Here is a 49,337-nt window from a genome sequence, read left to right on the forward strand (position 1 = left end):
TCGCGCCTCTTCGCGGCGGTGGACCTGCACCCGCGCGTCGTCGCCTATTGCGACGACTTCAACGCCTCCCTCCGCCTCGCCGCCGCCGGGCTCGGCGCCGCGCTCGTGCCGCAACTGGCCCTGCAGGAGGCGCCCGACGGCGTCGTGCTGGTCGACGTGCCGGAGATCCGGCTCGCGCGGGGGATCTTCGCGCTGCGCCCCGGAGGGCGGGGGCCCGGCGCCCCGGTCGACGTGCTGCTGGAGCGGATCTCGGCCGAGCTGCGGCTCCTGCGGATCGGCGGCTGAGCCCCCGGGCCGCCGGTTAGCGCCGCAGGCGCAGGGCCTCGCCGATCCGGGCGGCGGCCTCCTGCACGCGCGGCAGCACGGCGGCCGCGGCGTCCTCCGGCGAGGAGTCGGCGTGGGGGCTGCCGGGCACGGTGCTCATCGAGAGGTTGATCGCGGCCGCGGGGGTGCCGTCGGGGGCGAAGACCGGCACAGCGAGGGAGCGCAGGCCGAGCTCGAGCTCCTGGTCCACGAGGCACCAGCCCTGCTCCCGCACGCGCTCCAGCTCGGCGCGGATCGCGGCCGGGTCCGTGAGGGTGTGCGGCGTGAACGCCTCGAGCGGGCGCACGGTCAGGGCCGCGTCGAGCGCCTCCGGGGACAAGTGGGCCAGCAGGACGCGGCCCATCGACGTCGCATGCGCGGGGAAGCGCGTGCCGACGGCGATGCCGACGCGCATGATCTTGCGCGTGTGCACGCGGGCGATGTAGACGATGTCCGGCCCGTCCAGGACGGAGGCGGAGGAGGATTCGCCGAGCTCGGCGGAGAGCCCCTCGAGCACGGGCTCGATGAGCTGCGGCAGCGTGTGGCTGGAGAGGAACGCGTAGCCGAGCTGCAGCACCTGGGCCGTGAGCTCGAACTGCTTGCCGTTGCCGCGCACGTAGCCGAGGTCGGCCAGGGTCAGCAGGAAGCGGCGCGCCGTGGCCCGCGACAGGCCCGTGCGCTTGGCGACGTCCGTGAGGGTCATCGCGGGATGCTCGGCGTCGAAGGAGCGGATGACATCCAGCCCGCGGGCGAGCGACTGGACGAACTGCTGCCCCGCGCCCTGCTGGGCCGGGGCACCCAGGGCGGCTCCGGCGTCGTCATCCATGCGGTACCTCCGTGCTGGCTCTGTTCGGGGCGGGAAGGCGCCCGGAACCATCCTATGCGCGTCAGGACCGCCGCTCAGCCGACCTTCGTCTCCACGTGCAGGTGGTCGAAGTGCATCGTCGTGGCGTTCCAGCCCCGTGGGTTCAGGTGCCGGCCCCAGCCGCCCTTCGAGTACGGGCCCCACTGTCCGTCCTGGCTCAGCCAGATCCGGTCCCGCCAGATGATGTAGTCCACGCCGAGGCGGCGGTGGTTGGCGACGAGGTAGGCGGCCATCGCGTCGCCGTTGCGGATCCCGGCGGCCGTGTTCCAGCCCTTGACCATGAAGTCGGCGCCGAGGCCGAGGCGGTGCCCGATCGAGCCGTTGCGCAGGGTCCCGACGGAGCCGTAGCTGCCCCCGTGGCGGGCCTTGACGTCCGCGAGCATGCGGGCCGTCACGGGCTGCAGGTAGGCGGGCGCCTTCGTGGCCAGGTTGGTCACGAGCGTGCCCTTGATCCAGCCCGTGCCGCGCGAGGTCTTCACCTGCGACCAGCCGTTGCGGCTCGCGAGCAGCGGCATCATCTCCCCCGCCGGGACCACGCCGAGGCTGCGCGTGGCCGTCGAGGGGCCCGTGCGGACGTTGGAGCGGTAGAGGGCCCAGCGGTGCGTGCTCGAGGGCAGGATCGTGGCGCCCGTGTAGACGGTCGCGGTCGTGGACAGGTCGCGCGTGGGCACCCAGCCCTCGCTCCCGGGGGCCTTGACGTAGGACCACGCGCCGGAGGCGCGCACGAGCGTGGCCCGGGTGCCCTTCGTGAAGGCCTGGAGGCGCTTGGACGCGAACGTCGGCTGCGCGTAGAGGGCCTGGGATCCGCCGAACCAGCGCGCCGTGGAGGCCGGGGCCGGCTTCGCGGGGGCGGGCGCGGCGACGAGGTAGGTGCTCGAGGCCCAGCCGGTCTTCGCCCCGTGCCTGACCTGCCACCACGTCCCGGAGACCTTGCCGGTCCGGGCCACGACGGTGCCCTTCGGCATGATCCCCAGCGAGGCGTGCTGCGTGCCGGCGGCGGCGCGCAAGTGCAGGTTCGCGGTGGTCCGGGCATGGGTGGCGGCCGGGGCCGCCGGGACCGAAACGCGAGCGGCGGCGGTCGTTACCGCGACGGAAGAAGACGACGCCGGGGCGGCACCCGCGCCGGGCACGGTGCCGAACGCCGTGCCCGCGAGGGCCAGCGCGAGGGCGCCCGCGGCACCGCGGCGCAGGAGGCGGCGTGGGACGGGGCGTGGGAGGCGGAGCGTGGCCGGGGAACCGCCGGGGACTCCGGGCGTCCGGGCGGGCTGGGGTGAGACCGACATGAGCCGACCCTAGCCGCCCGGGCCGCCGGGGTCACCCCCTGGGCGGCCCGGGATCCGGCGTCTAGCCCCGGTGCAGCTGGACCGGGAGGCGCTCGGCGAGCTCCTCGAAGGTGGTGCCGTGGGTCGAGCGGACCACGACGCGCCCGCCCTCGAGCAGGAACACCGCCGATTCGGTGTAGATGCGGGAGACGCAGCCGAGCCCGGTGACGGGGTAGCTGAGGGCCTCGACGAGCTTGGAGGCGCCGTCCTTCGTGAAGAGGCCCATCATGACCCACGTGGCTTTGGCGCCGATGGCGAGGTCCATGGCGCCGCCGACGGCCGGGATCGCCCCCGGGGCGCCGGTGTGCCAGTTCGCGAGGTCGCCCGCGGCGGAGACCTGGAAGGCGCCGAGCACGCACACGTCGAGGTGCCCGCCGCGCATCATCGCGAAGGAGTCCGCGTGGTGGAAGTAGCTGGCACCGGGGAGCTCGGTGACGGGGATCTTGCCGGCGTTGATGAGGTCCTCGTCGACGTCCTCCCCCGTCGCCACGGGGCCCATGCCGAGCATGCCGTTCTCGGTGTGCAGGGTGACGTCCTGTTCCGAGGTGAGGTAGTTGGAGACGTTCGTGGGCTGGCCGATCCCCAGGTTCACGAACGAACCGGCCGGGATGTCGGCGGCGACGAGGCGGGCCAGGGCGTCGCGGTCGAGCGGCGCGGCGGTGGAGGCGTGGTGCACGGGGGCGTCGGTCGTGGTCTGCGGGCTCGGGTTCACGCCGCGGCTCCTTCGGTGGTGGCGGGCAGGGGAAGCACGGTGTCGACGTAGAGGCCGGGCGTCACGACGACCTCCGGATCGATGCCGCCGAGGGGGACGACCTCGTCGACCTGGACGATCGCCTGGCGCGCGGCGGCGGCCATGATGGGGCCGAAGTTGCGGGCCGTCTTGCGGTAGACGAGGTTCCCGGCCGTGTCGGCGCGCAGGGCCTTGATGAGGGCGACGTCGCCGTGGATCGGGGTCTCCAGGACGTAGCCGCGGCCGTCGATGACGCGGGTCTCCTTGCCCTCGGCGAGCAGCGTGCCGTAGCCGGTGGGCGTGAAGAAGCCGCCGATGCCGGCGCCGGCGGCGCGGATGCGTTCGGCGAGGTTGCCCTGCGGGACGAGTTCGAGCTCGATCTCGCCGGCGCGGTAGGCCTCGTCGAAGTGCCAGGAGTCGGACTGGCGGGGGAAGGAGCAGATGACCTTGGCGACGCGGCGCTCCTTGATGAGCAGCGCGAGGCCGGCGTCGGCCTGACCGGCGTTGTTGTTCACGACCGTCAGGTCCGTGGCGCCGCCGTCGAGCAGGGCGTCGATGAGCTCCATGGGCTGGCCGGCGTTGCCGAAGCCGCCGATCAGGACGGTCGCGCCGTCGTGGATGCCGGCGACGGCGTCGGCGGCGGAGGTGGCGATGCGTGGTGCCATGGGGGTTCTCCCGGGATGGTGGCTGGGTGTTTGCGGGGCGGTGGTCAGTGGGTGGCGGCGGTGTTCTCGAGGACGACGGCGAGGCCCTGGCCGACGCCGATGCACAGGCTCGCGACGCCGTAGCGTCCGCCGGAGTCCTGCAGGCGGCGGGCGAGGGTGCCGAGCACGCGCAGGCCGGAGGCGCCGAGCGGGTGGCCGATCGCGATCGCTCCGCCCCACGCGTTCACGATGTCCTCGTCGATCCCCCACTGGCGGACGCAGGCCAGCGACTGGGCGGCGAACGCCTCGTTGAGTTCGACGGCGGAGACGTCCGACCACGTGATGCCGGCGCGCTTGAGCGCCGTGTTGGCGGCCTCGACGGGGGCCTCGCCGAAGTACTGCGGCTCGTTCGCGGCGGCGCCGCGGCCGGCGATGCGGGCGATCGGCTCGAGCCCGAGCAGCCCGGCGGCGCGCTCGGATCCGAGCCAGGCGGCGGAGGCGCCGTCGCTCATGGGCGAGGCGTTGCCGGCCGTGACGGTCGCGGTCTCGCCCGTGCGGAAGACGGTGCGCAGCCCCGCGAGGACCTCGGGCGTGGAATCGGCGCGGACGGTCTCGTCGCGCGCGAACTCCGTGCCCTTCCGGGTGTTCGGCGGGACCGGGACCACGAGGCCGTCGTAGCGGCCCTCGTCCCACGCGGCCGCGGCGAGGCGGTGGGAGCGGGCCGCGAACACGTCCTGCTCCTCGCGCGTGATGCCGTGCTTCTCGCGCAGCTGCTCGGTGGCCTCGCCGAGGGAGACGGTCCACTCGGCCGGCATCTGCGGGTTCACGAGCCGCCAGCCGAGGGTCGTGTTGGCGAGCTCGAGGTTGGCCACGGGGTAGGGGCGCTCGGTCTTGGGCAGGACCCAGGGGGCGCGGGACATGGACTCGGTGCCGCCGAGCAGCATCAGCTCCGCCTCGCCGAGCTCGATCTGCCGGGAGGCCATCATCGCGGCGTCGAGGGAGGAGCCGCACAGGCGGTTCACGGTGGTGCCGGGAATCGAGGTGGGCAGACCGGCGAGGAGCGTGGCCATGCGGGCGACGTTGCGGTTCTCCTCTCCGGCGCCGTTCGCGTTGCCGAAGACGACCTCGTCGATGGAGCCCGCATCGAGGGCCGGGGCGCGCTCGACGAGGGTGCGCACGACGTGCGCCGCGAGGTCGTCGGGCCGGTGCGAGGCGAGGGCGCCGCCGATCTTGCCGAAGGGGGTGCGTACGGCGTCGTAGACAAAGGCCTGCTGCATCGAAGTCCTCACCTCGGGAAGTCAACATCAAAAAGTTCACATGATGCACTCATGTGCGTACTGTGAACTCTACCGTGTGATGGCGTGCGCCACAAGGGCCCGGTTAGGGTGTGAGGTGCCGGCCGGCGCCGGATCCACGGCGAGCGAAGGAGGCACGGGTGGCGAACTCCCCCTCGGGCGACTCCGCGCTGGACCGCCTCGTGCGGATCCTGACCTCCTTCGATGCCGCCCACCCCGGCCTCTCGATCGGCGCGCTCGCCCGTCGCGCGGACATCCCGCGCGCCACGACCTACCGGCTCGTCGACGAACTCGTCGAGCACGGGCTCCTGGCCCGGGAGCCGGACGGATCGGTGCGGCTCGGGCTGCGGCTCTGGGAGCTCTCCAACCGCGCGTCCCCGGCGCGCGACCTGCGCCAGGTCGCCCTGCCGTACATGGAGGACATCAACCAGCTGCTGCGCCACAACACGCAGCTGGCCGTGCTGCACGAGGACGAGGTGCTGATCGTCGAGCGGCTCTCCCGCCCCGGCGCGGCCGTGAACCAGGCGCGCGTCGCGGGCCGCATGCCGGTGCTGCGCACCTCGATGGGCATGGCCCTGCTGGCCTTCTCCCCGCCGCACGCCGCGGACGGGTTCATCGAGCGCCACGCCGACGAGGTCGCGGCGCGCCACCCGGACATCCGCCGCGAGCTGGCCCGGATCCGGCTCGCCGGCCACGCCACGTTCGACGGCTTCATCGACGAGGACACGACCGGGGCGGCGGTCCCCATCCTCGACGGCCGCGGGCAGGCCGTCGCCGTCCTCGCCGTCGTCGTGCCCCGCGGCTCCGAGCTGCTGCCGGCGGCCGTCATGGCGCTGCGCACCGCCGCCCGCGGCATCGCGCGCGAGCTGTCCGGGGAACGCTAGGCGCCGCCCTCGTCCGCCGCGGCGAAGTACGCGTCGACCGCGTCGTCCAGCACGGCCGCGACGGGCCAGGCACCCTCGCTGCTGTTGCCCAGCACGCTCGCGGTGATGCGCGCCGCGGGGAGGTGGGTCGAGCGGAAGGAGGCCCCGGCGTCGTACCCCTCGAGCACGAGCGCGGGGTGCCGGGCGTGCAGGAAGAACCCCATCCCGGCCCGCAGCCCCTCTTCCGGCACGTCGTGGCGGGGCCGGGTCATCTCCTGGACCGTCGCGGGCGAGACGATCCGCCCCTCGACGACGGCGAGCCAGAAGCGGTGCAGATCCGCAGCGGTCGTGAACGCCCCGCCGTCGCCGTTGCCGAGCACGGGCAGGTGCAGGGTGTTCACGACGTCGCCCTCGTCATAGACGTAGCCGTACGCCGCGTCGGCCGGCAGGGCGTTGAGCGGAGGGAAGCCCGTCCGCTCCAGGCCCGCCGGATCCAGGACGAGCCGGCGGATCAGCGAGTGGTAGCCCTCGCCCCCGACGCGCTCGAGGAGCACGGCCAGGACCATGTAGCCGCCGTTGCAATAGGTGAAGCGCTCCCCCGGCGCGGACGCCTGCGGGTAGCCGTCGAGCAGGGGCAGGAACGCGGCCGCGCTCGTGAGCGTGTGCACGGGGGCGCTCAGCACGAAGTCGTCGACGTCCCAGTCCGCCTCCTCGTCGAGGTAGTCACCGATCCCGGACGTGTGGGTGAGCAGGTGCTCGACCGTGACGGCGTCGTCGATGAGCGGCAGGTCATCGCCGAGGAGCTCCCGCACGCGCTGGTCCAGGCGGAGCCGGCCGCCCTCGACGAGCCGCATGACGGCCAGGGCCGTGAACGCCTTGCTACCGCTCGCGATCCCGATCCGGGCGTCGGCCGTCATCGGCACGCCGAGCGCGCGGTGGAGGTGGCCGGCGCAGCGCTCGAGCGTGCGCACGCCGCCCTCGTCGACGGCGACGACGCCCGTGAAGGAGTTCCTGGCGATGGCCGCCTCGAGGGCGGCGGGATCGACGTGCATCACGGCCTCCTGCCGGCGCTGGTGGTGCGGACTCTACCCCGGGAGGGGCGGCGGGCACAGTGACGGATGCCGGGCCGTCGTCCCAATCAATGAGACCGTCCGGGACGGGCCGGGGTGGCCCGGGACACACTGGTTGCGGGCCGCCGCGGCGCATCGAGGCACCGCCGGCCCCCGAAGACTTTCCAGGAGGCCCACGCCATGGCGGCACCACGCACCACGCTGACGACGCGCGTCGGCATCGTCGGCGGCGGACCGGCGGGGCTCATGCTCTCCCACCTGCTCTCCCGCGCCGGGATCGAGAACGTCGTCGTCGAGTCCCGGGAGCGCGACGACATCGCCACGACCCACCGGGCCGGCATCCTCGAATCCGGTTCCGTGCGGCTGCTCGCCGAATCCGGCGTCGGGGGGCGCGTCCTGGACCAGGGCGACGAACACGCCGGGATCGACCTGCGTTTCAACGGCGAGTCCCACCCGCTGGACTTCAAGGACCTCGTCGACGCGACCGTGACCCTCTACGCCCAGAACGAGGTCTTCGCGGACCTCGCCGCGGCCCGGGAGCGCGACGGCGGCGACGTCCGCTACGGCGCCCGGGTCACCGCCCTGTTCGATCTGGAGTCCACGGCCCCGTCCCTGCACTTCACCGACCGCGACGGGGCGGAGTTCGAGCTCCGCTGCGACGTCGTCGTCGGCGCCGACGGCTCCCGGAGCTTCTGCCGCCGCGCCATCCCGCACGCCTGCGACTTCAAGGCCGAATACCCCTTCGCCTGGTTCGGCATCCTCACCGAGGCCCCCAAGAGCGCCCCGGAACTGGTCTACGCCAACTCGCCCCACGGCTTCGCCCTGATCAGCCAGCGCAGCGAGACCGTGCAGCGCATGTACTTCCAATGCGATCCGGGCGAGGACGTCGACGCCTGGAGCGAGGACCGCATCTGGTCCGAGCTGCAGCGCCGCGTCGACGGCCCCGACGGCTTCGAGCTGAAGACCGGCCCCATCTTCGACAAGACCGTGCTCGGCTTCCGCTCCTACGTCCGCGAACCGCTCGGCCACGGCCGCCTGTTCCTGGCCGGCGACGCCGGGCACACCGTGCCCCCGACCGGCGCCAAGGGACTGAACCTGGCCCTCGCCGACGTCGAGGTGCTCTTCGAGGCCCTCGACTCCTTCTACTCCACCGGCAACGACGCGCTGCTGGCGGCCTACTCGGACACCGCCCTACGGCGGGTCTGGAAGGCGCAGAACTTCTCCGCGTGGATGACCAACATGCTGCACACCCCCGCCGGGGGAGATCCGTTCGCGGCCAAGCGCGCGCTCGGCGAGCTCGAGACCGTCACGTCCTCCCGCTTCGGCCGGCAGTACCTGGCCGAGTCCTACACCGGCTGGCCCCACGCCCCGGCGTCGTCCTCCCGCTAGACCACCACCCACCACACCAAGCACCCCACCCGAAAGGAGCGCTCGATGGCCACCACCGACACCGGCAACGAGACGTTCGCGAACAGCCACGTGCTGGACCCGGCCGCCTCGACGGCCTCGCAGGAGCAGATCAACGAGGAGATCTCCGCCCTCCACGGCGCCTACCGCGATTCCGTCGCGGCGGGCGGCGAAGAGGAGACGCAGCCGCGGATCGACTTCGCCCCGTACCGCAGCTCCCTGCTGCGCCACCCGACCAAGAGCCTGCACCACGCCGACCCGGAGACGATCGAGCTCCACAGCCCGGCGTTCGGCCAGCGCGACGTGCACGTCCTCGAATCGGACCTGACCATCCAGCACAACGGCGAGCCGATCGGCGAGCGCATCGTCGTCACGGGCCGCGTCCTCGACGGCGACGGCCGCCCGGTCCGCAACCAGCTGATCGAGGTCTGGCAGGCCAACGCCGCGGGCCGCTACGTGCACAAGCGGGACCAGCACCCGGCCCCGATCGACCCGAACTTCACGGGCGTGGGCCGTGCCATCACGGGCGAGAACGGCGAGTACACGTTCACGACCATCAAGCCGGCCCCGTACCCGTGGAAGAACCACCACAACGCGTGGCGCCCGGCGCACATCCACTTCTCGCTCTTCGGCACCGACTTCACGCAGCGCATGATCACCCAGATGTACTTCCCGGGCGATCCGCTGTTCAGCCTGGACCCGATCTACCAGTCGATCCAGGACCAGAAGGCCCGCGACCGGCTCGTGGCCGTCTACGACCACTCGGTGACGAGCCACGAATGGGCCACCGGATACCGCTGGGACATCGTGCTCACGGGCAGCAACCGCACCTGGATGGAAGACGAAGAGGGGGACCACTAGAGATGGCACAGGCACCTGAACTGAAGCTCGTTCCGACGCCGGGGCAGACCGTGGGCCCGTTCTTCGGCTACGCCCTGCCCTTCGAGAAGGGCGGCGAGCTGCTGCACCCGGGCCACCCGCGCGCGGTACGCCTCTACGGCGACGTCACCGACGGCAACGGCGATCCGATCCCGGACGCGCTGCTGGAGATCTGGCAGGCGGACGAGGACGGCAACGTCCCGGCCGAGACCGGATCGCTGGTCCGCGACGGCTATACCTTCACCGGCTGGGGCCGCGTCCCCGTGGACAACCTGGGCCGCTACACCTTCACCACGGTCAACCCGGGGCCGAGCGAGCCCGGCAAGGCGCCGTTCATCCTGCTCACCGTGTTCGCGCGCGGCCTGATGAACCGCCTGTTCACGCGGATCTACCTGCCGGAGGACGCCAAGGCCCTCGCGGCCGACCCCCTGCTCTCCTCGCTCGACGACGCCGCCCGGGACAGCCTGATCGCCACGCGCGAGGCGGACGGGAGCCTGCGCTTCGACGTGCGCCTGCAGGGCGAGGGCGAGACGGCGTTCCTGCAGTACCCGCGGCTGTCCTAGCCCGGAGCCGGGACGCCGTTGACACTGCTAGCTTGTGGAGCATGATGACCAGTACCGACTACGGACTGCTGAACCCCGCCTGGGCGGGCACCGCCGTCGCCGCGGCGACGGATGACGCCGCGCTGGTCCAGGCGCTCCTCGACGTCGAGGCCGCATGGGTCGCGGTGCTCGAGGACGCGGGGCTCTGCCCGGCGGGGACCGCCGACGCGGTGGACGCGGCGGCCGACGCCTCGCTCTACGACGCGGCGTCGCTCGCGGCGCGCACGGCCGACGGCGGCAACGTCCTCATCCCCCTCCTCGGGGACCTGCGGGCGGAACTGAAGGCGGCCGGAGCTCCGGGCGCCGCGGCCGTTGTCCACCGCGGCGCCACGAGCCAGGACATCATCGACACCGCGCTCATGCTGCTCGCCGTCCGCGCGGGCGGGGTGCTGCGGGCGGACGTCCGGCGCTCCGCGGACGCCCTCGCGCGGCTCGCGGACGCGCACCGCGGCACGCTGTGCGTCGCGCGCTCGCTCACCCAGCACGCCCTGCCGGGCACGTTCGGGCTGCGGGCCGCGAACTGGCTGTCCGGCGTCGTGGAGGCGGGGCGGCGGCTCGAGTCCGCGCTCGACGCGGCGCCGCTGCAGTGGGGCGGGGCCGTGGGGACGCTCGCCTCGCTGACGGACTCGCTCGCGTCCGCGGGGTACGACGCCGGGGCCCGGGTCCCGGAGCTGACCGGCGCCCTGGCGGCGCAGCTGGGCCTCGCGGATCCGGGCGCGCCGTGGCACACGAACCGGCTCCCGCTGACGGGGCTCGGCGCCTCGCTCGCGGATGTGTGCGCGGCGGCCGGCAAGGTGGCCGCCGACGTCCTGCTGCTGGCCCGGCCCGAGCTCGCCGAGCTCACCGAACCCCGCGAGGCCGGCAAGGGCGGCTCCTCGGCCATGCCGCAGAAGCAGAACCCCGTGCTCTCGGTGCTCATCAAGCAGGCCGCGCTCGCCGCGCCGCAGCACGCCGCCCAGCTGTTCCTCGCCGCCGGCACCGCGGTGGACGAGCGCCCCGACGGCGCCTGGCACGCCGAGTGGGCCGCGCTGCGCGAGCTGCTGCGACTGGCCGGCGGGTCCGCCGCGAAGCTCGCCTCCCTCGCCGAGGGCCTCGGCGTCCACCCCGAGGCCATGGCGCGCAACGCGGCCCTGTCCGGGGACCTCCTCGTCTCCGAACGGCTCATGGCGCGGCTCGCCCCCGCCCTCGGGAAGGGGGACGCGGCCGCGGGCAAGGCCCGGATCCAGGCCGCCGTGCGGGACTCCCTCGGCGGCGGGGGCGAACTGCGGGAGCTGCTACGGGCCGGACTCCCGGACGGGGCGATGGATCCCGCGGACTTCGACGCGCTCTTCCACCCGTCCGGCTACCTCGGCCAGGCGGACGCCTTCATCGACGCCGCCCTGGCACGCCACCGACACCTCCGGAAGGAATCATGACCGCACCACGGCTGCGCACCACCCACCTGAACCCGATCGCCGGCGGCGACCCGTCCGGCGCGCCCTCCGGCAGGCCCGCCCTGGTCCTGGGCCCCTCGCTCGGCACGGGGGCCGTGGCGCTGTGGGGGCCGATCGCGCCCCTGCTCGCCCCGCACTTCGAGCTCTTCGCGTGGGACCTGCCGGGCCACGGCGGGGCCGCGCCGAGCACGGAGCCCTTCACGCTCGCCGAGCTCGCCTCCGCCGTCGTCGCCGCGGCCGGGGCGCTGCGGGAAGAGGGGCGGATCGATCCCGCGCTCCCCGTCCACTACGCCGGGGTTTCCATCGGCGGTGCCACGGGCGTGCAGCTCGGGCACGACCACCCGGGCTTCTTCTCCCGGATCTCCGTCATCTGCTCCGCCGCGAAGATCGGCACGCCCGAGGCCTGGACAGAGCGCGCGGAGCTCGTCGCGCAGGCCGGGACGCCGACCATGGTGGTCGGATCGGCGCAGCGCTGGTTCGCCCCCGGTTTCATCGAGGCGAACCCCGTGGTCTCCACCAACCTCCTGCACACCCTGCAGGACGCGGACCGCTTCTCCTATGCCCACGCGTGCGGGGCCCTCGCCGGCTACGACCTGCGCGACGGGCTCGGTGCCATCACCGATCCGCTGCTCGCGATCGCCGGCGCGCACGACTCCGTCTGCCCGCCCGCCGACGCCGAGGCCCTGGCGGCCGGCGTCGCGGACGGACGCTCCGCCGTCGTACCCTCCGCCGCCCACCTGGCACCGGCCGAGGATCCCGAGGCGACCGCCCGACTGCTCATCGACTTCTTCACCCAGGAGGACCCCCGTGGCTGAATCGACCCGCCTGCCCGGCGACCCGTACGACGACGGCATGGTGGTGCGCCGCCAGGTCCTCGGCGACGCCCACGTCGACCGCGCGAACGCCAACACGAGCCCTTTCACCGAGGAGTTCCAGGAGATGATCACCCGCTACGCGTGGGGCACCATCTGGACCCGCCCGGGGCTCGAGCGCACGACGCGCTCGGCGATCACCCTGACCGCGATGATCGCCGGCGGCTACTGGGAGGAGCTCGAGATGCACGTCCACGCCGCCCTGCGCAACGGCATGAGCCCCGATGAGATCAAGGAGGTGTTCCTGCAATCGGCCATCTACTGCTCGGTGCCGGCGGCGAACGTGGCCTTCAAGATCGGGCAGAAGGTCCTGGCCGAGTACGAGGACTGAGCCCGGGGCCCGGGCACCGGCGGCGGGAGCGAACCGTGCGGTAGCGTCGTGGGCATGAGCGAGCACGTCCTGACGAGCACCGGAGCCGGCCTGGGCCTGATCACCCTGAACCGGCCCGAGAAGATCAATGCCCTGACCCGCCCGATGGTGGCCGCGGTCGGCGCGGCCCTGGACGCCTGGCGGGAGGACCCCGCGGTGCGGATCGTCGTGCTGCGCGGCGCCGGCGAGCGCGGCTTCTGCGCCGGCGGCGACATCAAGGGCTTCTACGAGTCCATCGTCGCGGACCGCCACCAGGACTTCCTGGACTTCCTGGCCGAGGAATTCGCGGTGGACCACGCGATCGCCACCTACCCGAAGCCCGTCGTCGCGTTCATGGACGGGCTGTGCATGGGCGGCGGCGTTGGCCTGGCCGGGCACGCCTCCGTCCGGATCGTCACGCCGCGCTCGAAGGTCGGCATGCCGGAGACGCGGATCGGCTACTCCCCCGACGTCGGCGGCACGCACCTCCTGGGGTTGGCGCCCGGACACCTCGGCGAGTACTTCGCCCTGACGGCCGGGACGATGGGCGCCGCGGACGCGATCCACGCCGGCTTCGCCGACTTCTGCGTCGCCGAGGACGCGCTCGGGGACGTCCTGGACGCGCTGCCGGATCTCGCGGGGCTGCCCGCGGAGGACCTCGCGGCGGCCCTCGAAGTCATGCACGGATCCCCGGCGCCCGCGGACACGGGGACCTCGCTCCTGGCGCAGCCGTGGATCGACGCCGCCTTCGCCGGGCGCACCGTCGCGGACATCCTCGCCTCGCTGGATTCGCTTCCCCACCGCGGCGCCGCGGACGCGGCCCGGGCCGTCCGATCGGTGTCCCCGCTCGCGGCCGAGACGGCGCTGCAGGCGGTCCGCGCCGCCCGCGCGGCCGACCACCTGCCGGAGGCGTTCGACCGCGAGCTGCGGCTCGCCGCGTTCCTCATGGACCATCCGGACCTGCCCGAGGGGATCCGCGCCCAGGTGATCGACAAGGACCGCAACCCGCACTGGTCCCCCGCCGACCCGGCGGACGTGGACCGCGAGGCGATCTCCGGCGTCGTCCTCGGCGCGGCCGCGGACGGCTAGGCCCCGCGCGCGTTGTAGACCGTCGCGGTCCCCGATTGCGTGAGGCGGCGGAACTCGCCGAAGACGCCGAGGGACTCCTCGCGCAGGATCCCGCCGCGCACCGCGATGCCGCGGGCCTCGAGCTCGGCCTCCCAGCGCGCGGGGATCGGCCCCTCGTCGAAGCCCGTGAGCGCCTCCACCTCGCCGCTTCCGACGGCGTACTCGAGCTCGCGGACGCCGGACCAGATCACGGCGCCGAGGCACATCAGGCAGGGCTGGGCGTTGGTGGTCAGCGTGCGCCGGGCCCCGTCGGCCCCGAGGTCGCGCGCCCCCGCTGCCGCGTGGGCGAGCTGCAACGCGACCACCTCGGCGTGCATCGCGGACAGTCCCGTGTCCATCACGAGGTTCACCCCGGCCGAGACCACACGGTGCTCCGGCCCCTCCGTCACGAGGGCGCCGAACGGACCGCCGTCGCCCTCGGCGATCGTGCGGGCGGCGAGGCGGCTGGCGAGCCGGATGCGGTCCTCGGGATCGGGCAGCAGCTCCGGGATCGCCTCGAGCTCCCGGCGCAGCCAGCCGGGGGCCTCGAGACGGAACGACGCCGGGAGGCCGGCTCCCGCGCGGGCCGGATCCACGGTGCCGGTCCCGTCCGTCGCCGCTCCGTCCGTCGTCGTCATCGCCGCTCCCCTCGCCGTAGGGATCCAGCGTAGCCGCGGCGCGGCCTACGGGACAGGGCCCCGAAGGCGGTCACGTGGTCCTCCTCATCGGCTCCTGCTCGGGAAGCGCCGCGATCAGTTCGCCGACCAGCGGGTTCCAGGGACGCGACGCCGGACCGCTGAGCACCAGGGTCCGTTCCACCGTCGGCACGAGCGGCCGCATGCACAACGACGCCGGAAGCATCCCCTCGCCGAGGCTCGGGATGATGGCGACGCCGATGCCCTCCTGGACCATGCTCATGATGGTCGCGAGCTCCCGGACCCGCTGGCTCGTCTCGAACGGCAGGCCCGCGAGCGCGTGGATGCGGCGCAACTGGCCCTCGCAACCGCCCTGGCCCGCGATCAGCCCGTCCTGCAGGAGCTCGTCGATCGGCATCGACGGCTCGTCGGCCAGCGGGTGGTCGCGGCGCACGATCGCCCGCATCTCGTCGACGGCGACCACGCGGGACCCCGGCGGGGTGGAGGCGGGGTCGATCAGGATCGCGGCGTCGACCATGCCGGACTCGAGCCAGTCCGGCAGCTCGTCGTCGTCGCCCTCGAAGATGCTGACCTCCACTTCCGGCAGCCGGGCCTTCCAGAGGCCCATGAGCCCGGGGACGAGACCCTGGCACGCGGTGGCGACGGCGCCGAGCCGCACGCAGCCGCGGACCTTGCCGGAGCCGGCGTCGATGCTGCCCTGGAGCGCCTCGAGGGCGGCGAGGGCCGAGCGGGCGTGGGGCAGGAGCTCGGAGGCGAGCCGGGTGGGGCGGTTGCCGCGGTCGCGGTCCAGGAGCGGGGCGCCGATCGCCTTCTCCCAGGACTTGAGCGTGTGGGAGACGGAGGACTGGCTGACGCCGAGCTTCTCGGCCGCGGCGGTGAAGGAGCCGTGGTCGACGACGGCCGCCAGCGCGCGGAGCTGGGGCAGGGTCACTGTCATGAGTGCAGCATATACCCGCTTGAAGCCAATGTATTTGATTCATGCAGCGTCCGGACGGATGCTGGAGCGAGCGGCCCGGCTCACGTTCCCGGCCCGGCCCCCGTCTACGGGGAAGACACCCAGGAGGACACCATGGACACGCTGCGCAGGATCTCGCTCCCGCTGGCCTTCGCCGCGCTCGCGCTCGTCTGGGGCTCGAGCTTCCTCTTCATGAAGGTCGCGGCCGAGGGCCTCACCGCCGGACAGATCGCCGCCGGCCGCCTGGTCCTCGGCGCGCTCACCCTGCGCGTGCTCATGGTCGTCACCGAGCGCGCCTGGCCGCGGGACCGCCGCTTCTGGGGGCACATGGCGGTGACCGCGCTGTTCCTGTGCGCCGTCCCGTTCCTGCTCTTCGCGTGGGCGGCCCCGCACATCCCCTCGGGGCTGTCCTCGATCTTCAACGCGAGCACGCCGATCATGGCCGCGCTCTTCACCGCGGCGATCCTGCCCACCGAGCGGCTCGGCCGGCGCGGGGCCTCGGGCGTGGCGCTCGGCGCCGCCGGCGTGGTGGTCGTCGTCGGCCCGTGGACCCTCGCGGCCACGGCGGGCGCCGCGCTTGAAGCCCAGCTCGCCTGCCTCGGCGCCACCGCCTGCTACGGCTTCGGAACCGCCTACCTGCGCCGCTTCGTCGCCGGCCGGCACCACCACGACGCCCTGACGGTCTCGACCGTGCAGGTCAGCCTCGCGGCGGCCGCCGCGCTCGTGCTGATGCCCCTGACGGGCTGGGCGCCGATGCGGTTCGACGCGCCCATCCTCGCCTCGCTCGCGGCGCTCGGGATCCTGGGCACGGGGATCGCCTACATCTGGTTCACCCTGGTGGTCACCGCGTGGGGCGCCGTCGCGGCCTCGACCGTGACCTACCTGACCCCGCTCGTCGGCGTGTTGCTCGGCGTGGCCGTCCTCGGCGAGACGCTCGCCTGGCACCACCCCGTCGGCGGGGCGATGATCCTCGCCGGCATCATCGTGGCCCAGTCGCGTCGGGCCCGCCCCGCGGGAAGGACGGCCGAACCGGCCCCTCGGACCGTCACCCTGCTCCCGGCCGCCCTTCCGGACGGACCGCGCTCCCGGCCACGACCGGCGTCGTCCCGTGCGTCGTGTCCTTGATCTCGGTCCGCGCCGGAGCCGCCACCCGCGCGCCCGGGACGCCGTCCGGCGTCGTACCCGGCGCGGGCTCGAGCGGCTCCATCCAGGGGATCGGGGCGTGCTCGCCGAAGTGGTCCGCGTCCGCCTCCTCCCAGTCCAGTGCCCACCCGCGCGGCGGCTCCTCGAGGAGCTCGCCGGGCCGGATCCAGTGGTACACCGCCGCGTAGCTGCGCGTCGTCAGGTGGTCCACGCGGCGCCGGAGCATCCGCGGGCTCAGCCGGGCCGGGTCCGTCACGCCCATGGACGCCATGATCTGCGCCGCCTCCTGGACCGTGAGCTTGTGGTAGTTGTGCACGCGGTTGCCCTTGTCCTCGACGTCGAGGGCGCGCATGAGGCGCTTGTCCTGCGTCGCGACCCCCACGGGGCACTCGTTCGTGTGGCACTTCTGGGCCTGGATGCAGCCCGTGGCCATCATCATCGCGCGGGCGCTCATCGTGAAGTCCGCACCCTGGATGAGGCGCTTGACGATGTCGCTGCCCGTGGCGACCTTCCCGGCCGCGCCGATCCGGATCCGGCTCCGCAGCCCCGTGCCGACGAGCGCGTTGTGGACGAGCATGAGCCCCTCGGTCAGCGGCGTGCCCACGTAGTCCTCGTACTCGAGCGGGGCGGCGCCCGTGCCGCCCTCCGAGCCGTCGACGATGACGTAGTCCGGCGCGATCCCGGTCTCCAGCATCGCCTTGCACATCGCCAGCACGTCCGTGCGCGAGCCCACGCAGAACTTGTAGCCGATCGGCTTGCCGCCCGAGAGCTCCCGCAGCCGGCCGACGAACTCCATGAGCTCCCGGGGCGTGTGGAACGCGGAGTGCGAGGCCGGGGAGACGCAGTCCACGCCCATCGGGATCTCACGGGCCGCCGCGATCTCCGGGGTGATCTTCGCGGCCGGCAGCACGCCGCCGAGACCGGGCTTGGCGCCCTGGCTGAGCTTGATGGTGATGCCCTTGACGCGCTCGTGGGCGGCCTTCGCGGCGAAGCGCTCCGGATCGAACCGCCCGTCCTCGTCGCGGCAGCCGAAGTACCCCGAGCCGACCTCCCAGAACAGGTCGGCCCCGTAGGCGAGGTGGTGCTCCGTGAGCCCGCCCTCGCCCGTCTCGTGGATGAAGCCGCCGAGCGCCGCGCCCTTGTTCATGGCCAGCACGGCGTTCTTCGAGAGCGAGCCGAAGCTCATGGAGGAGACGTTCATGAGGGAGATCGCGTAGGGCTGCCGGCAGTCCGGTCCCCCGATCACCACGCGCGGCGGGTCCGCGGGCGGCGGGACGGGCGCGGTCGAGTGCAGGAGGTACTCGTAGCCGAGCTCGTTCACGTCCCGCTCCGTGCCGAACGCCTTGTGGCTGTCCGCGCCCTTGGCGCGGGCGTAGACGAGCGAGCGCGTGTCGCGGTCGAACGGCTTGCCGTCGTAGTTGCGCTCGATGAAGTACTGCTGGATCTCGGGGCGGATCGACTCGAGCAGGTAGCGCATGCGGCCCAGGACCGGGAAGTTGCGCAGGATCGCGTGCTTGGTCTGCAGGGTGTCGTGGATGCCGAGGGCCAGCAGGGCCAGCACGACGCCGGCCATCGCCCACCAGCCCGCGGAACCGAAGGACGCCGCCACGACCGTGGCGAATCCCAGCAGGGACAACAGGGCGAGGATCAGGAAGCGCACCATGGACGCGAGCCTACCGCGCCGTAGCCCGTCCGCGGAGCCGTTCCGGCGGCTCTCATTCCGGCCTCATCTTCCCGTGCGAGGCTGGTGCCATGCAGACACACCACGGCACCCCGTCCCCCGCCCGACGCGCCGCCGCCCTGCTGGCTGCGGCCCCGATCCTGCTCACCGCCGCGTGCGCCGCCGGCCCCGGGGCGACGTCCCCCGAAGACGCGGCGGATCCCTCCGGCGCGGCCCCGGCGTCGGACTCCTCCCCCGCGTCCGCGGAGCAGACCGGCCCGAGCGGCACCCCCGACGCGAGCATCCCGGCGAACGAGACCATGACGGGGCTGAGCAACGAGCGCGGGGTCGCGATCGGCCGGCTCGGCGAGGAGATGCGCTTCGAGGACGGGGACGGGAAGGCGGTCGCGGGCGTGACCGTCGAACGGATGCGGGTGGTCGACTCCTGCCCCGACGGCACCGCGCCGGAGAACGGGCACTTCCTCGTCCTGGACCTCGACGCCTGGCACGACGACGCCGCCGGTTCCCGCCCGATCCGGCTCGCCGCGGACCAGTGGTCCTACTACTCGCCCGAGGGCGAGCGCTCCGACGCCGCGCTGGACACCGACGCGGCCCGTTCCTGCGACATCGGCGACGACTTCGAGGGCCCCGACGGCGAGGACTTCGAGGACGAGAGGATCAACGACGAGCTGGGCCCGGACGACGACGACGAGGACGGCTTCCTCGTGCTCGACGTCCCGGCCGCCGAGGGCTCCGTGGTGCTCACAGACCTCGACGAGGAGGCCGTCGACTGGCCGTTCCCGCAGTAGGACGGAGCGTGCGCAGCGGGGCCGGGGTGGTGATTCCATCCCGGCCCCCGGTGCTTTCCGGGCGGCGCGGGGCCCGGAAATCCGCGGGAGAACGGGGAGGGGCTTGCAAAGTTACCTTCCAGTAGGTTCAATGTAACCTAGGTCACACCAACCCGGGATGGCCGCCGCCGCCACGCGGCCGGCCGTCCTTGCGCTCCAAGCGCGGGCCCCACCCCGTCCCGCGCAGCTCCACCCCCACCGGCCGCGCTTCGGCGCGCCCGAAAACAGCCCGGGCAGCGCCGCCCGGCTCCCCCAAGGAGACCCATGAACGCACACCACGCCGCCAAACAGCACCGGCTGATGCACACTGTCGTCACCGTGCTCCTGGCCCTCTTCCTCATCGCGGCCCTCGCCTTCTACGCCCTGTTCAGCGGCCAGCTCGCCAACGGCGCCGCCCAGCTCAACGCGGGCATGGGCCAGGCGCAGGACGGGATCGGCGAGCTCGAGTCCGGGGCAGGCCGGGCCGCCGCCGGCGCGTCCACCCTGGCCGGGGGCGCCGCGGAACTGAACGCGGGCGCCGCGAAGCTCGCGGACGGCACGGGCACCGCCCACCGTGGGGCCCAGGACCTCTCCGAGGGCGCGGGTGCCCTCGCCGAGGGCACGACGACCCTCTCCGACGGCGCCTACCGGGCCGCCGAGGGCGCCGCGAGGCTCGCGGACGGAGGACAGGCGCTCGGCACGGGCGTGTCCAAGGTCGCCGCCGGCGCGGGCCGCGCGGACGCCGCCGCGAAGAAGCTCGACGCGGGGGCCGCCCGCCTGGCCACCGGCGCCGCCTCGGCCCGGGAAGGCGCCTCGAAGCTCGACGCCGGGGCCTCCGAGCTCAGCGAGGGCACCGGCGAGCTCGCGGACGGCGCGGGCCGGATCGACGAGGGCGTCGGCCGGGTCGACGCCGGGGCCGCCTCCCTCGCGCAGGGCGGCCGGGAGCTCGGCGACGGGGCCGGGCAGCTCAAGGACGGAGCCGGCCGGCTCGCCGACGGCGCCTCGCAGGTCGACGCCGGTGCGGCCCGCCTCGCCGACGGCGCGCAGGCCGCCGCCGAGGGCGCCGGGACGCTCGCCGACGGCGCCGCGCGCGTGGACGAGGGAGCGCAGAAGCTCGGCGCCGGCGTCGAGACCGCGAAGGCCGGTTCCGGCCAGCTGAAGGAGGGCCTCGGCACGCTGTCCGCCGGGATCGGCCAGGCCTCGACGGGGGCCGGGGAGCTCGCGGCCGGCTCGAAGGAACTCAAGGCCGGGACCGCGGCCGCCCTGGACGGCGCGCGCCAGCTCGCCGCCGGCGCGTCCGAGGCCGGGCCGGGAGCGCAGCGCCTGAGCGACGGCGCCGCGCAGGTGGGTGCCGGCACCGAGGAGCTCCTCCAGTTCGCGAAGGACAATCCTCTCGTGCCGATCGGCGTGCTCCTGTCCAAGCTCGAGCAGCTGAACTCCGGCGCCGGCCAGGTCGCCGACGGCGCCGCGCAGCTCGCCGAGGGCAGCGGACGCCTGCAGGCGGGCACCGCCCAGCTCGCCGCGGGCCTCGAAGAGGTCGACGGCGGGGCCGCGCGGCTCGCGGCCGGGTCCGGCGAGCTCTCGGCGGGGCTGAAGAAGCTCGACGCCGGCGGCGCGGACGCGGCGAAGGGCGCCGGGGCGCTCGACGCCGGACTCTCCCAGATCCAGGCCGGCTTCGCGGGCGACGGGGACAAGAACCCGGGACTGCTCGCGGGGACCGCCCAGCTCGCCGAGGGCTCGACCCGGCTCGCGGCCGGCAACGGCGAACTGGCCGACGGGGCCGGGAAGCTGCGCGAGGGCGCCGGGGCGCTCGGTACCGGGGCCGGCGAGCTCGCGGCCGGAACGGACCGCCTGGCCGAGGGCGCGGGACGGCTCGCCGACGGCGCGGGCCAGCTCAAGGCCGGTACCGGTGAGCTGAAGACCGGCACGGGGGCGCTCGTCGAGGGCACGGACCGCCTCCAGGCCGGCGCGGGGCGCCTGGCCGCCGGGGCCGGCGAGCTCGCCGAGGGCAACGGGAAGATCGCCGACGGCGCCGGGACGCTGCGGGCCGGCACCTCGGAGCTCGCGTCGAAGACGCCGGACCTGAAGAAGGGCGCGGACACCGCCGCGGCGGGGGCGCTCAAGCTGCGCGACGGCGCCTACACCCTGCACGAGGGCAACGCGAAGCTCCACGAGGGAGCGCTCAAGCTCAAGGACGGGGCCGGACGGCTCGCCGACGGCTCGGGCCGGCTCGAGGACGGCCTCGCGAAGCTCGACGCGGGCGCCGGGGACCTGGCGGACGGGACGACGCGGCTCCAGGCCGGGGCCGGCGACCTCGCCGAGGGCAACCAGGCCCTCGCCGACGGGACCTCCCGCCTCGCGAGCGGCTCCACCGAGCTGGCCTCCGGCACCGAACGGCTCGAGGGATCCACGCGCGCGGCCGCGGTGACGGAGTCGCCCACGGGCCTCGTGCTGCTGGTCCCGCTCGCGCTCCTGGCCATCCCGCTCGTGCTCATGCTGCGGGCGCGCAGCCACCTGCGCCGCAAGGCCGCCTGACACGGAGGTCCAACGCGGGGCGGCGGCTCAGCCCAGGAGGGCGGCCGCCTCGCGGTCCAGGACGACCGTCACGCGCGGGTGGCGCTGCACGATCGACGCCGGGAAGTCCTCGGTCACGGGACCCTGCAGCGCGCGGCGCACGGCCTCGGCCTTGCGGGCGCCGTGGGCGATGAGGAGCAGGTGGCGGGCCTCCATGATCGTCGCGATGCCCTGCGTGATGCACTCCGTGGGCACCTCGTCGAGGCCGTCGAAGAAGCGCGCGTTGTCCCGGCGCGTGCTCTCGGCGAGCGGCACGACCCGCGTCCGCGAGTCGAAGGCGGACGGCGGCTCGTTGAAGCCGATGTGCCCGTTGGATCCCACGCCGAGGATCTGCACGTCCACGCCCCCGGCGGCGGCGATCGCCGCGTCGTAGTCGTCCGCGCGGCGCTCGTGCTCGGCGTGGTCGGCCCCGTGCGGGTCCGGGGTCCGCACGCGCGCCGGGTCCAGGCCCAGCCGCTCGACGACCTCGGTGCGGATGACCTCGGCATAGGACTGGGGGTGCCCGTCGGGCAGGCCGATGTACTCGTCGAGGGCGAACCCGGACACCTCGGAGAAGTCCGCCCCGGACGCGGCGAGCGCGGCGTAGAGCGGCAGCGGCGAGGAGCCCGTCGCGAGGCCGAGCACGGCGGCGGGCGAGGCGGCGACGGCGTCGAGGACGACGCGGGCGGCGAGGCGTCCCGCCTCCGCGGCGTCCTCGGCGACGATCACCTCGGGGGCGCGGTGCCGCGGGCGGGGGGTGTTCACGGTGGTTTCCACGGGGCCTTTCATGCAGTGCTGTGAGGTGCGGTGCTACGGCCGCAGGGCGTCCACGAACCAGCCGGTGATGCTCGCCGGGTGCGTGATGGCGGTGCCGACGACGACGGCGAACGCGCCGGCGTCGAGCGCGGCCCGGGCCTGGGCGGGGGTGTGGATCCGGCCCTCGGCGATGAGCGGGGCCTCGAGCCCGGCGGCGGCGATCGCCTCGAGGAGGCCGAGGTCCGGCCCCTCGGTCTTCTCCCGCTCGCCCGTGTATCCGGCGAGCGTGGTGCCGATGAGGTCGGCGCCGGCCTCCGCCGCGGCGAATGCGTCCCCGAGGGAGCCGCAGTCCGCCATGACGAGCGCGTGCGACTCGGCCTTGACCTGCGCGATGGTCTGGGCGAGCGTGAGCCCGTCCGGGCGCTCCCGCCGCGTGCCGTCGAGCGCCACGACGTGGGCGCCCGCGTTCGCGACGGCGAGGGCGTGCCGGGCGGTCGGGGTGATGAAGACGCCGTCGTGCCCGTCCTTCCACAACCCGATCACGGGCACCTCGACGGCCGAGCGCGTGAACTGGATGTCCGCGATGCCCTGCACCCGCAAGGCCACGGCCCCGCCGACGACCGCCGAGGCGGCCACTTGGGACATGGTCTGCGGGTGCCGCATCGGCTCGCCCGGGTAGGCCTGCGCGGAGACGATCAGGCCCCCGCGCAGGGCCTCGAGCTCGTGGCTGGTCAGTTTCATGGTGCCTCCTGGTCCGTCCGGGCGATCTCGGTGGTGGTGACCAGCAGCCTAGAGCAGCCCGTTGCGGGCGACGATGGCGCGCACGGCCTCGGTCTCGGAGGAGTCGAGGGCGGCCATCGGGGCGCTCATCGTGTTGGAGCCGATGACCCCCATGACCTGCAGGGCCGTCTTGAAGGCGCCGAGGCCGGCGGCGCCGCCGGAGACGCGGGCCGGGTCCGGGGTGTAGACGATCGTGAACAGGTCGGCGAGGCGGTCCTGCTCGTCGCGTACGGCGGCCCAGTCGCCGGCCACGGCCGAGTCGTACATGCGGCGGTAGCCGGCCGGGTCGACGTTGCCGAGGCCGGGCACGACGCCGTGGGCGCCGCCGAGCAGCGCGCCGTCGACGACGACCTCGTGGCCCGTGAAGACCGAGAAGCCGGGCAGGTGCCGCGTGGCCAGGAGCAGCTGGCGGAAGGAGACGTCGTCGCCGGAGGAGTCCTTGACGCCCACGATCACGCCCTCCTCGGCGAGCTTGACCAGCAGCGCGGTCGGGAACTTCACGTGCGTGCGGACGGGGACGTCGTAGGCGAAGAGGTCCGCTCCGGTGCCGTCCTTGATGGCGCGCAGGTGCGCCTCGATCTCCGCCGCGTTGGACAGGGCGTAGTAGGGCGTGGTGACCACGAGCGCGTCGGCGCCGAGCTCGACCATGCGCCGTCCCTCCTCGATGACGCGCGCGGTGGTCTGCTCGTTGGCGCCGACGATGAGCGGCACGCGGCCGTTGTTGCGGGCGGCGATGGTGCGGACCACGAGCTCGCGCTCGGCGTTGGTCAGGTAGGGGACCTCGCCGGAGGAGCCCAGGACGAATAGGCCGGTCACTCCCCCGTCGATGAGGTGCTCGACGACGGCGCCCAGGCCCTCGACGTCGACGGCGCCGTCCGCGGTGCGCGGCGTGACGACGGGCGGGATGACGCCGGAGTACTTGGGGGTGGCGGTGGCTGGTGCGGTGCTCACGGGGGTTCTCTTTCTCGCAGGTGGGATGGTGGGCGCCGCCCGGGTGGTCTGTGTGGGGTCCACCCGGGCGGGCCGGTCGGGGGGCCGCCCGGAGGCGGCGGGGGTACGACGCCGGACGGCGCCTAGGCGGGCAGGTGCAGGAGCGAGGGGGCGGCCCCGAGCAGGGTCTTGGTGTACGCGTTGGACGGGCGGTCGAAGACCTGTTCCGCGCTGCCCTCCTCGACGATCTCGCCGGCGTTCATGACGCAGATCCGGTCCGAGACGTAGCGGACGGTCTGGATGTCGTGGGAGATGAAGACCATGCCGAGGTTCAGTTCCGACTTGAGGTCGGAGAGCAGGTTCAGCACCTGGGCCCGCACGGAGACGTCGAGGGCCGAGGTCGGCTCGTCGGCGACGATGATGTCCGGGTCCAGGGCCAGGGCGCGGGCGATCGCGACGCGCTGCCGCTGGCCGCCGGAGATCTGGTTCGGGAAGGCCCCGGCGGCGGAGGCCGGCAGGCCCACGAGGGCGAGGAGCTCCTTGACGCGCTGGGCGCGGCTCGCGGAGCTGCCGATCCCGTGCACGGTGAGGGGGTCCGTGAGGATGTCCTTGACCTGCATGCGCGGGTTCAGGGCCGTGGCGGGGTCCTGGAAGACCACGGAGACGCTGCGCCCGAACTCCTTGCGCAGGGCGGCGTTGCGCTTCAGCGCCGGCTTGCCGCGGAAGAGCACCTCTCCGGAGGTCGGCGCCTGCAGGCCCACGAGGACCGAGGCGAGGGTGGACTTGCCGCAACCGGACTCGCCCACGATCCCGACGGTCTCCCCGCGGCCGATGCTGAAGTCCACGCCGTTGACGGCCTTGACGATCGTCGGCTTGAAGATCGAGCCGGAGCGCGCCCGGTGGTGGACGTGGATGTCCTTCAGCTCGATGACGGGTTCGGCCCGGTGCGGGCCGGGGGTGCTCGCCTCGCTCATCGGACGCCTCCTTCCGTGGTGGTGCCGGGCGTGGATCCGGCGAGGTGGCTGGCCCAGAAGTGGTCCTCCGAGCCCTCGACGGGCGTGAAGGCGAGCTGCTGGCCAGGGTCGGCGCCGGGGCGCGTGGAGCGCTCGGCGAAGCGGTCGCCCGCGGCGAAGTCGTAGGGGCTGGGCACCGTGCCGGGGATCTGGTGCAGCCGCTCCGCACCCGACTCGATCGAGAGCACGGCGCCGAGCAGGCCGCGCGTGTACTCGTGGGTCGGGCGGGTCAGCACGGAGCGGACGGAGCCGGACTCGACGACCTGCCCGGCGTACATCACCGTGACGCGGTGCGCGAGGGAGGCGACGAGCGCGAGGTCGTGGCTCACGAACACCATGGCGAAGCCGAGCTGCTCGCGCAGTTCGTTGAGCAGGTCCACGACCTGCTTCTGCACCGTCACGTCCAGAGCCGTGGTCGGCTCGTCGCAGACCACGAGCTTGGGGCTGCGGGAGAGGGCCATGGCGATCAGCACGCGCTGGCGCTGGCCGCCCGAGAGCTCGTGCGGGTACGACTTCAGGGTGCGCTTCGGGTCGAGCTTGACGAGCTCGAGGAGCTCGGCCGGGCTCTTGCGCCCGTTGCGGCGCGTGAGCTGCTCGAGCTGGTCCTTGATGAGCATCGACGGGTTCAGCGAGGACAGGGCGTCCTGGTAGACCATCGCGATCTGCTCGCCGCGCAGCCCCTTGTAGACCGAGTCGTCGCCGGCGCGCGTTCCGCCCTTGCCGTCCGGGGGCAGCAGCTCCCGGCCCTCGAAGGTGATGGAGCCGCTGATCCGGGCCGTCGGGGGCAGCAGGCCCATGATGGCGAGCGAGGTGATCGACTTGCCGCAGCCGGACTCGCCGACGAGGCCCATCGTCTCGCCCTCGCGGACGGTGAAGGAGACGTCGTCCACGATCGCCGTCTCGCCGAAGCGCTCCGGGAAGCGGATGGACAGGTTCCTGACCTCGAGGACCGGGCGCGGGGCACCGTGGGTCGCGTCGAGCGCGAGCCGGTCGGAGCGCGAGGACTCGACGGCGGCGAGCTGGTCCAGCTCCGCGGCGAGGCGGGCCCGTTCGGCGTCGCCCGTGTCGGCGGCGGCGAAGGTCGTCGCGGCGGCCTGGCCGGCCTCCACGGCGGTGTCGGCGACCTTGGTCTTCTTGCGCAGCCGGGGGTTCACGAGCGCGTCGGTCATGCCCTCGGCCAGGACGTTGAGCGCCAGGACGGTGAGCAGGATGACGAGGCCGGCGAAGGTCGTGGCCCACCAGGCGCCGTTGAGGACCAGGGTGCGTCCGTAGGAGATCACGTTGCCCCACGAGGGGGCGGGGTCCTGGACGCCCGCGCCGAGGAAGGACAGGGACGCCTCGAGGATGATCGCGTCGGCGACCATCACGGTCGCGAAGACGAGCACGGGGGCGGCGCAGTTGCGCACGATGTGCCGGCCGAGGATGAAGAAGCGGCCGGCGCCGATGACGCGTTCGGCGCGGACGTAGTCCTCGCCCCACTGGGAGAGCACGTTGGCGCGGACGACGCGGGCGATCTGGGGGACGTAGATGACCGCGATCGCGAGGATGATGACGGGGATGCTGTTGCCGAGCGACGCCAGGAGCGCGGCGGCGAGGGCGATGCCCGGGAACGCCATGAGCATGTCCATGATGCGCATGATGGTCTCGTTGGCCCACTTGCTGCTCGTCGCGGCGAGCGCGCCGAGCAGGGAGCCGACGACGAGGGCCAGGCCCACGGCGCCGAGGCCGATCATGAGCGAGGACTGCGCGCCGTAGAGCAGGCGGGAGAAGATGTCCCGGCCGAGCCGGTCGGTGCCGAAGAGGTTCTCCGCCGAGGGGCGCTGGGCCGGGATCCCGGAGGCCAGCGGGTCGTGCGGGGCCAGGACGGGGGCCAGGGCCGCGGCGACGCAGATGAAGAGCAGGAACAGCAGCGCCAGCTTGGAGCCGAGCGGGAGGGCCGTGAAGCGGACCGCGCCGGAGCTCAGGCGCGCCACGAGCCCGTTGCGGGGTGTCAGGGGAGCCATGGGTTACACCGTCCTAATGCGGGGGTTGATCAGCAGGTACACGAGGTCGACGAGGATGTTGACCAGGACGAACGTCACGGCGATGGTCAGGACCACGCCCTGGACCAGGTTGACGTCGTGGGCCGTGATGCCGTTGAGGATGAGCTGGCCCATGCCGGGCAGCGAGAAGATCATCTCGATGACCACGGCGCCGCCGAGCAGGTAGCCGATCCGCAGGCCGAGCACGGTCACGGGGGTCACGAGCGCGTTGCGGAGCACGTTGCGGCTGACGACCTCCTGGCGCGGGACGCCGTTTCCGATCGCGGTGCGGACGTAGTCCTTGTCGAGCTCCTCGACCATCGACGTGCGGACCACGCGGATGAGGGAGGCGGAGACGGGGATCGCGAGGGCGAAGGCCGGAAGCGCCATGTGGGACAGCCACGGGCCGAACCCGGAGCCGGCCGGGGGCATGCCGCCGGAGGGGAAGAGGGGATTGGAGCCGAGGGCGAGCCACTGGATGAGCAGGATGCCGAGCCAGAAGGACGGGGTGGCGACGGCGGCGATCGAGAAGACGCGGATCAGCTGGTCGGGCGCCTTGTCCCGGTAGAGCGCGGCGACGACGCCGAAGACGAGGGAGATGGCGATCGCGATGAGCACGCCGAGGAACGTCAGCTGCAGCGTCAGGGGGAAGGCCTGGGCGATCATGTCGGCGACGGGGCGGGCCGGCGGCGTCGTGTTGCCGAAGTCCAGCACGAGCAGGCGGCCGAGGAAGGCGAAGTACTGGACGGGCAGCGGGAGGTTCAGCCCGCGCTCGGCGCGGTAGGCCTCCTTGGCCGCCTCGCTCGCGCCGTCGCCGAGCGCCGTCGTGGCCTCGTCGCCGGGGGCGAGCTTCAGGATCACGAACACGAGGAACGTGACGCCAAGGATCATCAGCGGCAACGCGGCCAGGCGGCGCAACAGCAGTCGCAGGAGGGTTCCCACGGTAGGACTCCGATGTGTTGGGGAAGGGTGGAAGCGGGGGGCGGGGGCGCGTGGGGGGGAACGCGGCCCCCGCCAAACCGGAACGCCGGTCCGCGCCCGCCGGGGGACGGGCGCGGAGCGGGGATGTCCCGGGGCAGGCCGGCGCCGCCGTCGTCCCGTCCTTGCGGTTCAGGACGACGGCGGTGCGGCTAGGCCTTGGGGGTGACGCCCACGAACGAGACGCCGGTGGTCGGCAGCGGCTGGAAGCCGTCGAGCCGCTCCGAGTCCCACGCGGTGGGGAGCTGGCGGTGGAAGAGCGGGTACAGCGGGACCTCCTCCGAGATGAGGTCGATCGCCTCCTTCCAGGCCGCCTTGGCGCCGGCCTCGTCGGAGGCCTGGACGGCCTCGTCGAGCTTGGCCTGGAGGGTCTTGTACTCGGCCGTCTCGCTCCAGCGGAAGCGGTTCTTCGGCCAGACGTCGCCGCGGTACCACCAGCTCAGGAGCAGGTCGAGGTCGTTGCCGAAGACCGAGGGATCGCCCGGGGCGGCGACGACGGTGAAGTTGCCCGTGTCGACGTTCTCGCCGTACAGCGCGCCGGACTGCAGGTTCTTCATGGTGACGTTGACGCCCGGGAGCTTGTTCCAGGACTCGAGGATGAGCGGGGCGACGTCCTTGACCCAGGCGGTGTCCGTGGTGAGCAGCTCGAACTCGAGGCTCGTGACGCCGGCTTCCTTGAGCAGGGACTCGGCCTTCGCGGCGTCGTAGTCGTACTGGCCCGCTGCGGCCTCGTACTGCGGGTGGGTGTCCTGCACGTAGGACGTGGCCTGCTTGGCGTTGCCCAGCAGCGCGCGGTCGATGATGGTCTGCGTGTCCAGGCCGAAGTGCAGCGCCTGGCGGACGCGCTTGTCGGCGAAGCGCTCGTCGGAGCAGTTGAACATCAGGAACAGCAGGCCGAAGGACTGCACGGACTCGACGGTCAGCTTGGACTTCAGGCGGTCGACGTCGAGGTAGGGCACGTCCTCGATGGCCTGGACGCGGCCCGACTCGGCGGCGGTCACGCGGGCGGCGGCGTCGGAGAGCAGGAACCAGGTCATGCTGTCGGCGGTCGCGGCCTGCGAGCCGTTGTAGTCCTCGAACTTCTCGAAGACGATCTTGTCGTCCTTCGTCGCGGAGACGAGCTTCCACGGGCCCGAGCCGATCGGCTGGGCGTCGAACGCCGCCTGGTCGGCGGAGGCCACCGACTTCGGGACCACCTTGACCACGGAGATGCGGGTCGGGAACAGCGGGAAGGCGTACTTGAGCTTGAAGACGACGGTGTCCTCGCCCTTGGCCTCGACCGAGTCGATGAACGGGATGAACTGGGCGAACAGGGAGGCGTTCTCCGTGTCCAGGACGCGCTCGAACGAGTAGACGACGTCTTCCACGGTGACGGGGTCGCCGTTGTGGAAGGTGGCGCCCGAGCGGAGGGCGACCTCCCACGTGGTGTCGTCGACCTGGGACGGCTCGGACGCAGCGAGGGCGAGGTAGGGCTCGCGGGTGGCCGGGTGCAGGTCGACGAGGCCCTCGAAGACGTGCATGTTGGCCGCGAACGGGGTGGCACCGGAGGAGGTCATCGGGTCGAAGCCCGTGGACAGGGCGTAGGAGATGCCCGCCTCGATCGTGCCGCCCGCTGCCGCTCCCCCGCCGGCTGCGCCCGACGCGGCCGACGTGGTCGCGGCGGTGCCGGACGGACCGCCGCAAGCGGCGATGGTCGCGGAGAAGGCGGCCGCGGCACCCATGAGGCCGGAGACCTTGAGGAAGTTCCGGCGGCTGCCTTCTTTGGCAGCGATTTCGCTGAGAGACATGGTGACCTCATTCTAGAACGGTGAATATCGGACGTAGGATGTCCGATGCGATGAGTTAGACTGTAAGCGGGGTCACAGACAGAGGTCAAGTCCCGCCATCGAGAAAAGAGGAGCATCACATGACGACGACGCCGACGCGCCACGTCCGGTTGGGTGCGCAGCAGCGGCTGCGCGCACTGACAAGCGACATCATGGAGCTGATCCTGGAACGCGACCTGCTCCCGGGCGACGCCCTGCCGACGGAGCAGGAGCTCACCGCGGAGCTCGGCGTGGGACGGAACACCCTGCGCGAGTCGATCAAGGTGCTCCAGGCCCTCGGAGTCGTCGAGATCCGCCACGGGTTCGGGATGTTCGTGGCGAACGACAACCTCTCCGCCCTCGCGGACAGCCTGACGTTCCGCGGCCGCATGTCCCTGCAGCACAAGGGCCACGAGGCGAGCGAGCTCGTCGAGGTCCGGCAGGCGCTCGAGGCCGGGCTCATCGGCTCGGCGATCGACGCGGCCACGCCGGAGCAGCTCGCGGCCCTCGACGCCGCCGTCACGGAGATGGAGCGGCGCGCGGAGGCGGGCGAGAACTTCGTCGCCGCGGACCAGGAGTTCCACCGGCTGCTCTTCAGCTGCCTCGACAACGAGCTGCTGACCAACCTGCTCGGCGTCTTCTGGCAGGTCTACCGCACCATCCACGACGCCGTCGGCACGGGAGCGGTCGCGGATTCCGACGGCGGCGAGGACCTGCGGGACACGGCGCGGATCCACCGCGACATCCTCGATGCGGTGACCGCCCGCGACAAGCCGCTCGCCTCCGAGCTCATGAACCGCCACTTCGACGGCATCCGCGGCCGCCTCGCCGTCTTCGCGGGCGGCGCCTGAGCCCAGGGCTCCCCTGGCCTCAGCCCCAGACGTGGGGGGCGGGCCTGCGGGAGCCGGGCAACGCCGTCGCACTCCTCCAGTCCCCGACCCAGTCGGGCAGGGCGAGGTCCGCGGGGGGCTCGACGCCCATCGCGGCGAGGATCTCCTCGTTCGGCACGGGGCCCTTCTTCGAGAGCAGGCGCGTGGCCATGACGGCCCGCACGTAGACCTCCCCGTCCACGACGATCCGCTGCTCGAAGTAGATGCAGCGCTCGTCCATCCCCGCGATCCGCGTCTCCTGCGTGAAGCGCTGGTGGAGCACCACCGACTTGCGGAAGGTGATGGTCTCCGCCTGGACGACGGGCGACCAGCCCTTGCGCTTCATGACGTCCCACGCGCCCGCGCGCATCATGAGGTCGAATCGGCCGAGGTCGAAGAGCGAGAAGTACATCCCGTTGTTGATGTGCCCGGCGAGGTCGATGTCCGTCAGGAGCGCGCGGCCCGGCGTCGTGGCGGCGTCGAACAGCCCGAGCTTCGGGCGCCGGCGCGCGGTCAGGAGCAAGTGCAGGAACCGGAAGATCAGGTGCATCCCCTCATACTACTCGCGGGTAACATCCGGGCGCCATGCCGTGTTCTCATCTTCCGCTCATCCCGCGCTCATCCTCCGCTCATCCGGCGTTGCTTGACTTTCCCCACACGGGGCACCCGGCCCCGGAATGAGGGAAGGACGTGGGGGACATGACCCTGGCCATCACCGTGATCGGTACCGGATACCTCGGCGCCACCCATGCCGCGTGCATGGCCGAGCTCGGCTTCGAGGTCCTCGGCGTGGACGTGGACCCGGCGAAGGTCGACGCGCTCTCGCGCGGCGAGCTGCCCTTCCACGAACCCGGCCTCCCGGAACTGCTGCGCCGCCACGTCGACTCCGGCCGGCTGCGCTTCACGACCTCCTACGCCGAGGCCGGTGCGTTCGGCGACGTGCACTTCATCGGCGTCGGCACCCCGCAGCGGCCCGGCCAGTACGGGGCCGACCTGACCTACGTCGACGCAGCGGTCACCGCGCTGGCCGAGAACATCACCCGGGACGCGCTCATCGTGGGCAAGTCCACCGTCCCCGTCGGCACCGCCCGCCGACTCGCCGGCCTCGTCCAGGAGCACCGCGCCCACGACGTCGAGATCGGCCTGGCCTGGAACCCCGAGTTCCTCCGCGAGGGCTTCGCCGTGAAGGACACCCTGGCCCCGGACCGGCTCGTGATCGGCACCGACGACGACGGCCGCGCCGAGGCCGTGCTGCGCCGCGTCTACGCCGCCGCCCTCGAGACAGGGACCCCGTTCATCAGCACCGACCTCGAGACCGCCGAGCTCGTCAAGGTCGCCGCCAACGCCTTCCTCGCCACCAAGATCTCCTTCATCAACGCCTTCTCCGAGGTCACCGAGGCCGTCGGCGGGGACATCCGCACCCTCGCCGACGCGATCGGCCACGACGCCCGGATCGGCCGCCGCTTCCTCAACGCCGGCGTCGGATTCGGCGGCGGCTGCCTGCCCAAGGACATCCGCGCCCTCCAGGCCCGCGTCAGCGAGCTCGGCCTGGACCGCTCGATGCGCTTCCTCGGCGAGGTCGACGAGATCAACGCCCGCCGCCGCGACCGCGTGGTCCACCTGGCCGAGCAGATGGCCGGTCCGCTCGCCGGGCGCACGATCGGGATCCTCGGCACCGCCTTCAAACCCGATTCCGACGACGTCCGCGACTCCCCCGCCCTCGACGTCGCCGCACGCCTCTTCAACGCCGGCGCCGACGTGAACGTCTACGACCCCCAGGCCAACGCCAACGCCGCCAAGCGCTTCCCCCGCCTGAACTACGTCGACTCCCTCACCCAGGCCGCCACCGGCGCGGACCTGGTCATCCTGCTCACCGAATGGGCCGAGTTCAAGGCCCTGGCCCCCGCGGACCTCGCCGGCCTCGTCGCCCACCGCCGCCTCATCGACGGCCGCAACGTCCTGGACCCCGCCACCTGGGAAGCCGCCGGATGGGACGTCGCGGCCCTCGGCCGGCGCGCGGTGCCGGGCGGATCGGCACCGGAGACCGCACCCCGGCCCGCAGCCCCGTCGCTTGAGCCGCTCCCCCACCGTCCGGGCGGGCCGCGGGACCTGATGGCAGCCGGCGCCGCACACTGATTGACAAAACCCAACCACTAGGCGCAGACTGGTATCGGCGCGCCCGGTCCACTCCGGCGCGCCCCCACGGCTCCACCCACGCACCCCGGAGAGACACCATGGCACCGCGCGCCCTGCGGCCCTTCGCCCACCGCGACTACCGCATCCTCATCACCGCGCTCGCCATCAGCGTCTTCGGGCACGGCATGTGGGCCGTGGCCATGGTCTACCAGGTCAAGGGCCTCGGCGGCGGGCCGGCCCAGCTCTCGATCGTCGCGACCGCGACGAGCATCGGCCTGCTCGCGCTCGTGCTCGTCGGCGGGATCGCGGCCGACCGGCTCTCCTGCCGGCGCATCATCATCGTCGTCGAGGCCGTCAGCCTGGCCGTGATGGCCTCGACCGCCGTGCTCGCGCTGACCGGCGTCATCGAGCTGTGGCACCTCGCCGTCGCCGGGTTCATCCAGGGAGCCGGAGCCGCGTTCTTCTTCCCCGCCTACTCCGCCCTCCTGCCGCGCATCCTCCCCCCACAGGACCTCCTCGCCGCGAACGGCATGGAGGGCACCATGCGCCCCGTGCTCCAGCAGGCCGCCGGCCCCGCCGCGGCCGGCATGATCGTCGGCGCCCTGGCCCCCGCACACGCGATCGCCGGCGTCGCCGTGTGCCACGCCGTCGCATTCGTGATCCTGAACCTGGTCCACCACGACCGCCGATACGACGAGCACCTGGCCCCGGGGGACGTGCGGCCGAGCGTCGTCGCCGACCTGCGCGAGGGCGTCGTCTACACCGTGCGCACGCCCTGGCTCCTGTGGACGCTGCTCTTCGCCGTGCTCTCCGTGCTGAGCTTCATCGGCCCCATCGAGGTGCTCCTGCCGTTCGTCATCTCGGGCCAGCTCGACGGCGGCCCGGAGATGTTCGGCTTCGCGCTCGCCGCGCTCGGGATCGGCGCCGCGATCGGCTCGATGACGACGGCGTCGCTGCGGCTGCCACGGCGCTACCTGACGGTGATGATCATGCTGTGGGGCTTCGGAGCACTGCCGCTCGCCGCCGTCGGCTTCGTCAACCAGTTCTGGCAGCTCGCGGCGATCCTGCTCGTCTGCGGCGCGACGGGCGGCGTCGGCCAGGTCATCTGGGGAACGCTCCTGCAGCGCCGCGTCCCGCAGCACATGCTCGGCCGCGTCTCCAGCCTGGACTTCTTCGTCTCGCTCGCGCTCATGCCGGTCTCCATGGCGCTGGCCGGGCCCATCGGCGAGGTCGTGCCGTTCTGGATCATCTTCGTCGTCGCCGGCGCGGTCTCCCCCGTCATCGGCGTCATCGCGTGGCTCGCCGCCCGGATGCCGCAGGACGAGATCGAGCACCCGCTCGACTCCGATCCCGCACCGGCCCCGTTGGCCTCCGCCTGAGGGCTCAGACCGCCTGCTGGGCGTGGCCGTTGATCGCGTCGGCGGCCCGGATGAGCGCGAGGTGGGAGAACGCCTGGGGGAAGTTGCCCGCCATGCGCGAGTTGACGGCGTCGTACTCCTCCGCCATCAGGCCCAGCCCGTTCGCGTAGCCGACCAGCTGGTCCATGAGCGCCCGGGCGTCGTCGATCCGGCCCGAGCGCGCATACTGCTCCACGAGCCAGAACGAGCAGGCCAGGAACGGGTGCTCGCCCGGCGGCAGGCCGTCGACGCCGTCGTGCGTGCGGTAGCGCAGCAGCAGGCCGGCGTCGTCGCGCAGGTCCCGCTCGATCCGCGCGACGGTGCCGAGCATGCGCGGGTCGTCGGGGGCCACGAACCCGACCTGCGCGAGCACGAGCAGCGAGGCGTCCACCTCGGTGCCGCCGTAGGTCTGCGTGAAGCTGTCGATCTCCTCGTTGAAGCCGCGCTCCATGACCTCGGCGGCGAGGCGGTCGCGCAGCACCGCCCAGGTCTCGGCGTCACCCTCGAGCCCGTGGTCCTGCACGGCCCGCACCCCGCGGTCGAACGCCGCCCACATCATCACGCGCGAGTGCGTGAAGTGCTTCAGCTCGCCCCGCATCTCCCAGATGCCGTGGTCCCGGCGCTCGATGTTGCGCTCGACGTAGCCGAGCATCGCCTTCTGCAGCGGCCAGGAGAAGTGGTCCTCCACCCCGCCCAGGTTCCGCAGCTTCTCGAGCGCCACGAGCACCTCGCCGACGACGTCGCCCTGGTACTGGTCGACCGCGCCGTTGCCCTCGCGGACCGGGCGCGAGCCCTCGTAGCCGGGCAGGTGCTCGAGCTCGCGCTCCGGCAGCCGCCGCTCCCCCGCGAGCCCGTACATGATCTGCAGGTCGTCGGGGTCGCCCGCGACGGCGCGCAGGAGCCAGTTGCGCCACTGCAGCGCCTCGTCCTCGTAGCCGTGGGTCATCATCGCCTCGAGCGTCAGGGCGGCGTCGCGGAGCCAGCAGAAGCGGTAGTCCCAATTGCGTTCCCCGCCGAAGGCCTCCGGCAGCGAGGTGGTCGGCGCGGCGACGATCCCTCCCGTCGTCTCGTGGGTCAGCGCGCGCAGCACCAGCAGCGAGCGGCGCACGTTCGCGTCGTAGGACTCCTGCCGCGGGATGTCGCGGGCCCACTTGCGCCAATAGCTCGCGGTCTGCTGCAGGCTCGCGCCGACGTCGATCCGTTCCGGGACGTCGCGGTGGGACGGGAACCAGCAGAGCTCGAAGTCCACGACCTCGCCGGCCGAGACGAGGAACTCGCCCTCGTGGCGCTGCCCCTGGGCGCGCGGGAGCCGGTCGCCGTGCAGGACGAGGGCGTCCGGGCCGCCGACGGCGACGATCGACTTGCCGCCGCGCGACTCGCTGCCGTGCCGGCGGACCCAGGGGACGACCTTGCCGTAGTCGAGGCGGAACGTGAGCTCCTGCGTCATCCGCACGGTGCCGGCGAGGCCCTCCACGCGGCGGGCCAGCGAGGCGCGGCGGTCGCCGACGGGCATGAAGTCGGTGACGAGGACGTGGCCCGTGTCCGTCTTCCAGAGGGTGCGCAGCACGAACGTCGAGTTCACGTAGGAGCGTTCGACGACGGTCGGTACCGTCGGCGCGTCCTCCCCGGCGTCGTTCCCGTCCGCGGCCGGGCGGCAGTCGTCCGGAGCGCCGCTCGGGGCCAGCCGCCAGCGCCCGTGCTCCGCGTCGCCGAGCAGGGCGGAGAACACGGAGGGGGAGTCGAAGCGGGGCAGGCAGAGCCAGTCGATGCTGCCGTTGAGCGAGACCAGGGCCCCGGTTCGCAGGTCGGACAGGAGCGCGTAGTCCTCGATCGGAGAAGCCATTCCCCCACCCAAGCGGACAGGCGGGCCCCGGTGCAAGGCGGGACGCCCGATCGCCCCTCCCCGAGCGCGCCCACCCCTCCCGTGGCGTCGGGGAAAACGTTGGAATACCGCGCGCGGAGGGACAACGACCCCGACACGAGGCAGGGGGCCGCGGGGAGATGGCCGGTGGAGGGCGCTGCCCGAAGCGCTCGCTTGGCATTTTGTGGGTTTATGTTGACTTGCCGCCGTTTTGGGGGGTACTGTGATTCCACACGTCACACCGTGTGATGTGCATCACGAACGGGAGGGCTGCCGATGCTGGCCGAGGAACGCCACCGCCTCATCACGGCCATGGTCGCCCGCGACGGGCAGGTCACGGTCGCCGCGCTCTCCGAGGAATTCGGCATCACCCGCGAGACCGCCCGCCGCGACCTGGCCCTGCTCGAACAGCAGGGCACCGTCCGCCGCGTCCACGGCGGCGCCGTCCCCGCCGCACAGGCCAGCACCGCCGAGGAGAGCCTCTCCCGCCGCACGACGCTGCGCCACTCCGAGAAGCAGCGCATCGCGGCCCGCGCCCTCGAGCTCATCCCCGCCGGCGCCGCCTCGGTCGCGATCGACGCCGGAACCACCACCGAGCTGCTCGCCCAGCTGCTCGCCGAGACGGCCACCGGTCCGCGCGCCGCCGAACTGCTGGTCATCACGCACGCGGTGCCGATCGCCTACCGGATCTCCTCCGCCGCCGAGATCGCCCTCGAGGTCCTCGGCGGACGCGTCCGCGGACTCACGAGCGCCGCGGTCGGCGACCAGGTCCTGGACCGCCTGGACCAGCTGCGCCCCGACATCGCCTTCGTCGGCACCAACGGGCTCGACGCCGGATTCGGCCTCAGCACGCCGGATCCCCTCGAGGCCTCGGTCAAATCCGCGATCGTCCGGGGGGCCCGCAGGGTCGTGGTCCTCGCCGATTCCAGCAAGCTCGGCGTCGAGACCCTGGTCCGCTTCGCCGGGCTGGAGGACATCGACACCCTGGTCACCGACGCCGAACCACCCGCGGCCCTCGCCGAAGCCCTCGCGGCGGCCGACGTCGACGTGGTCCTCGCATGAGCACCTCCGAACCCCGGGAGCAGGCCCGCATGATCATCACCCTCACCGCCAACCCCAGCCTCGACCGCACCGTCGAGCTCTCCGGCCCGCTCCAGCGCGGGGGCGTCCAGCGCGCCGGCAGCGCCTCGGCGCAGGCCGCGGGCAAGGGCGTCAACGTCTCCACGGCCCTCGCCGCGGCGGGCGTGCCGACCCTCGCCGTACTTCCCGGCGACCCGAACGACCCCGTGGTGCTGGGCCTGGCCGAGCGCGGCCTGGACCACGTGGCCCTGCCCGTCGGCCAGCCGCTGCGCAGCAACATCACGCTCGCCGAGCCCGACGGCACCACCACCAAGGTCAACGAACCAGGCCCCGTCCTGAGTCCGGAGCAGCAGCGCGATCTCGGCACCGCCGTCGTCTCCGCCTGCCGCGGCGCCGCCTGGCTCGTCCTCGCCGGCTCCCTCCCCCCGGGCGTCCCCGCCGCGTTCTACGCCGAGCTCACCGTCCGCGTCCGCGACGAACTCGGCCCCGAGGCCCCGCTCGTCGCGCTCGACACCTCCGGAGACCCGCTCCGCGCCGTGTTCGCCGCCGGACGCGCGGCGGCCCCCGACCTGGCCAAGCCCAACGCCGAGGAGCTCGCCGAGCTCACCGGCACGGACGAGGACTTCGAGGCCGACCCGGCGCGCGCCGCCGCGGCCGCCGCGGAACTCGTCGCCCGCGGCACGGGCGCCGTCCTCGCCACCCTCGGCGGCCGCGGCGCGGTCCTCGCCACGGCGGCCGGCGCCTGGCACGGCACGCACCCGCCCGTCGCCGCGCGCAGCACGGTCGGCGCCGGGGACTCCTCGCTCGCCGGCTACCTGATCGCCCACTCCGCCGGCGCGGACGCCCCCGGCTGCCTCGCCCAGGCGGTCGCGCACGGCGCCGCCGCCGTCTCCCTGCCCGGATCCACGATCCCCGTCCCCGAACAGACCACCCCCGGCGCCGTCGGCGTCGCCGTCCTGCGCACCACCACTCCCTAAGGAAGAACCATGTCCCAGTTGATCACCCCAGAGCTGGTGCTCCTCGATCAGAACCTCGGCGAGGACACCGGCGCGGTCATCGCCCGGCTCGCGCGGCTCGTCGTCGACGCCGGCCGCGCCACCGACGTCGACGCCCTCACCGCCGACGGGATCGCCCGCGAGCAGAAGACCGCGACCGGCGTCCCCGGCGGCATCGCGATCCCGCACTGCCGCTCCGCCGCCGTCACGGAGCCGACCCTCGCCATGGCGCGGCTGGCCCCGCCGGTCGACTTCGGCGCGAAGGACGGCCCCGCCGACCTCGCGTTCTTCATCGCCGCCCCGGAGGGCGCGGACCAGGAGCACCTCAAGCTCCTCTCCAAGCTGGCCCGCGCGCTCGTCAAGAAGCCCTTTACCGCGGCCCTGCGGGAGGCCTCCACTCCGGAGGAGATCGTCGCACTGGTCCAGGAGGCCGTCGCGCCCGCACCGGCCGCCGCTCCCGCACCCACTTCGGACGACGCCGGGGCCTCCTCCGGCAAGCACGCCGCCCCGGCCGGGGGCTCGGCTGCAGTGGACGCCACGCCGCGCGCGCAGCGCCGCCTCGTCGCGGTCACGGCCTGCCCGACCGGCATCGCCCACACCTACATGGCGGCCGACTCGCTCGTCGCCGCGGCGGCCGAGGCCGGCGTGGACCTCCAGGTCGAGACGCAGGGCTCCGCGGGCTCGACGGCGCTGGACCCGGCCGTCATCGCCGCGGCCGACGCCGTGATCTTCGCCGTCGACGTCGACGTGCGGGACAAGTCCCGCTTCGCCGGCAAGCCCGTCATCCAGGTGCCGGTCAAGCGCGGCATCGACGAGCCGGCCAAGCTCGTCGCCGACGCGCTCGCCGCGGCCGACGACCCGCGGTCCACGCGCGTCGCCGCCGCCGCGGAGGGCGGGGAAGGCGCCGACGGCGGGGCCCCGTCGTCGGAATCCTTCGGGGGACAGCTCAAGCGCGTCCTGCTCACGGGTGTGTCCTACATGATCCCGTTCGTCGCCGGCGGCGGCCTGCTGATCGCCCTGGGCTTCCTGATGGGCGGCTACAACATCACCGACTTCGCCGACGACATGACCATCAACAACTCGCTGTGGAACCTGCCCACCGAGTTCCCGGACACGGCCTGGGGCCCGCTCGGCGCCTACCTCGGGGCGGTCGCGTTCAAGATCGGCGGCCTGTCCATGGGCTTCCTGGTCCCGGCGCTGGCCGGCTACATCGCCTACGCCCTCGCCGACCGGCCGGGCATCGCCCCCGGCTTCGTCGCCGGCGCGGTCGCCGGATTCATGGGTGCCGGCTTCCTCGGCGGCATCGTCGGCGGCCTGCTCGCCGGCTACACGGCCCGCTGGATGGGCGGCTGGAAGGTCAACCGCGTGGTGCGCTCGCTCATGCCGGTCGTCATCATCCCGCTGCTCGCCTCGATCGCGGCGTCCGGCCTGATGTTCCTGGTGCTCGGCGGCCCGATCGCCTCCCTCATGGTGGCCCTGACCGATTGGCTGAACTCCATGACCGGCGCCTCCTCCCTGGTGCTGGGCATCATCCTGGGCCTCATGATGGCCTTCGATCTCGGCGGTCCCGTCAACAAGGTCGCCTATTCCGTGGCCGTCGCCGGCCTCGGCGCCGTGACCGCGACCAACCAGGCCCCGCTGCTCATCATGGCCGCGGTCATGGCCGCCGGCATGGTCCCGCCGCTCGCGATGGCGCTCGCCACCGTCCTGGACCGCAGGCTCTTCTCCGCCGCCGAGCGGGAGAACGGCAAGGCCGCCTGGTTCCTGGGCTCCGCGTTCATCTCCGAGGGCGCCATCCCGTTCGCCGCGGCCGATCCGCTGCGCGTCATCCCGGCCAGCATGCTCGGCGCGGCCGTGACCGGGGCGCTGTCCATGGCGTTCGGCGTCGGCTCCCAGGCCCCGCACGGCGGGTTCGTGGTGTTCTTCGCGATCAACCCGTTCCTGATGTTCGTGCTCTCCATCGTCGTCGGCACCGTGGTGTCCGCCCTCGCCGTGATCGCGCTCAAGCGCTACGCGGTGAAGCGTGCCCCGGCCGCCGAGGACCTCCCGGCAGCGGCCTAACCCCCGTCCCTTCTTCCCCCCAGGATTCGAGGTTCACCATGAACGCCATCCACGGAGTCGGAGTCGGCGCCGGACGCGTCGTCGGTCCCGTCAAGCACATGCCCGCCCCGCTCGCCCCGCCCGCCTCCGACGCCGCCTGGCCCGAGGGCGCGACGGCCGAGACGGAGGCGGCGCGGCTCAAGGAGGCCGCCGCGGCGGTCGCGGATCAGCTCCGTGCGCGGGCCGCCTCCGCGGCGCCCGCGGCCGCCGAGGTCCTGAAGTCGACCGCCCTCATGGCCACGGACTCGATGCTGCGGAAGAACTCGACCAAGCTGATCACCGCGGGCCGCAACGCCGAGTCCGCGGTGTGGGAGGCGGCCGAGGCCTTCGCGTCCTCGCTCCTGTCCCTCGGCGGCTACATGGCCGAGCGGGCCACCGACGTCCTGGACGTCCGGGCGCGGATCGTCGCCGAGCTGCGCGGCGTCCCGGCGCCGGGGATCCCCGGCTCGGAGACCCCGTTCGTCCTCGTCGCGGAGGACCTGGCACCCGCGGACACGGCGACGCTCGACCCGGGCATCGTCGTCGCACTCGTCACGAGCGGCGGCGGGCCGCAGTCCCACACGGCGATCATCGCCCGGGCGCTCGGCCTCCCGGCCGTCGTCGCGGCGGACGGCGTCGGCGCGATCCCCGAGGGGACCGAGGTGTTCGTCGACGGGGCCGCCGGGCTCGTGCGGCCGGAGCCGGACGCCGCGGACCGCGCCTCCGCGGAGGCCTACGCCGCCCGCGAGCCGCTGCCGACGTTCACGGGGCGCGGTGCGCTCGCGGACGGCACCAGCGTGCCGCTCCTGGCGAACGTGGGCGGGGCGGACGACGCCGTGGCTGCCGCCGCGGAGGGCGCCGAGGGCGTCGGGCTGCTCCGGACGGAGTTCTGCTTCCTCGGCCGCGACACGGAGCCGGGGCACGAGGAGCAGGTGAAGGCCTACCGCGGCGTGTTCGACGCGTTCGAGGGGAAGAAGGTCGTGGTGCGCACGCTCGACGCGGGCGCCGACAAGCCGCTGCCGTTCCTCACCGACACGAGCGAGCCGAACCCCGCACTCGGCGTGCGGGGCTACCGCACCGACGCCGCGACGCCGGGCGTCCTGGCCCGCCAGCTCGCCGCGATCGCCGAGGCGGCGGACGGCAGCGCGGCCGAGGTGTGGGTCATGGCCCCCATGATCTCCACGCCGGCCGAGGCCCGTGACTTCGCGGCGCTGTGCACCGAAGCGGGACTGGAGACGTCGGGCGTCATGGTCGAGGTCCCCTCCGCCGCCGTGAGCGCCGGGCACGTCCTCGCCGGCGTGGGCTTCGCCTCGATCGGCACCAACGACCTGACCCAGTACACGATGGCCGCCGACCGCCAGCTCGGACCGCTCGCGGCGCTCAACGACCCGTGGCAGCCGGCCGTCCTGCGGCTCATCGAGGCCACGGTGCGCGGGGCGGCGGAGGCGGGCGGCTCCACGCCCAAGCCCGTCGGCGTGTGCGGCGAGGCGGCCGCGGACCCGGCGCTCGCCGTCGTCCTCGTGGGCCTCGGCATCTCGACGCTGTCGATGACCGCCCGCGCCCTGGCCCCCGTGGCCGCGGTGCTCGCGAGCGTCGACGCGGGGCGGGCCCGCGAGCTGGCGGCCCTGGCCCTGGCCGCGGAGGGGCCCGCCGAGGCGCGCCAGGCCGTGCGCGCCGGGCTCCCCGTGCTGGATTCGCTGGGGCTGTAGCCTCCACTCAAGCCCGTCAACGCAGGAACAACGCAGGAACAACGAAACCAAGGAGAACACCATGGCAGAACGCATCGCCACCATCGCCAGCCGCGTCGGACTTCACGCCCGGCCCGCCGCCATCTTCGCCGAGGCCGCTGCCGAGCAGCCGGTCGAGGTCACGATCGCCCTGGAAGGCGAGCCGGTCGAGGACGCGCTGGACGCCTCGAGCATCCTCTCGCTCATGGGCCTGGGCGCCGAGCACGGGGCCCGCGTGGTCCTGCGGGCCGAGGGCGACGGAGCGGACGCAGCCCTCGACGCGCTCGTGGCGATCCTCGAAACGGACCACGACGCCGAATAGCCTCGCGGGTACGCTGGGGCCAACGAACCCACGTGTGAGGAGCCGACCATGGCCGCCAAGGAACCCGCGATGTCGCCGTCCGACCTTCCGGTCGCCGAGGTGCTCGACCGCGCCACGGGCCCGCGGCGCGCCGAGGTCGACGAGATCCTGGAGCTCCACCGCGGGATCAGCGGCGAGGAGCCCGTCGTGTGGGCCGGACGCATCATCGGCTTCGGCGAGTTCGAGTACCGCTACGAGAGCGGCCACTCCGGGCGGGCGCCCTTCATGGCGTTCGCCCCGGGACCGGCCCGGCACACGTTCTACCTGGTCGACGACTTCTCGGACCGCTGGCCGGAGCTCGTGGGCCGGCTCGGCAAGTACCGCGCGAGCAAGGCCTGCCTCTACATCACGCGCCTGTCCGGGGTCGACCGCGACGTCCTCCGCGAGCTCCTCGAGCTCTCGCTGGCGGAGACCCGGGAGTCCATCGCCTGATCCCGGCGGACCGGACGCGAGGGTCGGGAGAAGGCTCTAGATGATGCCGTCGCTCAAGTGGTTCGGCGTCCCGAAGCGGTGCGCCGTGATGGAGACGGCCTGCTCGCGCAGGAACGGCAGCAGCTCCACGCGGCCGGCGGCCACGACGTCGCCCGCGTAGACGGCCACGTCCGGCTTGCCACCGGTCGCCTCCGCGGTCTCCAGGGCGTCGCCGCCGATGAGCCGGATCCGCGCGGCCGAGTCCGGGCCGGTCTTCGCGGCGAGCCGGCCGGCGCGGGCCGCCCACTCGGCCGCCGTCTCTTCCACCAGCACGACGCCGGCACCACGCAGGACCTCGGCGATCGGAGCCGGCACGCCCACGGAGGAACTCACGGTGAGGCGTGCCCCGGGGCGCACGGTCGCGGAATCGTCGCGCGAGGCGCTCTCGGCCGCGGCGGCGTCCTCCCACGCGCGCAGGCCCGCGGCGGCGACGCGCACGAGCTCGGCCAGGCCGTGTCCCGATGTCGCCGACTCGTAGCGGACCGTCACCGGGACGGGCCGGTAGCGGAACACGTTGCGCTCGGCCTGCAGGCCGGAGACGTCGCGGGCGGCACCGAACTCGGCGGTCCACAGCGCGGCGTCGTTGGCCAGCGCGCCGGCGAGCCACTCCGCGTCGGCCTGCGTCAGGGACGCGGACGACGCCGGGGCCCCGCCTTCCGTGGCGGCCTCGCCCGGGCCGGACGCCTCGCCCGGGCCGGACGCTGCGACGGCGCGCGCCGCCCCGACGAGCTCAGCGGGGGTTCCCGTCACGGCGGCCCCGGGGACGGCTCCGGTCAACGGGGCGTCCTTCCAGGAGCCGAGGCCCACGAGGTAGTTCGGGCCGCCGGCCTTGGTGCCCGCGCCGACCGCGGACTTCTTCCACCCGCCGAACGGCTGGCGCCGCACGATCGCCCCGGTGATGCCGCGGTTCACGTAGAGGTTGCCGGCCTCGATGTTCTCCAGCCAGTAGTCCAGCTCGGCCGGGTCCAGGGAGTGCAGGCCGGAGGTCAGCCCATAGTCGATGTCGTTGACGATCGCCACGGCCTCCTCGAGCGTTTCGGCCGTCATGACGCCCAGGATCGGGCCGAAGTACTCGGTGAGGTGGTACTCGGATCCGCGCTGCACGCCGGAGCGCACGCCCGGGCTCCACAGCTTCCCGCTCTCGTCGAGCTGCCGCGGCTGCAGCGCCCATTCCTCGCCGTCGCCGAGCACGGTCAGGCCGCGCAGGAGCTTGCCCTGGGCGGGCTCGATGACCGGCCCCATCTGGGTCCGCGGGTCCACGGGGTAGCCGACCTTGAGCGAGCGCACGGCGTCGAGCAGCTGGTGGTGGAAGCGGCGGGAGGTGGCGACGGAGCCGACGAGGACCACGAGCGACGCGGCGGAGCACTTCTGCCCGGCGTGCCCGAACGCGGAGTGAGCGACGTCCTTCGCGGCGAGGTCCAGGTCCGCGGACGGGGTCACGATGACGGCGTTCTTCCCGCTCGTCTCGGCGAGCAGCGGCAGGTCCTTGCGGAAGGAGCGGAACAGCTCGGCGGTCTCGTAGCCGCCCGTGAGGATCAGGCGGTCGACCGCGGGGTGGGAGACCAGCTGGGTGCCGAGCGCGCGTTCGCTGAGCTGCACGTACTGCAGCACGTCGCGGCCGATCCCGGCCTCGTCGAGCGCCTCCCAGAGGGCCTCCACCATCACGGCGCCCGAGCGGCGGGCCTGGGCGGCGGGCTTGATGACGACGCCGGAGCCCGCGGCGAGCGCGGAGAGCGTCGAGCCCGCGGGGATCGCCACGGGGAAGTTCCACGGCGGTGTCACGACGGTCAGGGTGGAGGGGACGAACTCGGCTCCGTCGACGGCGTCGAGCTGCCGGGCGAGCTCGGCATAGTAGTGGGCGAAGTCGATGGCCTCGGAGACCTCCGGGTCGCCCTGGTCGAGCGTCTTGCCGCATTCGGAGGCCATGACCTCGAGCAGCTCGGCGCGGCGGGCCTCGAGCCGGACGCCGGCGCGGTGCAGGACGGCGGCGCGCTCGGCGCCGGAGAGGGCGCCCCACGCACGGCCGGCCTCGACGGCGGCGGACACCACGGCCTCGAGCTCGGCCTCGCTGCCCAGCACGTGGGAGTCTGCGGTCGCGGTGCCGAGCGTCGAGCCGGGGACCTTCGCCAGGATCGCCCGGCCCCAGGCGCGGTTGGCGGGCAGGTCGGGGTCGGTGTCGGGGGTGTTCTCGAAGGAGGCCTCCGGGCCGCCGAAGCCGGCCGGTCCGCCGTCGTCCTCCGCGCGGGCGGCGCGCTCCGCGGCGGCGGTGGCGGCAGCGGCGGCGTCGTACCGGGTCCGGTCCTGGGTGCGGTTCGGGCCGGGGACCTCGTCCGTGAGCGCGTCGAGGGAGGCGAGGAAGCGCTGCTTCTCGCGCTCGAACAGGGCCTCGTTGGCGTCGAGCTCGAAGACCGCGGACATGAAGTTCTCCTGGCTCGCGCCCTCCTCGAGGCGGCGGATCAGGTAGGCGATCGCGACGTCGAACTCGGCGGGGTGCACGACGGGCGTGTAGAGCAGGAGCGAACCGACGTCCCTCTTGACGGCCTCGGCCTGGCCCGTGGCCATGCCCAGGAGCATCTCGAACTCGATCCCGGACTCGACACCGCGGGCCTTCGCGAGGAGCCACGCGAGGGCGACGTCGAAGAGGTTGTGCCCGGCGACGCCGAGGCGGACGCTGCCGATGCGGTCCGGGTGCAGGGCGTAGTCGAGGACGGCCTTGTAGGAGGTGTCGGAGGCCTGTTTGGAGTGCCACGTCGCGACGGGCCAGCCGTGCAGGTCGGCGTCCATGGTCTCCATGGGCAGGTTGGCTCCCTTGACCAGACGGACCTTGACGGGCGCGCCACCGGACGCGGTCCGGGCGGCGGCCCATTCCTGCAGCCGCATCATCGCGGCGAGCGCGTCCGGGAGGTAGGCCTGGAGCACGATCCCGGCGGAGAGCCCCCGGAACTCCTCGCGGTCGAGCAGGCGGGTGAACACGGCGATGGTCAGGTCCAGGTCCTTGTACTCCTCCATGTCCAGGTTGATGAACTTGTGCGGGGAGGTGGAGGCGGCGAGGCGGTAGAGCGGGGCGAGCGTCTCAACGACGTGCTCCACGGCCTCGTCGAACGCCCAGTGGTTGTGCGGGGAGACGGTGGAGGAGACCTTGATGGAGACGTAGTCGACGTCGTCGCGGGCCAGCAGCTTCCGCGTGCCCTCGAGGCGCCGCCCGGCCTCGCCTTCGCCCAGGATGGCCTCGCCGAGCAGGTTGATGTTCAGGTGCACGCCGTCCGTGCGGATCTTCCCGATCGAGGCCCCGAGCTTCGCGTCGCTCGCGTCGACGATGAGGTGGCCGACCATCTCCCGCAGCACACGCCGGGCGATCGGGACGACGACGCCGGGCAGCACGGGGGCGAGCGCGCCGCCAAGGGCGACGGCCGACTTCATGTACCAGGGCAGGAAGGACGGGACCTTGGGGGCGATCGCCTTGAGGTTGCGGGCGGCCACGGAGAGGTCCTCGGGACGGACGACGCCGTCGACGAAGCCGACCGTGAAGTCGAGCCCGTGGGGGTCCTTCAGGACGCCGGCGAGCTGTGCGGCGGAGGCGTCGACGGGCACCTTGGCGCCCTCGGCGAGCCAGTGGCGGACGAGGGCGACGGCGTCGTCGGCGAGGTCCTGCGGGCGGACGCCGGTGGTGCCGGCGTCGACGGTGGGGGTGGTCACTTCGGGGCTCTCCTGGGGGAACGGGTCCGCGGCGGCAACGGGCGCGGCGGGCGCGGGGCGGCGGTCGCGGGATGGGCGGCCGGTGAGTTCAGTATCGGCCCGCCGAAACGTTCAGGAAAAGCGCCGATTTCCGAAGCTTATGATGAAGTAAAACCGAACGATTCGAGGAGGTTCCCATGCTGGACGTCAGGCGGCTGCGGCTGCTGCGCGAACTGAGCATCCGCGGGACGGTCGCGGCCGTCGCCGCGGCCCTGAACTACTCGCCCTCCTCCGTCTCCCAGCAGCTCGCGCTCCTGGAGAAGGAGGCCGGCGTCCCGCTGCTGCGGAAGTCCGGACGGCGGCTGCAGCTGACCCCGCAGGCGCAGGTCCTCGTGGCGCACACCGGCGAACTGCTCGCCTCGCTCGAACAGGCCCAGGCGGCGCTCGCCGCGACGCAGCCGGAGGTCGCCGGGACGGTGCGGCTCGCCGTGTTCCAGACCGCCGCCCTGGCCCTCATGCCGCAGCTGCTGCGCCGGCTGCGGGCCGAGCACCCGGGGATCCGCGTGCTGATGTTCCAGCACGAGCCGGAGACGGCGCTGCACGAGACGTGGGCGCGGGAGTTCGACCTGGTGGTGGCGGAGCAGTATCCCGGCCACGCGGCCCCGCATCACGCCGAACTGGACCGGGTTCCCTTGCTGCACGACGCGATCCGGCTCGCCGTTCCGGCGGAGTTCGGCCGCGTCGGGAGCCTCGCCGACGCGGCGCGGCTCCCGTGGGTCATGGAGCCGCACGGCGCGGCCAGCCGGCACTGGGCGGAGCAGGCGTGCCGCTCGGCCGGGTTCGAGCCCGACGTGCGCTACGAGACCGCCGACCTGCAGGCCCACGTGCGGCTCGTGGAGTCCGGAAACGCGGTCGCGCTCCTGCCGGACCTGGTCTGGGCGGGTCGGCGCCCGGCCGCGCGGCTGCTCGACCTCGAGACGGGCCCGCGGCGCATGGTGTTCACGGCGCTGCGCCACTCGAGCGCGGGCCACCCGGCCATCCACGCGGTTCGTCTCGCCCTGTCCGCCGAGGCGGAGGGCCTCGCCGACGACGCCGGGATCCTGGTCACGGGAAGGTAACGGCGCCGTGACCGGGATCACCTGCCGCGGGGAAAGGCTGGCATACTCTGCACACGTGCCGGACCGGGGTCCGGGCCGGCGCTTCCGTTCAACTCGCACCCTGTGAGGACACCATGACAGATACGACCTTCCAGCTGATCGCGATCGCGCTGTACTTCGCAGCGATGATCGCGATCGGCTACTACGCGTACCGGCAGACGTCGGACCTAGACGACTACATGCTGGCCGGGCGCAAGCTCAAGCCCGGCGTCGCCGCCCTGTCCGCCGGAGCGTCGGACATGTCCGGCTGGCTCCTCATGGGCCTGCCCGGCGCCATCTACGTCGCGGGTCTCGTGGAGGCCTGGATCGCGATCGGCCTGACGATCGGCGCCTACCTGAACTGGCGCTTCGTGGCCCCGCGCCTGCGCTCCTACACCGAGGTCTCCAACAACTCCATCACGCTCCCGAGCTACCTGGAGAACCGCTTCAAGGACAAGACGCGCCTGCTGCGCGTCGTCTCCGGCGTCATCATCCTGCTGTTCTTCACGTTCTACGTCTCCTCCGGCATGGTCGCGGGCGGCGTGTTCTTCGAGGCGTCCTTCGGAACCAACTACCTCTGGGGCATGCTCCTGGTCTCCGGCGTGACCCTGCTCTACACGCTCTTCGGCGGCTTCCTCGGTGCCTCGCTCACGGACGTCGCGCAGGGCCTGCTGATGCTCGCCGCGCTCATCGCCGTCCCGATCGTCACGATCATCACCATGGGCGGCTTCGACGACGTCTTCTCCACGATCAACGCGGCCGACGCCGCGCACAACGCCGCGCTCGGGGCCGGCGAGCGCGAGCTGAACCGCACGTCCCTGTTGTTCGGCGGCACGGTCATGGGCATCATCTCCGCGGCCGCGTGGGGTCTGGGCTACTTCGGCCAGCCGCACATCATCGTCCGCTTCATGGCCCTGCGCTCCGCGGCGGACGCGAAGGCCGGGCGCCGGATCGGCATCTCCTGGATGGTCCTGGTCGCCGGCGGCGCGATCTTCACGGGCCTGATCGGCGTGGGCTACTTCTTCAACTCGGGCGAGGAGCTCGCCAACGCGGAGACCGTGTTCCTGCGCCTGTCGCAGATCATGTTCCACCCCTTCGTCGCCGGCCTGGTGCTCGCCGCCGTGCTCGCGGCGATCATGTCCACGCTGTCCTCGCAGCTGATCGTGTGCTCCTCGGCCCTCGTCGAGGACCTGTACAAGATCTTCGGCAAGGAGCTCTCGGCGTCCCGTCAGGTCATGCTCGGCCGCCTCGGCGTCCTCACGGTCGCCCTCGTCGCCGGCCTGCTGGCCATCAACCCGAGCGACACGATCCTGGGCCTCGTCGGCTTCGCGTGGGCCGGCTTCGGCGCGGCGTTCGGACCGGCGATCCTGCTGTCCCTGTTCTGGCGCAAGCTCACCGCGATGGGCACGCTCGCCGGCATGATCACGGGCGCGGCGACGGTGTTCATCTGGGGCAACGTCGCGGTCCTGAACGACTGGCTGTACGAGATCGTCCCGGGCTTCGCCGTGAGCCTGCTCGTCTCGATCGTGGTCTCCCTCGCCACGTTCAAGCACAACGACGAGGTCCAGGCCGAGTTCGACGCGATGGCCGAACAGGCCGCCTCGAAGCTCGTCGTCAAGTAGGGCCGGCCGCGCAGCGGCACCCACCCGGCCCCCGCGGCGCCGGACATCCTCCGGGATGTTCTGGGCCGCCCTCGTACCCCCCGGGGGCCACCGACCGGCCCCGGGAGGAA

The 49,337-nt window shown here is 73.2% G+C and carries 42 protein-coding genes (1 of these 42 cut by a window edge); 23 read left to right on the top strand and 19 right to left on the bottom strand.

Annotated features, from left to right (window positions below):
- Positions 1-285: the 3' end of a LysR family transcriptional regulator gene (locus ACQ3I4_RS06285; RefSeq protein WP_329862058.1), read on the top strand. It extends 636 nt beyond the left edge of the window; 285 of the gene's 921 nt are visible here — the last part of the coding sequence; the start codon falls outside the window, past its left edge; it ends in the stop codon at positions 283-285.
- A 16-nt stretch (positions 286-301) separates the two neighbouring features.
- Here ACQ3I4_RS06285 and ACQ3I4_RS06290 read toward each other — a convergent pair whose 3' ends face one another.
- The 5 genes from ACQ3I4_RS06290 to ACQ3I4_RS06310 all read right to left on the bottom strand — a co-directional run bounded on the left by ACQ3I4_RS06290 (position 302) and on the right by ACQ3I4_RS06310 (position 5,141).
- Positions 302-1,129: an IclR family transcriptional regulator domain-containing protein gene (locus tag ACQ3I4_RS06290; protein WP_329862059.1), complete on the bottom strand. Its 828-nt coding sequence runs from the start codon at positions 1,127-1,129 to the stop codon at positions 302-304.
- A 74-nt stretch (positions 1,130-1,203) separates the two neighbouring features.
- Positions 1,204-2,451: an SH3 domain-containing protein gene (locus ACQ3I4_RS06295; RefSeq protein ID WP_329862060.1), complete on the bottom strand. Its 1,248-nt coding sequence runs from the start codon at positions 2,449-2,451 to the stop codon at positions 1,204-1,206.
- A gap of 61 nt (positions 2,452-2,512) precedes the next feature.
- Entirely contained in the window at positions 2,513-3,166 is a 654-nt protein-coding gene (locus ACQ3I4_RS06300; protein WP_430633175.1) for a 3-oxoacid CoA-transferase subunit B, read from the bottom strand.
- A 32-nt stretch (positions 3,167-3,198) separates the two neighbouring features.
- Positions 3,199-3,885 carry a 3-oxoacid CoA-transferase subunit A gene (locus ACQ3I4_RS06305; protein WP_329862062.1) on the bottom strand — a complete coding sequence of 229 codons (687 nt, stop codon included), beginning with the start codon at positions 3,883-3,885 and terminating at the stop codon, positions 3,199-3,201.
- A gap of 44 nt (positions 3,886-3,929) precedes the next feature.
- Positions 3,930-5,141, bottom strand: coding sequence for a thiolase family protein (locus ACQ3I4_RS06310; protein ID WP_329862063.1), 1,212 nt, complete (start codon positions 5,139-5,141; stop codon positions 3,930-3,932).
- A 158-nt stretch (positions 5,142-5,299) separates the two neighbouring features.
- Here ACQ3I4_RS06310 and ACQ3I4_RS06315 point away from each other — a divergent pair, with 158 nt between their 5' ends.
- Positions 5,300-6,043 (top strand): IclR family transcriptional regulator, encoded by a 744-nt coding sequence (locus ACQ3I4_RS06315; protein WP_329862064.1) that lies wholly within the window; start codon positions 5,300-5,302, stop codon positions 6,041-6,043.
- Here the strand turns inward: ACQ3I4_RS06315 and ACQ3I4_RS06320 are convergent.
- A complete protein-coding gene (locus ACQ3I4_RS06320) occupies positions 6,040-7,074 on the bottom strand; it encodes a serine hydrolase domain-containing protein (RefSeq protein WP_329862065.1) in 1,035 nt (344 codons plus the stop codon). The genes ACQ3I4_RS06315 and ACQ3I4_RS06320 overlap by 4 nt on opposite strands.
- A 198-nt stretch (positions 7,075-7,272) precedes the next feature.
- Between ACQ3I4_RS06320 and ACQ3I4_RS06325 the strand changes: the two genes are divergently transcribed.
- Genes ACQ3I4_RS06325 through ACQ3I4_RS06355 form a run of 7 tightly spaced genes read left to right on the top strand, consistent with a single transcriptional unit; the run spans position 7,273 to position 13,723 of the window.
- On the top strand, positions 7,273-8,481 hold the full coding sequence (locus tag ACQ3I4_RS06325) for a 4-hydroxybenzoate 3-monooxygenase (protein ID WP_329862066.1): 1,209 nt from the start codon (positions 7,273-7,275) through the stop codon (positions 8,479-8,481).
- 45 nt (positions 8,482-8,526) lie between these two features.
- Positions 8,527-9,360 carry a protocatechuate 3,4-dioxygenase subunit beta gene (gene pcaH, locus ACQ3I4_RS06330; protein ID WP_329862067.1) on the top strand — a complete coding sequence of 278 codons (834 nt, stop codon included), beginning with the start codon at positions 8,527-8,529 and terminating at the stop codon, positions 9,358-9,360.
- Between the two features lie 2 nt (positions 9,361-9,362).
- Positions 9,363-9,941, top strand: coding sequence for a protocatechuate 3,4-dioxygenase subunit alpha (gene pcaG, locus ACQ3I4_RS06335; RefSeq protein ID WP_329862068.1), 579 nt, complete (start codon positions 9,363-9,365; stop codon positions 9,939-9,941).
- A 41-nt stretch (positions 9,942-9,982) separates the two neighbouring features.
- Positions 9,983-11,395, top strand: a complete 1,413-nt coding sequence (locus ACQ3I4_RS06340) for a lyase family protein (RefSeq protein WP_329862069.1) — start codon at positions 9,983-9,985, stop codon at positions 11,393-11,395.
- Positions 11,392-12,228 (top strand): alpha/beta fold hydrolase, encoded by an 837-nt coding sequence (locus tag ACQ3I4_RS06345; protein ID WP_430633126.1) that lies wholly within the window; start codon positions 11,392-11,394, stop codon positions 12,226-12,228. Before ACQ3I4_RS06340 ends, ACQ3I4_RS06345 begins: the two co-directional genes overlap by 4 nt.
- Positions 12,229-12,265: 37 nt before the next feature.
- Entirely contained in the window at positions 12,266-12,616 is a 351-nt protein-coding gene (pcaC, locus tag ACQ3I4_RS06350; protein ID WP_430633176.1) for a 4-carboxymuconolactone decarboxylase, read from the top strand.
- Between the two features lie 54 nt (positions 12,617-12,670).
- Entirely contained in the window at positions 12,671-13,723 is a 1,053-nt protein-coding gene (locus ACQ3I4_RS06355; RefSeq protein WP_430633127.1) for an enoyl-CoA hydratase/isomerase family protein, read from the top strand.
- Here ACQ3I4_RS06355 and ACQ3I4_RS06360 read toward each other — a convergent pair.
- A complete protein-coding gene (locus tag ACQ3I4_RS06360; RefSeq protein WP_329862073.1) occupies positions 13,720-14,379 on the bottom strand; it encodes a nucleoside deaminase in 660 nt (219 codons plus the stop codon). The genes ACQ3I4_RS06355 and ACQ3I4_RS06360 overlap by 4 nt on opposite strands.
- A gap of 70 nt (positions 14,380-14,449) precedes the next feature.
- Positions 14,450-15,334 carry a LysR family transcriptional regulator gene (locus tag ACQ3I4_RS06365; protein ID WP_430633128.1) on the bottom strand — a complete coding sequence of 295 codons (885 nt, stop codon included), beginning with the start codon at positions 15,332-15,334 and terminating at the stop codon, positions 14,450-14,452.
- A gap of 132 nt (positions 15,335-15,466) precedes the next feature.
- Between ACQ3I4_RS06365 and ACQ3I4_RS06370 the strand changes: the two genes are divergently transcribed.
- On the top strand, positions 15,467-16,477 hold the full coding sequence (locus ACQ3I4_RS06370) for a DMT family transporter (protein ID WP_430633129.1): 1,011 nt from the start codon (positions 15,467-15,469) through the stop codon (positions 16,475-16,477).
- Here ACQ3I4_RS06370 and ACQ3I4_RS06375 read toward each other — a convergent pair.
- Positions 16,398-18,158, bottom strand: a complete 1,761-nt coding sequence (locus tag ACQ3I4_RS06375; RefSeq protein WP_430633130.1) for an FMN-binding glutamate synthase family protein — start codon at positions 18,156-18,158, stop codon at positions 16,398-16,400. The two genes, ACQ3I4_RS06370 and ACQ3I4_RS06375, sit on opposite strands and share 80 nt — an antisense overlap.
- Positions 18,159-18,247: 89 nt before the next feature.
- Between ACQ3I4_RS06375 and ACQ3I4_RS06380 the strand changes: the two genes are divergently transcribed.
- Together ACQ3I4_RS06380 and ACQ3I4_RS06385 are read left to right on the top strand one after the other, a co-directional pair.
- The gene (locus ACQ3I4_RS06380; RefSeq protein ID WP_430633131.1) at positions 18,248-18,964 is read left to right on the top strand and encodes a hypothetical protein; all 717 of its coding nucleotides are present in this window, start codon (positions 18,248-18,250) and stop codon (positions 18,962-18,964) included.
- Between the two features lie 303 nt (positions 18,965-19,267).
- Positions 19,268-21,517: a hypothetical protein gene (locus ACQ3I4_RS06385; protein ID WP_430633132.1), complete on the top strand. Its 2,250-nt coding sequence runs from the start codon at positions 19,268-19,270 to the stop codon at positions 21,515-21,517.
- A gap of 27 nt (positions 21,518-21,544) precedes the next feature.
- On the opposite strand, the gene ACQ3I4_RS06390 is transcribed toward ACQ3I4_RS06385, so the two are convergent.
- The 7 genes from ACQ3I4_RS06390 to ACQ3I4_RS06420 form a co-directional block, all read right to left on the bottom strand.
- Positions 21,545-22,300: a glucosamine-6-phosphate deaminase gene (locus ACQ3I4_RS06390; protein WP_329862080.1), complete on the bottom strand. Its 756-nt coding sequence runs from the start codon at positions 22,298-22,300 to the stop codon at positions 21,545-21,547.
- 45 nt (positions 22,301-22,345) lie between these two features.
- Entirely contained in the window at positions 22,346-23,032 is a 687-nt protein-coding gene (locus tag ACQ3I4_RS06395; protein ID WP_430633133.1) for an N-acetylmannosamine-6-phosphate 2-epimerase, read from the bottom strand.
- Positions 23,033-23,080: 48 nt separating this feature from the next.
- The gene (locus tag ACQ3I4_RS06400) at positions 23,081-24,022 is read right to left on the bottom strand and encodes a dihydrodipicolinate synthase family protein (RefSeq protein ID WP_329862082.1); all 942 of its coding nucleotides are present in this window, start codon (positions 24,020-24,022) and stop codon (positions 23,081-23,083) included.
- A gap of 122 nt (positions 24,023-24,144) precedes the next feature.
- Positions 24,145-24,975, bottom strand: coding sequence for an ABC transporter ATP-binding protein (locus ACQ3I4_RS06405; RefSeq protein WP_430633134.1), 831 nt, complete (start codon positions 24,973-24,975; stop codon positions 24,145-24,147).
- Positions 24,972-27,017: a dipeptide/oligopeptide/nickel ABC transporter permease/ATP-binding protein gene (locus ACQ3I4_RS06410; protein WP_430633135.1), complete on the bottom strand. Its 2,046-nt coding sequence runs from the start codon at positions 27,015-27,017 to the stop codon at positions 24,972-24,974. Before ACQ3I4_RS06410 ends, ACQ3I4_RS06405 begins: the two co-directional genes overlap by 4 nt.
- A gap of 3 nt (positions 27,018-27,020) precedes the next feature.
- Complete coding sequence (locus ACQ3I4_RS06415; protein WP_329862085.1) at positions 27,021-27,977, bottom strand: ABC transporter permease; 957 nt, start codon at positions 27,975-27,977, stop codon at positions 27,021-27,023.
- Between the two features lie 188 nt (positions 27,978-28,165).
- Entirely contained in the window at positions 28,166-29,800 is a 1,635-nt protein-coding gene (locus tag ACQ3I4_RS06420) for an ABC transporter substrate-binding protein (protein WP_430633136.1), read from the bottom strand.
- A gap of 119 nt (positions 29,801-29,919) precedes the next feature.
- On the opposite strand from ACQ3I4_RS06420, the gene ACQ3I4_RS06425 reads away from it, so the two are divergent.
- The gene (locus ACQ3I4_RS06425; protein ID WP_430633137.1) at positions 29,920-30,669 is read left to right on the top strand and encodes a FadR/GntR family transcriptional regulator; all 750 of its coding nucleotides are present in this window, start codon (positions 29,920-29,922) and stop codon (positions 30,667-30,669) included.
- 19 nt (positions 30,670-30,688) lie between these two features.
- Here ACQ3I4_RS06425 and ACQ3I4_RS06430 read toward each other — a convergent pair whose 3' ends face one another.
- On the bottom strand, positions 30,689-31,237 hold the full coding sequence (locus ACQ3I4_RS06430) for an acyl-CoA thioesterase (protein ID WP_329862088.1): 549 nt from the start codon (positions 31,235-31,237) through the stop codon (positions 30,689-30,691).
- Between the two features lie 149 nt (positions 31,238-31,386).
- On the opposite strand from ACQ3I4_RS06430, the gene ACQ3I4_RS06435 reads away from it, so the two are divergent.
- Complete coding sequence (locus tag ACQ3I4_RS06435) at positions 31,387-32,823, top strand: UDP-glucose dehydrogenase family protein (protein WP_430633138.1); 1,437 nt, start codon at positions 31,387-31,389, stop codon at positions 32,821-32,823.
- Positions 32,824-32,921: 98 nt separating this feature from the next.
- On the top strand, positions 32,922-34,202 hold the full coding sequence (locus ACQ3I4_RS06440; protein ID WP_329862090.1) for an MFS transporter: 1,281 nt from the start codon (positions 32,922-32,924) through the stop codon (positions 34,200-34,202).
- Positions 34,203-34,206: 4 nt separating this feature from the next.
- Here ACQ3I4_RS06440 and ACQ3I4_RS06445 read toward each other — a convergent pair whose 3' ends face one another.
- Entirely contained in the window at positions 34,207-36,063 is a 1,857-nt protein-coding gene (locus ACQ3I4_RS06445) for a glycoside hydrolase family 15 protein (RefSeq protein ID WP_329862091.1), read from the bottom strand.
- A 294-nt stretch (positions 36,064-36,357) separates the two neighbouring features.
- On the opposite strand from ACQ3I4_RS06445, the gene ACQ3I4_RS06450 reads away from it, so the two are divergent.
- The 6 genes from ACQ3I4_RS06450 to ACQ3I4_RS06475 all read left to right on the top strand — a co-directional run bounded on the left by ACQ3I4_RS06450 (position 36,358) and on the right by ACQ3I4_RS06475 (position 42,755).
- A complete protein-coding gene (locus tag ACQ3I4_RS06450; RefSeq protein ID WP_329862092.1) occupies positions 36,358-37,143 on the top strand; it encodes a DeoR/GlpR family DNA-binding transcription regulator in 786 nt (261 codons plus the stop codon).
- A gap of 29 nt (positions 37,144-37,172) precedes the next feature.
- Entirely contained in the window at positions 37,173-38,138 is a 966-nt protein-coding gene (locus tag ACQ3I4_RS06455; RefSeq protein WP_329862118.1) for a 1-phosphofructokinase family hexose kinase, read from the top strand.
- A 9-nt stretch (positions 38,139-38,147) separates the two neighbouring features.
- Complete coding sequence (locus tag ACQ3I4_RS06460) at positions 38,148-40,217, top strand: PTS fructose transporter subunit IIABC (protein WP_329862093.1); 2,070 nt, start codon at positions 38,148-38,150, stop codon at positions 40,215-40,217.
- 38 nt (positions 40,218-40,255) lie between these two features.
- Complete coding sequence (locus tag ACQ3I4_RS06465; RefSeq protein WP_329862094.1) at positions 40,256-41,944, top strand: putative PEP-binding protein; 1,689 nt, start codon at positions 40,256-40,258, stop codon at positions 41,942-41,944.
- 61 nt (positions 41,945-42,005) lie between these two features.
- Positions 42,006-42,284, top strand: coding sequence for an HPr family phosphocarrier protein (locus ACQ3I4_RS06470; RefSeq protein ID WP_329862095.1), 279 nt, complete (start codon positions 42,006-42,008; stop codon positions 42,282-42,284).
- A gap of 48 nt (positions 42,285-42,332) precedes the next feature.
- Entirely contained in the window at positions 42,333-42,755 is a 423-nt protein-coding gene (locus tag ACQ3I4_RS06475; protein WP_329862096.1) for a DUF1801 domain-containing protein, read from the top strand.
- Between the two features lie 36 nt (positions 42,756-42,791).
- On the opposite strand, the gene ACQ3I4_RS06480 is transcribed toward ACQ3I4_RS06475, so the two are convergent.
- The gene (locus ACQ3I4_RS06480) at positions 42,792-46,490 is read right to left on the bottom strand and encodes a proline dehydrogenase family protein (RefSeq protein WP_329862097.1); all 3,699 of its coding nucleotides are present in this window, start codon (positions 46,488-46,490) and stop codon (positions 42,792-42,794) included.
- A gap of 176 nt (positions 46,491-46,666) precedes the next feature.
- On the opposite strand from ACQ3I4_RS06480, the gene ACQ3I4_RS06485 reads away from it, so the two are divergent.
- Positions 46,667-47,587, top strand: a complete 921-nt coding sequence (locus ACQ3I4_RS06485) for a LysR family transcriptional regulator (protein ID WP_329862098.1) — start codon at positions 46,667-46,669, stop codon at positions 47,585-47,587.
- 113 nt (positions 47,588-47,700) lie between these two features.
- Positions 47,701-49,227 (top strand): sodium/proline symporter PutP, encoded by a 1,527-nt coding sequence (gene putP, locus ACQ3I4_RS06490; protein ID WP_329862099.1) that lies wholly within the window; start codon positions 47,701-47,703, stop codon positions 49,225-49,227.
- Positions 49,228-49,337: the final 110 nt, after the last annotated feature.

Source organism: Zafaria sp. Z1313 (genome assembly GCF_050563205.1).
Lineage (GTDB): Bacteria > Actinomycetota > Actinomycetes > Actinomycetales > Micrococcaceae > JAZDCJ01.

What these genes read in the sequence shown, in the direction of transcription:
- ACQ3I4_RS06440 (WP_329862090.1), top strand. Translation starts at nt 32,922, where the DNA reads ATGGCACCGCGCGCCCTGCGGCCCTTCGCCCACCGCGACTACCGCATC.
- ACQ3I4_RS06365 (WP_430633128.1), bottom strand. Translation starts at nt 15,334, where the DNA reads ATGACAGTGACCCTGCCCCAGCTCCGCGCGCTGGCGGCCGTCGTCGAC.
- ACQ3I4_RS06410 (WP_430633135.1), bottom strand. Translation starts at nt 27,017, where the DNA reads ATGGCTCCCCTGACACCCCGCAACGGGCTCGTGGCGCGCCTGAGCTCC.
- pcaH (WP_329862067.1), top strand. Translation starts at nt 8,527, where the DNA reads ATGGCCACCACCGACACCGGCAACGAGACGTTCGCGAACAGCCACGTG.
- ACQ3I4_RS06435 (WP_430633138.1), top strand. Translation starts at nt 31,387, where the DNA reads ATGACCCTGGCCATCACCGTGATCGGTACCGGATACCTCGGCGCCACC.
- ACQ3I4_RS06425 (WP_430633137.1), top strand. Translation starts at nt 29,920, where the DNA reads ATGACGACGACGCCGACGCGCCACGTCCGGTTGGGTGCGCAGCAGCGG.
- ACQ3I4_RS06380 (WP_430633131.1), top strand. Translation starts at nt 18,248, where the DNA reads ATGCAGACACACCACGGCACCCCGTCCCCCGCCCGACGCGCCGCCGCC.
- ACQ3I4_RS06395 (WP_430633133.1), bottom strand. Translation starts at nt 23,032, where the DNA reads ATGAAACTGACCAGCCACGAGCTCGAGGCCCTGCGCGGGGGCCTGATC.
- ACQ3I4_RS06340 (WP_329862069.1), top strand. Translation starts at nt 9,983, where the DNA reads ATGATGACCAGTACCGACTACGGACTGCTGAACCCCGCCTGGGCGGGC.
- ACQ3I4_RS06455 (WP_329862118.1), top strand. Translation starts at nt 37,173, where the DNA reads ATGATCATCACCCTCACCGCCAACCCCAGCCTCGACCGCACCGTCGAG.
- ACQ3I4_RS06360 (WP_329862073.1), bottom strand. Translation starts at nt 14,379, where the DNA reads ATGACGACGACGGACGGAGCGGCGACGGACGGGACCGGCACCGTGGAT.
- ACQ3I4_RS06385 (WP_430633132.1), top strand. Translation starts at nt 19,268, where the DNA reads ATGAACGCACACCACGCCGCCAAACAGCACCGGCTGATGCACACTGTC.
- ACQ3I4_RS06375 (WP_430633130.1), bottom strand. Translation starts at nt 18,158, where the DNA reads ATGGTGCGCTTCCTGATCCTCGCCCTGTTGTCCCTGCTGGGATTCGCC.
- ACQ3I4_RS06465 (WP_329862094.1), top strand. Translation starts at nt 40,256, where the DNA reads ATGAACGCCATCCACGGAGTCGGAGTCGGCGCCGGACGCGTCGTCGGT.
- ACQ3I4_RS06450 (WP_329862092.1), top strand. Translation starts at nt 36,358, where the DNA reads ATGCTGGCCGAGGAACGCCACCGCCTCATCACGGCCATGGTCGCCCGC.
- ACQ3I4_RS06325 (WP_329862066.1), top strand. Translation starts at nt 7,273, where the DNA reads ATGGCGGCACCACGCACCACGCTGACGACGCGCGTCGGCATCGTCGGC.
- ACQ3I4_RS06445 (WP_329862091.1), bottom strand. Translation starts at nt 36,063, where the DNA reads ATGGCTTCTCCGATCGAGGACTACGCGCTCCTGTCCGACCTGCGAACC.
- ACQ3I4_RS06475 (WP_329862096.1), top strand. Translation starts at nt 42,333, where the DNA reads ATGGCCGCCAAGGAACCCGCGATGTCGCCGTCCGACCTTCCGGTCGCC.
- putP (WP_329862099.1), top strand. Translation starts at nt 47,701, where the DNA reads ATGACAGATACGACCTTCCAGCTGATCGCGATCGCGCTGTACTTCGCA.
- ACQ3I4_RS06345 (WP_430633126.1), top strand. Translation starts at nt 11,392, where the DNA reads ATGACCGCACCACGGCTGCGCACCACCCACCTGAACCCGATCGCCGGC.
- ACQ3I4_RS06355 (WP_430633127.1), top strand. Translation starts at nt 12,671, where the DNA reads ATGAGCGAGCACGTCCTGACGAGCACCGGAGCCGGCCTGGGCCTGATC.
- ACQ3I4_RS06295 (WP_329862060.1), bottom strand. Translation starts at nt 2,451, where the DNA reads ATGTCGGTCTCACCCCAGCCCGCCCGGACGCCCGGAGTCCCCGGCGGT.
- ACQ3I4_RS06485 (WP_329862098.1), top strand. Translation starts at nt 46,667, where the DNA reads ATGCTGGACGTCAGGCGGCTGCGGCTGCTGCGCGAACTGAGCATCCGC.
- ACQ3I4_RS06460 (WP_329862093.1), top strand. Translation starts at nt 38,148, where the DNA reads ATGTCCCAGTTGATCACCCCAGAGCTGGTGCTCCTCGATCAGAACCTC.
- pcaG (WP_329862068.1), top strand. Translation starts at nt 9,363, where the DNA reads ATGGCACAGGCACCTGAACTGAAGCTCGTTCCGACGCCGGGGCAGACC.
- ACQ3I4_RS06420 (WP_430633136.1), bottom strand. Translation starts at nt 29,800, where the DNA reads ATGTCTCTCAGCGAAATCGCTGCCAAAGAAGGCAGCCGCCGGAACTTC.
- ACQ3I4_RS06305 (WP_329862062.1), bottom strand. Translation starts at nt 3,885, where the DNA reads ATGGCACCACGCATCGCCACCTCCGCCGCCGACGCCGTCGCCGGCATC.
- ACQ3I4_RS06320 (WP_329862065.1), bottom strand. Translation starts at nt 7,074, where the DNA reads ATGCACGTCGATCCCGCCGCCCTCGAGGCGGCCATCGCCAGGAACTCC.
- ACQ3I4_RS06370 (WP_430633129.1), top strand. Translation starts at nt 15,467, where the DNA reads ATGGACACGCTGCGCAGGATCTCGCTCCCGCTGGCCTTCGCCGCGCTC.
- ACQ3I4_RS06430 (WP_329862088.1), bottom strand. Translation starts at nt 31,237, where the DNA reads ATGCACCTGATCTTCCGGTTCCTGCACTTGCTCCTGACCGCGCGCCGG.
- ACQ3I4_RS06470 (WP_329862095.1), top strand. Translation starts at nt 42,006, where the DNA reads ATGGCAGAACGCATCGCCACCATCGCCAGCCGCGTCGGACTTCACGCC.
- ACQ3I4_RS06290 (WP_329862059.1), bottom strand. Translation starts at nt 1,129, where the DNA reads ATGGATGACGACGCCGGAGCCGCCCTGGGTGCCCCGGCCCAGCAGGGC.
- pcaC (WP_430633176.1), top strand. Translation starts at nt 12,266, where the DNA reads ATGGTGGTGCGCCGCCAGGTCCTCGGCGACGCCCACGTCGACCGCGCG.
- ACQ3I4_RS06405 (WP_430633134.1), bottom strand. Translation starts at nt 24,975, where the DNA reads ATGAGCGAGGCGAGCACCCCCGGCCCGCACCGGGCCGAACCCGTCATC.
- ACQ3I4_RS06310 (WP_329862063.1), bottom strand. Translation starts at nt 5,141, where the DNA reads ATGCAGCAGGCCTTTGTCTACGACGCCGTACGCACCCCCTTCGGCAAG.